This is a genomic window from Pedobacter sp. UYP30, from assembly GCF_040547165.1.
GTDB lineage: Bacteria > Bacteroidota > Bacteroidia > Sphingobacteriales > Sphingobacteriaceae > Pedobacter.
Genome location: NZ_JBEPPD010000003.1, coordinates 1 through 57,671, shown reverse-complemented (window position 1 = coordinate 57,671; position 57,671 = coordinate 1). Strand labels below are relative to the sequence as shown.

The window sequence follows — 57,671 nt, the reverse complement described above, 5'->3', positions numbered from 1 at the left end:
TGGCCGAGCACATAAAGGCAATTAGGAACCACGTGGATACGCTAAGCGGTAAAAAGTACGACGACCATAAACAGGCGTTGGATTATACCATGCTGTTTATGCCGATAGAACCAGCGTATCTGTTGGCGATACAAACCAATCCGCAAATATGGGATGAAGCATTTAAAAAGCGTATTATTTTAATAAGCCCGACAAATTTAATTGCCTGTTTAAAGCTCATTTCAAACTTATGGCAGCGCGACAGTCAGAGTAAAAATGCCCAGGCGATTGCCAAAATGGGCAAAGATTTATATGAAAAAATTGTTGTGTTCAGCAAGACGTTTGCACAAATTGGCAAGCAACTTCAAGGTGCAGAAAATGCTTATCAAACTGCTCTCGGGCAATTGAACAGCGGCAAAGGCAACCTCATTTCTAAGGCGATAAAATTTAACGAGCTAGGCATTAAATCTTCGGCAAAAATTCATGAAAATGTGTTGCCCGCCAATGTAGACTCTGACGATTATTTGGAGATTGCGGCGGGAGAGGAAGATGTATAGACTATGATTCGGGCTGATCAACGGGTCTTTGTGGCGTGGCAGCTTCCTTGGTTCGTAGAGACAAAAACCAAGGAACGGGATACATCTTAATTTAGTTTTTATCAAAAACTTAAAATAGCGCAACTCCTTAATTTAGTATTTTAGATAAATTGAAATAGTGAAGTTTACTGATGTCGTGTTAGCTATAGAATGGGAAAAATAAGTTTTTGTATCCATCTTTTTAAACATGTAAACCCAATATAGGTGTTAATTTATGTTCTTAACTAAAGGTAAATCGCAATTTAAGCAAGCACTAAAAACCATCGAAGATTACAAATAAAGCTTGAAAATTCTAATTATATGCTAAATTAGCAATTATCGGTTCAACTGCGCATGTTAACCTTTGTTATAAGCAATTAAAAAATACTCTAATTTAAAAATTATCAAAATACATGGTCCAAATAAATTTATATTATCCATTATGGAAAAGATACCTTCCAGTCTTTGCTATTCAACTAAAAAAAGCAATAACCGAAGAACAAGAAATAAATTTTACAAAATCTGATTTCCATAACCTAGGCAACAGAAATAAATCAGATTATGGTTTTAGTTTGGATATAGAAAACGGCAAAGTGAAAAATAATATTTCGGGTTCTGCAGTGGCAAGAGACTTGTATGATGTGCTAATGAGCGATACTAAAGTAAAGGAGTTATTGCAGGGCAACCATTTCAAGCTTAGTTTGGGTAAAGCCTATATTCTAAAAATTGCGTCGATAAGCGAATAGAACATCGAACACAATAAAATAAATGCAGGATTTTTGTAGCGCCCTTAGCGGTGATGATTTATATTCTTTACGCTTTATTCTAGTGTTAAACCTGAGTCATCACATGATTCACGAAGTACCGGAAATTGGTAGAAACTTCTATTCTGATGCTCAGAAATTTAATTATCTTTGCGCAATTACGGATTTTCACTTTGGTTTCGTAGTTCAACGCCCGCCCGGCCGAATGCCGTTCGGACGGGGATAGGATAGAAGTTTCCTAAACTTTAAATAGGATTTATTGGTTTCGTAGTTCAACGGATAGAATAGAAGTTTCCTAAACTTTAGATGCGAGTTCGATTCTCGCCGAGACCACAAAATTTTTCCCATCTTGGGAGGATTATAGGAAAGTTATCCGAATATTTTATCTCGTATGAAGCGAGATTATGAAAGGAATTTAGATCTAAATCTAGAGGTTCTAATTATTTAGTGAAGGATTTTAACTAAAGTATTTTGTATCCACTGCTTTAGCTATCGGTTCATTATTAGTTCTTATCGGCCCATATCGGCTCATTTGTTGAGCGATTTTAGTTATATTTGCATATGAGCTCAGTTAATATACATACCGAAACACTGCATTTAAATTGGAGGTTGGTTACTTTAATTAGCGATATTGATCGTTTTGATGCCTCTTGGCAATCGATTGAAAGAAAAGAAGGCCAAAGCCTTAAGGAATTAAAGTCAATTGCCACTGTTCGGAGTGTGGGAGCATCGACACGTATAGAGGGATCGAAATTAAGTGATATGGAGGTCGATGTTCTTTTAAAGAATATGGATATTTCAAAGCTCGAAGAACGGGACCAGCAGGAAGTTGTTGGTTATTTTGAAGTCCTTGATTTAATTGATGAAAGCTATAAGCATTTGCCAGTCTCAGAAAATGGGTTGAAAAATTTGCACAACCAGCTTTTAAAATACAGCCAGAAAGATCAATGGCATAAAGGTAACTATAAACAACACACTAACGCTGTCGAAGCTCATCTACCTGATGGTACCAGTCAGATTATTTTTCAAACCACGCCTCCCGGGTTTCTTACAGAAGACGCCATGCGTGCAATGATATTTTGGTATGATACCGATATAGAAACCCACCCACTAGTCAAATCTGCTTTGTTCTGCTACGAGTTCGTTTCTATACATCCTTTTCAAGATGGAAATGGACGGTTAAGTAGATTGCTTGCTACACTTCTTTTAAGAAAAAGCGGTTACCAGTGGATTAGATATGTAAGTTTTGAACATGAAATTGAAAGTCAAAAAACAGAATATTACAGCGCACTAAGAGCTTGTCAGGCACAGAGACCAGGTGAAGATATTACCGAATGGGTTGTTTTTTTTCTTTCCAGTCTTAGAAATATACAAAATGCTTTAATGGTTAAACTAGATACTCATGGTGTTGAGAAAAGTATCTCAGTTAAGGAAAAGCAGCTACTCTATATTGTAGAGAGCAATGCTGGAATTAAAACTAGCGAGATCGCTAAAAAGTTGGGGATGTCCAATTCGACAGTGAAGAGAATGCTCGACAAACTGATCATATTAAAGCTGATTGAAAGGCAGGGTGTAGGTCCTGGATCATACTATAGTCTGTTATAATTTATCGGCTCATTATCGGTTCTTATTGGGCCATATCGGCTCACGCGATAGATGGAAAGAAAATTAAAAAGCCAGCAAACTAGTGCTGGCTTTTGAAGACTTACGAAATTAAAGCCCTTTTAAACCGGGAGGAGGTGGATTAAACAAATCATCCTCCAATCCCGCAGCCATTATTAGGTTACGCTCGAAAAATTTGGAGTTCTGTATCTCTGGGACCACAAAAAAGCCCTGTATGTTTATGCCTACGTGATAAAAAGTGAAAAAACTGATTATTATTACAAGGGGCATTGTCAGAATCTTGAGGAAAGGTTAAAGCAGCATAACTCGGGAATGACTAAGTCGATTATTCCCTACATTCCTTTTAGAATTGTATTACGAGACATTTCAAACCAGAGAGGAAGCGATGGTAAGGGAAGGATATTTTAAAACTTCAGCCGGCAGGAGATATTTCAAGGATAAATTCCGGCAATAACCCAACCCATTTTTTGAAGTCGTTTTTCGAGCTAAATATTTATATTTTCTATCCTAAACCCCAAAAGCTATATATAATTTACAATCTTTACTAAAAAATAGGTGCCGAATTAAATAACTTTGTGGGTAAAAAAAACACCTCAAATTTTATAAAACATTTGGAATGATTTTAATAATACTTAACGTTATTTTTTGCATTTCGTTCATCGGCTTTGCCTATGTAAACTTAAACGACAAAGACTCTTGGTTATGGGTTCCAATTTATATGGCGGCGGCAATATGCTGTGGATTGGCTGCGGCGCATTTGTTGTTCCCTTACATTTACCTGGCGCTAATTGCTTTTTATTTAATTTATGCAACAAAAATTTTCTTCGCTAAAGATGGTGTTCGAGATTGGATTACCAAGTACAACAAGCCCAGCTTGGTTGAAAGCATGCAGGCTACAAAACCTTACATAGAGCAAACCAGAGAGTTTTTCGGCTTGCTGATTGTAACAGGTGCTTTGCTGATAAATTATTTGGTTTCGGCAGGAATTTTTGCATAAAATTGATATAACAACGTTTTCTTATGGCGATGAGTGATGATTTTGGAAATGCGAGCGAACTATTTTTAAGCGTTATAAAAAATAATATAAACGAAAGTTCCCTAATGTGGCTTGAAAGTGCGGGGAAATCTGCTGAAATAGAAAAGCTGGTTCAGGCATTTGTGATGTTGCCACGTAAAACAGGAAAAAGTCCTTTAAAAATTAGCAGTCAGCAGCAAGATGCGCTACAGCAGCTCGATATGTCGCATCTCAACAATTGGACAATCGATCGTTTAGCGAGGGTTTGGTTACTGGGCGTACAGAGTTTGGCAGGTGCCGAAAAATCTCATCCCGTTATCGAGAGTCTGTTTTTATCGGCAGAGATGAATGAAGCAGTTGCATTATATTCTGCCCTTCCTTTTTTAGCCAAACCCAAAACTTGGGTTAAGCGATGCGCAGAAGGCATACGAAGTAATATTGGTTCTGTGTTGGAAGCCATTATGGAAAACAACCTTTATCCTTCAGAAAACCTTGATGAGGCTGCATGGAACCAGTTGGTTTTAAAAGCCTTTTTTACAGAAAGAAACATAACTAAAATACAAGGGCTAGATGAACGTGCGAACGAGCAATTGGCGCTAACCTTAAGCGATTATGCCCGCGAGCGATATGCGGCTGGACGAGCCGTAAACCCTCAACTTTGGCGCGTTGTAGGTTATTTTATAAACGATAAAATTTTTGAAGCCATTAAAATTGGTTTAGCCAACCAAGATGATAGAGAACATAAAGCCATTGCGGTTGCCATTTCGATGTCTGATTATGGGCTAGCAAAGGTATATATCAGTCAAATTCCCGAACTTAAGGCCGTTGTAAGTGAGCAGGCGTTAAGCTGGGATCTTATTTGATCAAGAAATAAATTAAGTATAACATGTGTTGCAGCAATTCAATTGAAAAAGATAAAGCGTCGATGGGTAAACCAGAAGCGTTTGATATAAGTGCGGTAAAAGGGATGAGATTTTTTGATCCCCATGTGCACATGACCTCCAGAACAACTGACGATTACCAGGCTATGGCGGATGCAGGTGTTGTTGCGCTTATTGAGCCTGCTTTCTGGTTGGGTCAGCCGCGTACAGGATTGGATAGTTTTAGAGACTATTACAGTAGCCTTATTGGTTGGGAGCGGTTTCGTTCGTCGCAATTTGGCATTAAGCATTATTGCACCATCGGCCTAAACTCGCGAGAGGCGAATAATGAAAGCCTGGCAGAACAGGTGATGGAAATTCTGCCTTCGTTTATTTATAAGGAAGGGGTAGTTGGTATCGGCGAAATTGGGTTTGATGACCAAACCGCCGCTGAAGAAAAATATTACCGCTTGCAATTAGAACTTGCTAAAGAAGCAGGTTTGCCCGTTCAGATTCATACGCCACATCGCGATAAGAAAAAGGGTACGCAACGCAGCATGGATATTGCTTTAGAACACGGACTAGATCCATGCAAAATCATTATCGATCATAACAATGAAGAAACCGTAAAAGAAGTTTTAGACAGAGGATTTTTCGCGGCTTTTACCATTTATCCTTTCACCAAAATGGGAAATGAAAGAATGGTAGAAGTTGTTAAACAATATGGTGCAGAACGAATTATGATAAATTCTGCAGCAGATTGGGGCATTAGTGATCCCTTGGCTGTGCCTAAAACTGCGGCTTTAATGAAGCTGAAAGGAATAAGCGATGCTGATATTGAACTGGTTACCTATCGAAACGCTATAACAGCTTTCGCGCAAAGCGGCCAGATTGATGAGGCTGATTTTATTACAGCAAATAACATCGATCAAACAGAAAAATTTGAAGGCAATACCATTTTACGCGGCGGACAACAGCCACGAACAAATAAATCTTCCATCATCATCAGTTAAAAAATTGGGAAAATTAATTGATTATTTGCGCATTATGCGCCCCGCAAATATGGTAACAGCTGTTGCAGATATTCTTGCAGGTATAGCCATATCTGGGATATTAATCAGCAGCATTACCACACCTTGGTTTGCCATTCTTTGCCTTTGCCTTTCAACAGCCTGTTTATATGGTGGTGGCATTGTTTTTAACGATGTTTTTGATGTAGAACTTGATAAAATCGAACGTCCTGAACGTGCCATTCCAAGTGGCATAATCAGTTTAAAAAATGCAGCAATATTAGGGAGTGCTTTACTTATGTCCGGAATTGTGCTGGCGTCACTAAACAGTTTAGCTTCTGGTTTACTTGCTTTTGGCGTAAGCTGTTTTGCTTTGATGTATAATAAAGTTGGCAAACATCATCCTTTTTTTGGCCCGCTGAGTATGGGCATTTGCCGTGGCTTGAATTTATTGCTTGGATTAAGCATTGTACCCGAAATGTTGCAGCAGCATTATTTGCTGGCCATAATTCCGGTAATTTATATTTTTTCAATCACAATGACTAGTCGTGGCGAAGTGCATGGCGGCAATACTAAAAATCTTTACCTCGCCGCAATATTGTATGCCTTGGTAATTGGCGCTATTACAACTTTTGCTTTTCAGAACGATCGTTTATTATGGTCTTTACTGTTTCTCTTGCCTTTTGCCTGGATGATTTTTAAACCATTATCCAAAGCCATCAAACATCCGATAGGTAAAAATATCGGCGCTGCGGTAAAGACAGGGGTCATCTCACTCATTTTAATGGATGCCGCCTGGGCTGTAACTTTCGATGCATTGATTCTTGCTTTTATTATTGCGGCATTATTGCCCTTATCTATGTGGCTCTCTAAATTATTTGCAGTTACCTGATTTTTAAAATTCTATCAAGAGATTATCCAATTTATATGGAACATTTACAACAATCCTTTACGGTACAATATAATTTTAACGTCTTCTTTACCACGGCACTTTTCTCTGTGGAGAATGATTTGCTGAGCAGTTTTCTTAGTCTGTTAAATCCCGCGAAGACGGTAAAAAAGATTTTTTTTGTTGTGGATGACGGTGTTGCAAATGCGCACCCCGAATTGAAAAAGCAGATAAAAAACTACTTTTCTAAACACCATCAAACACAATTGGTTCAAGATATTTTGGTTATCCCGGGAGGAGAAGCGGTTAAGAATGAAGCTAAGTATTTGGATGTTGTTTTAGAAGCGGTGAATACGCACGGAATCGATCGCCATTCGTACATTGCGGCCATTGGCGGCGGCGCGTTGTTAGATATGGTTGGCTATGCTGCCACTATTGCGCACAGAGGGATTAGGCACATTCGGATCCCAACAACGGTATTGTCTCAAAATGATTCTGGGGTTGGCGTTAAAAACGGCATTAACTTTTTTAATAAAAAGAATTTTCTGGGTACTTTTTCGCCCCCTGTGGCAGTCTTTAATGATTGCTCATTTCTTAACACATTATCTGATCGCGATTGGCGCTCTGGCATTGCCGAGGCTTTAAAAATTGCGTTAATAAAAGATGCAGAATTTTTCGATTGGCTAGAGGCCAATGCAAAACCAATGGTAGAACGGAATATGGAGGCGATGAATTATCAAATTTGGAAATGTGCGAAATTGCACATGGAACACATTAAAAGTGGTGATCCCTTTGAAAGTGGTTCTTCTCGTCCCTTGGATTTTGGCCATTGGAGTGCCCATAAATTAGAATATTTAAGCAATTTTGAAGTTAAACATGGTGAAGCGGTAGCCATGGGAATTGCCTTAGATACGGTTTACTCTAACCTGTCGGGAAGATTAAGTTGGGCAGATAGCCAAAGAGTTCTAAAGCTTATACAGGCGCTCGGTTTCGAACTTACACATCGTCTGTTGCAAGTAAACGAAGGCGATAGTCCGATTTTAGATGGGTTGGAAGAGTTTAGGGAGCATTTAGGCGGCGAGTTAACCGTTACTTTGTTAACAGGGTTGGGGAGCGCAGAAGAAGTGCATAAAATGGATTCGGAAATTATAAAAGAGGCTGCAAAATTTTTAAATCAACAGGCAACTCGTAAAGCAACAAGTTAACGTAATGAAAATAAACTCCGGACATTTAACATTCTGTACAAATATTTATGCGGGCGAAAGTTGGGCTGCACATTTTGCTGTTTTAAAAGATAGTTTTCCGATACTCAAAGCACAATTATCGCCAGAAAAACCAATGGGCATTGGCTTAAGGCTTTCTAACGTGGCGAGTATGGAGCTATTGCAAGAAAATCTGCTGCAAACATTTAAAGAATGGCTAGCCGAGGTTGATGGCTATGTTTTTACCATGAATGGTTTTCCTTATGGCGGCTTTCATCATACAAAAGTTAAAGACCAGGTGCATGCGCCCGACTGGACAACTACCAAACGACTAGATTATACCATCCGTTTATTTAATATCCTTGCTGAATTGCTTCCTGATGGAATGGATGGCGGAGTTTCTACTTCTCCATTAAGTTATAAGCCTTGGTTTACAGATTCGGAGGAGCGAGAAAAAGCAACTATTACGGCAACGGAAAATGTTTTAAAAGTTGCAGAAGAACTTCAAAAAATAGCCGAGCGAACCGGTAAAATACTCCACCTGGATATAGAACCAGAGCCCGATGGTTTTATAGAATCGGGACTTGAATTTATAGATTGGTATGAAAATGTTTTGCTTCCGGCAGGGAAATCTCGTTTGGAAGAAAGCGTAATTAAGCAACACATTTGTTTATGTTATGATGTTTGCCACTTTGCGATTGGCTATGAACCGCACATCGATATTATTAACGAGTTAAAAGCAAAGGAAATTCTGGTCGGGAAAATCCAAATCAGCGCGGCTTTAAAAGCGAAATTACCAGAATCTCTTATTGAAAGAACATCTGTGATAAACGAGTTGGCGCGTTTTGATGAACCAACTTATTTGCACCAGGTAATTGCCAAGCAAAACGATGGAAGTTTAATTAGATATCCAGATCTTTCTAATGCTTTGGCAGATAAAGAAAATACAGCTGCTACAGAATGGCGGGCACATTTTCATGTTCCCATTTTTGTGGAAGATATGGGGCTCATCCAATCTACCCAAGCAGATATAAAAGTAGTTTTAGAGGCTTATAAAAATAGCCCTTTTACTGCTCACTTAGAAGTAGAAACCTACACTTGGGAAGTTCTTCCGGCATCGTTAAAAGCTCCGTTAAATGATTCGATTATAAGGGAATTAAATTGGGTAAAAGACCTATTAAAATTTTAAATCATGCAAAAAACAGTTGTAATAGATATTGTTGGATTGTCTGCTTCTATTATTGGAGAACACACCCCGTTTCTTAAAAAATACATCGCAAAGAAAAATTTTACCAATATAGAACCCTTACTGCCTGCGGTAACAACAAGTGTTCAGTCGAGTTATTTAACTGGAAAATATCCTGCAGAAAACGGGATTGTTGGCAATGGTTGGTACGACAATACCGATAGTGAGGTAAAATTCTGGAAACAGTCTAATAAATTGGTAAATGGGGAGAAAATATGGGATAAGGCGAAGGCAGAAGATCCATCGTTTACCTGTTCAAATATGTTTTGGTGGTACAACATGTATTCAAATGCAGATTACTCGGTTACACCGCGCCCAAATTACCTTGCCGATGGTCGTAAGCTGCCCGATTGCTATTCGGATCCAGCAGAATTACGCGATCATTTACAACAAAAACTCGGTCAGTTTCCATTATTCAGTTTTTGGGGTCCGGCTGCAAATATAAAATCGAGTAGATGGATTGCCGATGCCGCTATGGAAACAGAGCAATTGCATAATCCAACATTAACTTTAATTTACCTGCCGCACCTCGATTATTGCCTACAAAAATTTGGCCCTGATTTGGAAAAAATAAGTGCTGAATTAAAGGAAATTGATCAGCTTGTTGAGGAGTTGGTTCTATATTATGAAAAGAAAGGTGCAAAAATCATTTTACTTTCTGAATATGGAATAGAGCCTGTAAATAAACCAATTCACTTAAATCGGGTTTTTAGGGAGGAAAACCTAATAGGCATTAGAGAGGAACGAGGGTTGGAACTTCTTGATCCTGGCGCATCTAAAGCTTTTGCGGTTGCCGATCATCAAATTGCCCATATTTACATCAACGATAAAAGTGTAACCGAACAGGTTAGAAATTTACTTAAAAATACCCCTGGCGTCGATTTGGTTTTAGATAAAACTGAACAAGAAGAATACCACATCAACCATGAGCGTTCGGGCGATTTTGTAGTTACTTCAAAAGAAGGCAGCTGGTTTACCTATTATTTTTGGCTAGATGATGCGAAGGCTCCAGATTATGCAAGGGTTGTAGATATTCATAAAAAGCCAGGTTATGATCCTGTAGAAATGTTTATGACCTCGAAGCTTCGTGCTGGCTATAAATTACTTAGAAAAAAGGCTGGTTTTAGGTATGTAATGGATGTTATTCCCTTAAATGCGACCTTGGTTAAAGGATCTCATGGAAGGGTTGGAATCGCTGATGCTTATAAGCCCGTTTTAATTACAGATTCGAAGATTACCAAAACATTGCAAGCGCCCGATGTTTACGGCGTGATATGGGATGCGCTTACGAAATAGGTTTTTTAAGTTCGATGCCCAAATAAGTTAAATTGATAATGTGTTGACTAGCCCAATAAATTAGCAAGTATAAACACCTGTTTTGGGTTTTAAGTACCTTTTTTACAAACCTTTCCTGCGTATAAAGCCTTGTATATGTAATGGAACTCTAGGGCTATTTTCTAACCGATTCTTTAGCTTTGAGCAGTTTAGGATTAACTTAATTTTATATACATTTTAAATTTTTAAAACTATGAAAACACATGCCCAGCTCTCTAAGGCCAAGGATGGCGTAGGTAAAAAAAAGAGTTTAAAATTAACGCAATTAGGCGGTAGAATCTCTGCCCGCATTACAAGAGTAAAGAGTGCCATAAACGCTCTCAACGGTCTCAACGCTCTCAGTGCTATTGAAATAACGGATGAATACTTTTTTGGATATACCGATATCCATCAGAACAAATCAAACCGAGAAAATACCATATCCGATTCAGTAGACTTAGAGGTTAGATACGGCTTATTGTAGATGCCATACCACCATCCAAAAAATCGTTGAGTGTTAGCCATTATTTAGCCGACACTTTTTTTTTGCTCGGAAAGCTTTGTAAAAAAATAGAATTTTAGAAAAGCTGATCATAAAAAAAAAGCACTTTGATTTTCATCAAGTGCTTTTAAAAAAATAAATCCTGCAGCAGTTAGATGCCGAAAGCTTCTTTTACTTTATCAACATAATCCAGTTTCTCCCAGGTAAACAGTTCTACTTCAACCGTTTTTTCTTCGCCGTTTGGCGATTTAAATGTCTTGATAACTGTTTCAGGCTTTCTTCCCATGTGTCCATAAGCTGCGGTTTCGCTATAAATAGGGTTGCGCAGTTTCAGCCGTTGTTCGATAAAGTAAGGGCGCATGTCGAACAGTTGTTCGATAATTTTGGCAATCTCGCCATCGTTTTTTTTCACTTTTGCAGTGCCATAAGTATTTACATAAATACCCATAGGCTTTGCTACACCAATGGCATAACTTACTTGTACCAAAATTTCATCTGCAACACCTGCAGCAACCAGGTTTTTTGCAATGTGGCGGGTAGCGTAAGCAGCACTTCTATCCACTTTACTTGGGTCTTTGCCCGAGAAAGCACCGCCGCCATGTGCGCCTTTGCCTCCATAAGTATCTACAATAATTTTTCTGCCGGTTAATCCAGTATCGCCATGCGGTCCGCCGATAACAAATTTACCGGTAGGATTGATGTGGTGTGCAATATCATCATTAAACAAATGTGCATACTGTGGATATTTTTTAATAATACGAGGTAAAAGAATGTTAACAAGGTCTTTTTTGATCTTCTTCAACATGGCCTCTTCCTCATCGAAATCATCGTGTTGGGTAGAGATTACAATGGCTTCTATGCTAACTGGTTTGTTGTCATCATCATATTTTAACGTCACTTGGCTTTTCGCGTCGGGACGCAAATAGGTAATTTCTTTATTTTCTCTGCGCAATTCGGCAAGTTCTTGCAACAGTTTATGAGACAAGTCTAGCGCTAAGGGCATATAATCTACGGTCTCGTTGGTTGCATAACCAAACATCATTCCTTGGTCTCCTGCGCCTTGTTCTTCTTTGCTTACTCTATCTACGCCTTGGTTAATGTCTTGCGATTGCTCGTGTATGGCAGAAAGAATGCCGCATGAGTTAGCATCGAACATATAATCGCTTTTGGTGTAGCCAATTTTTCTAATTACTTCTCTAGCAATGTGTTGCACATCTAAATAGGTTTTCGATTTTACTTCTCCAGCTAAAATAACCTGACCAGTAGTTACCAGAGTTTCGCAGGCAACCTTAGAATCTGGATCAAAAGCCAAAAAGTTATCAATTAACGCATCCGATATTTGATCGGCAATTTTATCTGGGTGACCTTCAGAAACAGATTCTGACGTAAATAAATAAGACATCTATTAAAATTAAGATTAATAAAAAATTACTATAGCCAACAACCCTCAGAAAATGGGTAAAATAAGAGGTGTTAGCATTTTTTTTAAGTGGTTGCAATCTGGCTTTCTATATAGAAAACGTAGCAAATCCCTCCACTTTTTTCGTCTGCAAAATTAACATATTTTCTTTATTTAAAAAATAATAGATTATTTTGGCTGTTAAACAGAAACAGTGGCCGCGAGAAAGAATATTTTATTTATCATCAATCCCATCTCTGGGGGCAAGAATAAGGTAGATATTCCTGCTGCAATCAACCGATATCTTGATAAAGAAGTCTTTAATCCTGACATAAAGTTTACAGAGTTTGGCGGGCATGCATCAGCGCTTGCAGAAGCTGCTTTGGCTGGTGATACCGAAATTGTGGTGGCGGCTGGTGGAGATGGGACCATCAACGAGGTGGCCTGTATGGTTTTAAAGTATAAAAAGACGTTAGGTATTTTGCCCCTAGGATCTGGAAATGGCCTTGCGCGATTCTTAGAAATTCCTACAGATCTACAAAAGGCAATTGCCTTGCTAAACAAACAGCAGACTAAAAACATAGATTCTGGGCATTTATGCGGCAAGCCTTTTTTTAACCTTGCGGGAATGGGATTCGATGCGCATGTAAGCGCGATTTTTGCCAAAGACAAAAGTAGAGGGCTGTTTGGTTACATTAGGCTTGGTTTGGCAGAAGTGCTTAGCTACAAGCCACAAGAATACCTTATAGAAATTGATGGCAAACAGTTTACAAGAAAAGCATACGCCATCAGCATCGCCAATTCTTCGCAGTATGGTAATGATGTAATTGTTTCTCCTTATGCATCCGTTACCGATGGATTTTTAGATGTTTGTATCATTAAAAGTTTTCCACTGATCAAGTTGCCTATGTTGGTCTTTGTAATGATTAAAAGAACGGCTAAGAAATCTAACTTGATCGAAATTATACAAGGTAAACAGATTAAAATAACAAGAGAAAAAGAGGCTGCGGTGCATGTAGATGGCGAACCGTTACACATGTCGGCCGACTTAGAGGCCGGTATTGTTGAACAATCGCTGAAAGTTATTGTATCATTGTGGGAAAGAAAATTGATCATCCACAAGAAGCGAAATTGAGATGAAGTCGAAAAAAATAAATTTAAGTGATCTTGGTGGCATTATGTATTCTACCGATACATCTTACGAATTTCGCCAAGAAACAGAAGAAGTTGATACACCGAAAAATCAGCAGCAAGATTTGCGGGTAATGTTGGATAAGAAGAATAGAGGTGGTAAAGCAGTTACCTTGGTTATCGGTTTTCAGGGCAAAAGCGATGATTTACAAACGCTTGGCAAAATGCTTAAAACCAAATGTGGTGTAGGCGGTTCAGCTAAAGATGGCGAAATTCTGATTCAGGGCGATGTGCGCGATAAAGTGATGTTGATTTTGCAAAAAGAAGGATATATGGTGAAGAAGGCTGGGGGATAGGGTTTGGGGATTGGAAGTTGGAGGTCGGAAATCGGAGGTCGGAGGTCGGAGTTCGGAAGTCACCTCCTATCCCTTGACGTACTTTGGTGCTCTTCAAAAAAATTCAGCGTAATGCAGGTGCCGAAACGAGTTTGGCACAAGCAAAACAGGGTAAGTCACCCTGAATTCGTTTTAAGATCTTTATCTTTGATGCATGCACAGCCTAAATAAATAATAGCGGTATGCCAAAAAAATACTTCCTGTTTAAAGGTTGTGTAGACTCATTTTACTCCCAACACATCAACACCCTGTTCAAAAACCACATCTACAGGAATGTTGTTGTTCGTTAGCTTGTCTAAATCTTTTTGCAATTCGGGGTGGATAACCGCCATGGTCTTTTCTACTTTTTCTACGGCAGCCCTGTCTCCATCACCCTGTAGTTTTAGAATGAGGGCGCTTAAATCATTCATCGCGGTAGCAAACTTATCATAATCTATTTTGTAGGTGCCCTGCTCAGTTCTTTCAAATGCGCCATGTTCCTTAAAATAGTTAAAACACTGCATATTTGCTTTTCCATGCGACTCGGACACGCCAAACCTAACCGACCTTAAAATGCCAGCCATAAATGTGGTGTAATAGGTTTTAATGTCGCCCGTAAGTTCTCCTTTTTTCAATAGGGCGGTAACCATATACAGTCCTAGAATATCGGCTTTGCCTTCTTCCAGCCAACTATACTGGTCTTTTAGTGCCTCGCGTACATAACCTTTGCCATTAACGGTCTTTTTAATCCCCAAGCCATGGGCAACCTCATGAAACATAATGTTGGTAAAAAATGCATCAAAATTAATGTATTGTTGTTGGTCAGCGGCAATCAGACTTTTAGAAATGGGAACCAAAATCTTATCAAACTTAGCCTGCATGGCATTTTTTAATTGAGACCTGCGGGTACCTTTTTCTTGTTGTATTTTTTCGTCGTTTGGCAAATTAATGGCAATGGTTTTCGAGCCCGCATTGCAATCGCCGGCATAGTACACTACATCGTAAGCATTCAACTCTGAGTCTGTTCCAGGTTTTTCCTGCTTGTATTTTGCTGGTACCGGGAGGTCTTTTTGTAGTTGGGGCAACATGGTTACGTATTTTGCCAGTCGCTTGCTCCATTCTTTATCTTTAATCAGTACATAAGCCTCGTAGCTGGTACGCGCATTAAAAAGCTTATCCTCATAATTTTCTATCGGGCCAATAATAATGTCTAGGGCATTCGTTTTCATGTCCAGCCAGGCATAATCGCTTGCGGTAAATTTATCGGTTACCAATGCATCTGCACGCAGGTTTAAATACTTTTTAAATGCTGCGTTATCAGTAACTAACGCGGCCTGTTTCAATAAAGACGATGCACGTTGGAGTTGCCCGGCACACAGAATATGGTAAGGCGTTGTGCTTAGTTTACCGCTGCTGTCTCTGGTAACCACAGAATAGGCGCCAAATTTATCGGTTAGTTTAGCTTGTTCTATCTCTTGTTTGGTAATGTTTTTTGGGTAAAAGAAAGCACCATCTGGCCTTGGGCCAACGCCAGCCACAAAAGCAGTATCGTTGTTTAGTCTATCCCAAGGGCCGTAATTGATGTTTAGAAACGCCCTAGTGTTTTCATCCTTAACATTTGCTAATAAACTATCTCGCGCCGGATAGGCTTGCTTCCAATACAAATCGTCCATTATTTCTGCCGCTTGGATAAGCAAAGGCAGTACTTTCCTGTTGTTGGTACTTAGCAAATTTATATTGGTAGTCAGTTTTACACGTTCGTAAATAGGAAGCCGTTTGGCTACGTACGCTTCTAGTGCATTTTCTTGTGCAGTATTTACGCTACTGCTTTTTTGATTTTTTGTTTCTTTTGGAGTATTGTTACAGGCCATAAACAGTAGACAGCTAGCCAAAATTAAACTTGATTTAGGTAAATCTTTCATCTGCGGAGTAAATTGCCCTAAAGTAATAAAATTTGTAGTTTTTGTTGCGAATTTTGAAGCATTAGCTTTAATTTTAGGGTAAATTGCTCTTTTTAGAAACGACCCAACATGTTTAAAAGTACTTTTATAAAATTTCGATTGCCCTTTATTTTGGTATGCTTGTTAGCTTTTTCTGCTTGCAAAGTGAAAAAATATGCTGCTACAGAAAAAATCTACAAAGAAAAGGCAAAGAATTTTGCAAATATTATTAGTGATGTTCCGCCTAAGGGGCAAATTTACGATACCTTAAATAGTCAAAACCAACAATGGATAGCTTCCGTAAACTTTGGCATCCGCAAGCCTAATTTTGTCATATTACACCATACCGCGCAAGACAGTCTGGACCAAACCATAAAGACTTTTCAGTTGGCAAGAACGCAAGTTAGTGCGCATTATGTAGTGGGGAGAGATGGCAAAGTGGTGCACATGGTAAACGATTACCTGCGCGCAAACCATGCAGGTGTGGCCAAATGGGGCAAAGACACTGACATCAATTCATCGTCTATCGGTATCGAGCTAGACAATAACGGCAGTACCGATCCTTGGCCCGATGCGCAGATAAACAGTTTGTTAAAACTCTTGGCAACGTTAAAAAAGGAATACAATATTCCGACGGCAAATTTTATCGGGCATGCAGATATAGCGCCCGGAAGAAAGCCAGATCCAGCACATTTTCCTTGGAAAAAACTGGCCGATAAGGGTTTTGGATATTGGTATGATGAGGTTTTACAGAATCCTCCTGCCGATTTCAATACCGAAATGGCGCTAAGATACATTGGGTATAATACCAAAAATTTAGGTGCAGCTATTAACGCCTTTAAAATTCATTTTATCCAGACCGATATTAGCCAAACATTAACGCCAGTTGATGTTTTGGTGCTTTATAATGTGTATTTAAAATATTGATTGCTGTTAATTTTTGAAATTAGTTAAGATGATTTGGGCGCCATTACATCCCGCACGTGCGGGATTGTATTTTTCGGGCACAAAAAGCCTCAAAAGATGCCGTTTCTGTCGTTAGCGCAATTTAATCCAAGGGCAGATTATTAAATTCGGTATTCATCCTTTCCACCACACCAAAAAACCTCAAAGAAACATAATCAACATGGGTCATAATCCCGAAGGGATTTAATGTTTATAGAAATTATGGTGTGAAAAGAGGTTCGACCCCGACGGGGTCGCATGTTACGTTCAACGTATCTGTGCTATAAACATTTGAACCGTTCCGGTTCTGTTATCGGCGATTGTTTTGACCGCCTTTTCACATCTAGACAACAAAATTTAAGATAAGACGCCGTTTTTGAGACCTTTCGTTCTCGTCAATATAAAAAAAAAGATTTGTTGCGCTAACCACAGCAATGGCATCATTTTTTATTAGACAATAAGTGAGATTGCCGTAAAGCGCAATGCTTATCGTGCAAATATCTCGTCATTTTAAGTACATGGAAATATCTCGGAAGCATGCAAAAAATTATGTACCTCTTTTGCATTGTTTGTAATCCCGAAGGGATTAAATGCCTATAGGAATTAGGTTGCGATGTGGGGTTGGACCCCGATGGGGTCGAATATTGCGCCCAATGTGTCTATGCAGTAAGCAGTTGAACCGTTCTGGTCCGGGCATCGGCAATTGTTTTGGCCATCAAAAAAATCCTGCAACAAACTTGCTCTCAACATGCCACTTATGAGGTATTTTGGTGCTTAAAAAAAACCATATTTTACCTTGTATTATACATTTATAAGTTATGTCATCTATCTTAAGAACAGGCTTGGTTCGTGTCTCCAACTAGCAATTCTAATTTCGCTTCGTGAAGACACAAGAAGAAGACAATTTTTTAATTGTAGAGGTCAGCAATTCTGTTTCTTTAACTCCTAGCAGTAACCAACGTTGTCTATTTCCTGTTGTTAAACTTTGTGCTTTTGCTTAGTTTGTGCATACAAGAGCTGAGGAGGAGATCGTTTTTAAAATAGCGCTGAATGTGACTCGGTTAACTTTAATATCATCACTTCTTCATCACAATAAGATGACCAATAATCAAGCTACTTTACAACTTTCAAAAATTAAAAGCGTCTTCGACGTTTTTATAATTTTAAAAAGCGAGTTTTCGTGTCTGCAATACCCATTCTCCATGGCAGAGAATACTGGATGTTTTCAAGATACAAACATTCAGAACCAGTCATCTTTATAAACCATGGTCTCGCTTTTAGATTAGCGGCTGTTGGAAAGTATTCTAACGCTTCTGCAGCAAGAGGAAACAAAGTTACAAATAACGTAAGGACTCTTTTCATCCGCTTATAGATAAATGGTTAATTTATAGGATTTTCAGGTTTTCCGATAACTTTAAAATTTCCCTCACCCGATAAAATTGCTAGCATTTTAGGTTGATTGTCGAACAACTGCTTTGCCGCAACCAGTTCTTTATCATATTGAAAACCCTGCACGGTTCTGCCGTCTTGGTAGAAATATCTACTAACAATTTGGCTTTCCAAATACCGCTTAATCTCCTCTTTATGCCTTACAAGGTCTGTTTTTTTAGATGAAGTAAGTTTATACTTTAGGTTTTCTAAATCGGCCTGTACTTCGGCAGATTTGTTTTCTTTTTCAGCTTCCAAGCGCAAATCAGAAAGCAGTCGTTCCGTTCTGCTTACATAAGTTAAGTCTTTATCTGGCAAGGCCGATGTAAACTTAATGTAATCGACATCGCCAAGCTTAAAATTATTGGGCGATGGAATGGTTGGATGATCTTTTTTATACTGATTGGCAAAATCGAAGAACAAATTTTTACTGATCATGATAATGGTAATAGGGCTAAGCTTAGGAGCTTCGGTAAGCACATCTGGATAGATGCCGTTGCCGCTGTAAACCTCTCTACCTTTTGTTGTTCGGTACATTATTGCTAAAGAATCTGCAAATTTTTCTACCGAGCCATCTTGGCTTCTGTGGCCATAGTCTAATTTTTGGATACACCTGCCCGAGGGCGTGTAATATTTTGCCACGGTAATTTTAACCAAACTGTTGTAGGGGAGATTAAAGGCCTGCTGTACCAAGCCCTTGCCGTAACTACGTTGGCCAATAATAACAGCTCTATCTAAATCTTGCAGCGCTCCTGCTACAATCTCTGACGCTGATGCCGCGTTTACATTTACCAGAACCACCAAAGGTAATGTTGGCGCAATTGGTTCTGAAAGCGTTTTGTATAAGATAGTTTTTTGCGGATTTTTTCCCTTTTGGGTAACGATAAGCTGGTTCTTGGCAATAAATAGGTTAACAATTTTTACGGCTTCCTGTAAAATACCTCCACCGTTGTTGCGCAGGTCCAGCACAATGCCTTTTGGACTGCTTTTTTGGAGCTTAATTAAAGCAGAAGTCACTTCTGCAGCAGAGTTTTCTAAGAATTTATCGAGTTTTATGTAACCTATGTTATCGTCTAGCATGCCAGAATAGGAAACATTTGGCTGAAGTATTTCGTCTCGAATCAACTTCTTAACCAGTTGCTTTCCATCTCTACCTACCGTTAAAGAAACATCGCTACCTTTTGGCCCACGTAACAGCTGGCTCACTTCTGCACGCGTTTTCCCTTTAGCTAGCAAGCCATTGATGGCCACAATTTCATCGCCCGGAATAATTTGTGCTTTATCTGCTGGATAATCTTTAATAAGTTCGTTTACGAATAGCTTTCCGTTTAAAAACAGTGTACCAGCGCCAATTCCTCCGTATTGTGTGCTCACATATTTTAGTCGATAGTCTTCAATTTCAGATTCTGGCACATATTGCGTGTAGGGATCCAAACTGTCTAACATGGCGTCTATACCAATGCGCATGAGTTTTGGAGCGTTGGTTTCATCAACGTAATTTATGTTTAGGTCTTTATAAACGGCGGCAAAAATATCCAGGTTTTTAGAAACGAGAAACAAATCTTCCCGAAAGGAAAAAGTTATTGCACATACCAGAATGGCCGCAAACCCAAAAACAAGTTTTAACTTTTTCATTCGATAAGATTAAATTTCAGACATATAGGTTGACTAATTGATGCCAAACCAAAATTGAGCAAAAAATAAATATACTAAAAGCAGCTAGCAAAAAGAATTGCCCAAAAAAGAAAGTGGGGAAATGTAAATTAAAGAAATTGGCCCAAAAAAAAGTTACAGCCGGTTTCCTTTGGGGTCTGCAATAGCCTTTTGTAGCGTAAACTCAACATAAGTTCTGTCTCGCTTAACCAAGCGCATAATATCTGCTACCAGTTTTTCTTCATTACCTGGAGAAAAATCTAAGGGCTGGTCTACTAAATCGCGGTATTTTCTTAGAAACTTCGTCTTAACCCTAAAAGCGTTCTCTTCTGTAAGTTGAAAGTTGGCCATAAACATATTTTAAGCAAAAGTAAAAAATTATTTTGTTCGTTTGCTCGATTTGCTGCCTGTATTTGCAAAAATCTTTTTAAATTTATCATCTTTGTACACGATTATGCTTTACAAATACGTTAATCGAATGTAAAACGCGTGACTTTAAACTGAAAAGAACATGAAAAAATTAACTTTATTAATGGCCATGGTAGCTGCATTTGCGGTTAATACACAGGCACAAACTTTTAATTTAGGGATTAAAGCAGGCGTAAATCTTGCAAAGATAGATGCCGATTATGCAAAAACAGAAAACCGATTGGGCTACCAACTTGGGGCTTGGGCACGTGTAGGCGTAGCAAGTTTTTATATTCAGCCAGAGGCATATATAGGCACCAAAGACAATAGATTTTTAAGTTTCCAAAACAATGGAAATGAGGTCACGGCAGTAGGTACTGCTAAGTTTACCACATTGGATGTGCCTGTTCTCTTCGGAACCAGCATTGGCTCCAAAAACCTTAATTTTAGGTTAATGGCTGGCCCGGCAATTACCTTACTTTTAAATGATCGGTCTACTTTTAGTTCAGCATACGATGAATTAAAAGATTTTAAAAGCTATAAAAAACAGGCTTTTTCTATACAAGCAGGTGCGGGTGTAGACATTTTGAAATTCTCCGTAGATCTTCGTTATGTTGCAGGCTTGAGCAACCTAAGCAACAGCGATATGTATAAACAAAAGTCAAATGTTTTTCAGCTAAGTTTGGGCTATAAAATTTTATAGCCAACAACAACCAGTTTTATTTTTCGAAAATTCAAAACGGGCATTTAGGTTTGTACGTTAGGCATATCTTCTGGCAGGTTTTTTCTTGCCTTTTAAAAAAGGTAATTGCATATTAATTCTTAGAAGGTGCTTTTTTAGATTTGATAATTCAGATTTTAGTTTAGTTTAAGGAGCTCTTTTTGTTATCGAGCCTTTATTCCCTTTTCTGGTATTTATAATTTCCCCTAGAAAGCCGAAGGATAAGTTAACCAACCGATATAGCCAAATAGATGCCAAAAACGGATAGTCTTGCCAACGCGAACAATGATACAGCATATAGTAAATTCGCTAATTTTTTTGATTTTGCACCTCTTGGCTATTTTATTTTAGACGGGTTATGGCGCATTACTGAAATTAATCAAATGGCGCTGGCAAAACTAAATGTTGGGAAAAAGGAGGCCTTGGAAAGTGTGCTGACAGATTTTATTAGCGAGGATGATAGGGAGTCTGTTATCGCCATGCTAAAAAGCTTAGAGTTAGCTGAAGAAAAGAAAGTTTGCTGCGTAAAAATTCAACCACGAAATGGGAAGGCAATACACACACTTATAGAAGGGTTGACCAGAAGACGTTTGGCGGCCGGGAAACCGGAGTATTATATTACATTAACCGACATTACCGAAACGAAAGTTGGTGAACAAAGGCTTAAAACAGTTACCCAAAGGCTCAATCAAATTCTCAGGGCTTCTACCGCTGGCACTTGGAGCATTTACCCAGATGTTCGCGAAGTAATCTTAGATGAATATAGCAAGGAGATTTTCGAGGTTGATAGAGACGGCTTTTCAGGTAAGTTTCACGATTTCTTGCCGCTAATCGCGGTTGAGGATAGGCATAAAGTAACGCAGCTTTGTAACGAAGGCGGGAGCGAGCTAGAAGTAGACTTTGAACTAAATATAGTTACAAACAGTGGCCTACAAAAGACCATTTTGGCAAAAGGCATGCACTTTGAAACGCAGGATGAAGGCTGCTATTTTACTGGAATTTTTATCGATGTTACCGAGCTTAGAAAGGTGACGGGGCAAAAAGAAAGCGCTGACCGAAATCAACAAAAACTTTTAACCCAAGCTATTTTAGATGCTCAAGAGAAAGAACGGAATAAAATAAGTACCGCGTTGCACGATAGCATTTGCCAGCTCCTCTACGCCATCAGGTTTAATTTAAACCATGCCACAAAAAATTCGGGTTTTAAACTAAATATGGTGCAAATAACAGGTTTACTGGACCAGGCGATTACAGAAATCAGAAATTTATCTTATGATTTAACGCCATCTATTTTAAGAGATTTTGGCTTTACCGTTGGGATAAGAGAGATGGCTGAACGATTAAGTACAGGTAGCTTTAAAATTAGCTGTAACCTTCATAAGGAAACTGATTTATTGGCCAAAGACTTACAACTTTATATTTTTAGAATTGTGCAAGAGCTGATTAACAATACCATTAAACACGCACAAGCTACCAAAGCAGAGATTCTGATTGGTTTTGATGCGGGGTGTGTTAAAATTGTAGTGTCAGACAATGGTAAGGGTTTTGATAATAAGCAAGTTGATATTCAAAGAGAAGGATCAGGTTTGCGTGGAATAAGGAATCGCATATCCTTGCTAAAAGGCACATTCAATATTGTTGCAGAATACGGTACACGATGTGAATTCTCTTTCGATCCAAATGAATTTCAGGGGTAAACCAGGCCTGTTCTTCACTTAGAGCAATACCTAAAAAATAGGAAATCTTACAGGCCATCGCAGTAAAAAAACGGTCGATTTTGAAATTTTGGCACGTAAAATGAATATTCAGGCGTCTATACCAAAGACAAGGAACCGTGATAAGAGTAATTCTAGCCGAAGACCACAACATCGTAAGAAATGGAATCAAGATGCTTCTTGAAAGCCAACCAGGAATTTCTGTAGTTTCAGAAGCAGCAAATGGGCAACAAGTTTTAGATTTGATAAACGCTGGCTTAGAAGTAGATGTTGTGCTTGCAGACATTAACATGCCACAGATGGATGGCATTGCTTTAATAGAGGAATTGAAGAGCATAAGTCCGCAAACTAAGTTGTTGATTTTAACCATGTTAGATAATGATAAATATGTGGCGCAAGCTTTTGGTGCTGGTGCCCGTGGGTATTTATTGAAAAACTTGGGAGAAGATGAGTTGGTTTTTGGAATAAAGGCCGTGCATAGCGGTAGCAGATATATTTGTACCGAGTTGGCCTTAAGAATGTTGGACGAACTTTTAAAAACGAACGCACAAAAAAAGGAGAGGAGTGAAATTGACTTTACAGTAAGAGAGCTCGAAGTACTGCATCTTATCGCCGAAGGCTACACCAATCGCGAAATGGGCGAAAAGCTTTTCTTGAGCAAGCGAACGGTAGAAGGTCATAGGCAGGCACTCTTAGACAAAACTAGTACAAAGAACACAGCAATGCTTATTCGGTTTGCTTATTCTTGTGGTTATATAGATTGACGGGGCAAAAAAAGCCTAGAAGAATGTCCTTTTTAGTCTACTAATACACTATAGATTTGTTTTTAACTTTTTCCACGCTCAAGAACAAATACTTAAATGTTAAACGTAGAAATACTCAATTATAACATCTGTTGTAAAAAGACCTTTACTAATGCTCTTATGCCGGGTTGTAAAACAGATATTTTATTTTTTTTTAAAAAAATTACTTTGACTATAAAAATGTCGGTATGTATTTTGATGTTTTTTTATTAGATTTATTAGTTGCACTTTAAACCCCCAAGGATATGTTGGAAAAAGAATTTAGTACTATGGTTGAAGACCATATCCCTTCCCTAACCAAAAACGCATTAAAGTTTACTAAAAACTTGGAAGATGCAAATGATTTAGTTCAAGATACTTTGGTTAAAGCAATTCGCTTTTATAAAAATTATGAACCAGGCACAAACCTAACCGGTTGGTTGTTTGTAATCATGAAGAATACCTTTATCAATAAATGTAGGAAGGAGGCTCGAAAAAGAGCTTTAATTACCCAAGATGATGAGATATCGTCTGTAAATCTGCTTTACAGTGCCGATCATAATAAATCTACGGGCACCATGATTATGGATGATGTAAAAAAGGTATTGGATACTATCCCAGATGTATATAGAATACCTTTTGTGCGTTACGTAGAAGGGTATAAATACCATGAAATTGCAGAGCAGCAAAATATTCCTTTAGGCACAGTAAAAACAAGAATTCACGAGGCACGTATGCTGTTAAAAAAGCAGTTAAAGGTGTATGCAATTGCTTAATTAAAAAAGGTTTAAACGCGATTTCTTAGCATTAAGAATTTTGAGAAAGATTTGACATGTACTAAGTTTCAACGCTTTTAAAGAGGCTAGTAGACTAAAAAAGGCGATTATTTTTTAATCGCCTTATGTTTATAAAAGCCGCAAGTTAGTTAAAAGCATTAATTTCTCCACAACCCACACGTGGCCCAGAATTTCCTGAAGGCTGAGACGTGTAATCGTCGGTTCCACCGTGTACAATAATCCCCCTGCCTATAATGTCTTTTATATCTCCGTCTTTTATGCTCCATCTATCGGTCGTAACCGATATGGCACCATGACCCTTTCCGTCTAACATAATGTTGCCAATATCTCCGCTATGATAGGCTGCCGAACCCCATTTTCCATGCGCTTCTTTGGTTGGGTTCCAATGGCCCATTGCTGCTTTGCCCATATCGCCACATTCGCCATGCTCGTGGAAATGAACGGCTACATTGCTGTCTGCCCGGAGTGCGTAATTAATCTCTAGATCCATTTTTATTTTTCCATCTGCCAATTGGTAAAATTTAGCCGTGCCAATTTGTTTACTGCTATCGGCAGTCTCCATCAACTTAGACATAGCAATCTCTTTTTCTTTGTTGGCGAAACTGGCCAAAAAAACAAGCGCAAGCGCGCAACATACAATAACGTTTTTTTTCATAACAATTAAAATTAGTTTTAACAGAATAACTTATATTTCGGCTAATGAGCGGTATAAAAAACCATTTAACCAACCGATTGTTAAAATTAAACATAAAAAATCTAAAAATCATGGAACAGCCAGCAACAATGAGCACTTTAAGCCAGGTAATGGAAAAATTAAGGTTAAACGGAAAAGACAACGAACTTAAAATATCTGATCATGGCAAGATGCAGAGCGCCGCTCTCTCAAAAATCTATACGCCAGAAGATCTTACCATTGTTAAAACATACAGGTTTGAAGGCGAGTCTGATCCAGGTGATAACTCTGTATTGTATATTTTGCAAGATAAAGACGATGCGATGAGCTACATTATAGATGCTTATGGCGCTTACTCAGATCACGATGGTCCTGCCTTCGATGATTTTTTGAAGAAAATTAAGGTGGCAGATAGAGATGAACAAGAGTTGTTTGACTGAAGCTAAAACAGGCAGACTTAAAAATCTGCCTGTTTTATGTTTTCTTAACTATCTATTATAAGCTTCAACTGCCCTTTCTATATTTCTAGAGCCGGTTGCTTAAATTAAATAGCCGCCAAGCCCCAAGGCAATTCCTGTGCCTACTTGCACAAAGCCTCCAGTCTGTTGGTTATCATTGAATGAATTAACGTTAGAAAACATCATAATCACACCAGCAATTGCTGCAGCTCCAACACCAACATAAATCGCGGTAGCGATTTTTCTCTTTTTTCGATATTTATTTAGGAAATCAATGCTTTTTTGATTGTCTGCCATATCTCTACTTAGATTATAGTAGTTCACCTTTTTGAGGTCTCCAAACTCTTTATTATAAAACATCCTTATATTTACAGACTGTTGAACTCTTGGCCTAAATCGATAAAAGTCATGTTCAAAAGAAATAGGATCATAGGTAATTTCTTGAAAGAGGTTTATTTTTGCTGTTATAATTCTCTCAGAAAACGAGACTCGATTAAAAAAGTCGATTTTCCTGGTATCAGCAAAGAATCCATCACCATTACTAAAAACATAACCTGCGCCGCAGGCACGCGGTAAGAATTTACTCTAAACGACCAAGAGCGTAAAAAATCAGCACGCAACCTAATTTTTTTTCATAGACCGTAGAATCAGAATAGAGGTACAGAAAATCTTTTGATTCGTTCATTTGAGAACGAGCGTTTAGGTCATAGCAAGCCATGACCAAAATGAGTAATTTTTTCATATTGATTTACATTTGTGCGTGTAATCAAAAAATACAAAATTTTTATTCCGAAAATCTTTTGTAAAGAACAAAATACAATGTGAAAGCTGATTCTAAAAATCCCCTTTTTACAAACACATAAGGCATTGTGTTAACGAATAAAGGAATTGCTGCTAAACAATTTTTTTAGAATCGGCATTAATATCGAATTTTGAGAATTGATTTAGGTATGCGGAAAACAACTGCATAGCCAACAAACAGTCTGATAATGAACAATTTTGAAAGGGGTATTCAAAACTTCGCGATAGCTTAGCGAGTTACAGCGGCTAAATTGTTACTGGAATTAAAGATTTCCTATTCAAAAATTTGTAACTTCTGTCTCGGGAAAAATTTGTGAAATTGCAGAATAGTGCAACTTAGATTTCCTGATTTTAGTACATTTTATGCCAAAAAAGAGTACACCTGGTGTAAATATATGCTTTACTAAGATATAGTAAAGCTAAAATTATCGCCATATAAATGCTATAATAGCAATAAAACACCCATTACTAATGTAATTTATCTAATTTTTAGATTGTTTTATAACAATATCAATAAATTTTATAAAATGATTTGTTAAAACGATTTAGTGTCTATATATTTGAGCTTACGAGTTGTAATTAACTAACCAACCAAAAAACTATATATGAGAAACTCTACTATCCCAATGTCGCGGTATTTATATTTTTTAACTGCCGATTATTAAAGGCAGCTGAACAATAACGATAGATCCAAAACCATTTTATAAATCAAAATTCCAATTTATTATGCGATACTCACGGGTGTGCCTTGCTATTTTTATGGCCCTTATTGCCATGTCCATATCGGACATTGTTAGCGGACGCGAACTCAGCGTAAGTTCAAAAAGTAATTCTTTTCAGTTGCAGGATACTACAAAGAAGGTTTCTCAGGTAGATTCTGTAGGAAAAGATTCTTTACTTAACGACAGCGCTCAGTTGATTACTGAAACCTCCATGTACAATAGCCTATCTGCTAAGGCGGTAACGAGAGAAACTAAGAAGCTGTCATTGTTTCCTGCTATAGCCCTTCAGCAGACGCTAAAGAGTAACTACGCCGGTTTGTATATTCAAGAGCCATCTGGAGAACCAGGTTCTGTGCAAAATATGTTTATTAGAGGTGCAGCGATGCCGCTACTCTCTAAAAAAGACGTATATCAAATACAGCCCCTTGTTGTTTTGGATGGAATTCCGCTTATTGGAGACCACCCTTTTGCGTTCGACGTTCAACAGTACGATTTTAACAGACTTGGAACAGCTACAAATCTTCTAAGTAATATAGACATGAACAATATAGCGTCTGTCCAGGTTTTAAAAGATCTTGCCGCAGTTGCAATTTACGGTCCTAGAGCCGCTAACGGTGCGATAATAGTTACTTCTAAGCAGCCAGGATATTCAAAAAAGATAAGCTTCGATAGTTATGTAGGTATGGTTCAAAAACCAACTGTAAATACAATCAACGGACAATATGAAAATGATTTTAGACAGCGCTTTTACGATAAATATACTACAAACGGCAGATATTCTGACGATGAGGTCTATCCTGTTTATTTAAGTGATTCGCTAAATAGTGTTTATAGCGGAAAATCAGATTGGACAGATTTATATTATAAAAATGCCGTAATTTATGGTGTTAATGTTGCACTTTCTGGTGGTACCGATAGAGCTAACTTTAGGTTTTCACTAAACAACACAAAAAGCAAGGGTGTCGCAGACGATACTGGTTTGGATCGATATGGTGCAAACTTCAACATCAATATGCGGCCTATTAAGTGGCTTCTTTTTTCTGCTTATGTAAATGCCAATCGAGTTAATAGAACTAGAAATAAATCTTTGAGAGATAGATTCGCACAACTTAATTATTTTCCAGATTTGAGCGCTCCATTACCGCCAAATAAAGAATATTATGGCACTTATCTAACGCAGTATAGTAAAGGTTTTGATGACAATAAAAATAACATTATAGAAGGATACGCAAGGCTGGTGGGTACATTCGGAAAGCTAAAAATAACTTCATCTTTTAATGTAGATTATAACGAAGGCTATAGGGACGTATTTTATCCTCGTACTTTATTACAGGGCAACAGCTATGCGTCTAATTATTATGGGTCCAACCAAAGACTTATGATAGAGAACAGAGCCAATTATGACTTAAAAATAAATGAAGACCAAGATGTTAATTTTGAGGCTGGCCAAAGCATACAATATGACACGCATAAGTATGATAACGCTTATGCTTATAAAGGTACAAACGATTTTATTAAAATAAATCTTTTAGACTCAAGACCGCAAGTAGATGGCGCGGATAATCCCGCATATTTAACTCCTACTGCCTTTCCCAGAGAATTAACTTTCCGTGCTTTAGATAGAACGAAGAGCAATTTGGTTTCTTTTTATGGAAAAGCTAACTATTCTTATAAAGACAAGTATTTTGTTGGCTTAACCATGCGGGCAGATGGGTCTTCTAATGCTCAGCCTACCTCGCGGTGGTTTTACTCTCCTGTATTATCTGCTGCTTGGAGTGTAAAAAAAGAGTTTTTAACCGATATTTCTGTGATTGACGACGCAGTGCTACGTGCTAGTGTTGGTAGATTAGGGCGCTTAAACGTATTTGATAATTTTGCAGAAGGCCCGCAGTATACCGCTTCTGTTGGCTATACTGGAAATGTAACTGTTCCAGGATATAATGGATTCGGAGTTTTAACCAGGCCTTATGCTGCTGGGTTTGTAGGATACGACATTCCGTGGGCATATACGGAACAGTTAAACATAGGTTTAGATGTTGCTTTATTAAAGAATAAATTAAACGCTTCTTTTGATTACTACACCAAGACAGATAAGAAGCAATTGTTGGGTATCCCTTCTTATGCAGAATATGGTTATCGCCAGTCTATTGAAAGTGGGATGGATGTGAACAACACAGGTGTTGACCTAAGCCTGAATTACAGAGCAATAGCTCACGACAATTTTACTTGGGTAACTGGTCTAAATTTTAACTACAACTCAAATAAGTTAAAGGCACTTCCTCGGGGTCTAGACCAAATAGTTATTGGAGACAGGCTTTTAAAAGTGGGTAGTCCAGTAGATCAATATTGGTTGTTGCAAAACAAAGGCATTTACAATGCTGATGCAGACGTGCCAGTAGTAAATGGACAGCCTTTAAAATACAATGGCATTCCATTAAAGGCTGGCGATCCACGGTGGGTTGATCAGAACGGCGACAATAATATAGATGATAATGATAGAGTTTTGCAAGGAAACTCGCTGCCTAAATTCTATGGCGGCTTCGACAACAATTTTACCTATAAGCAATGGAGCCTAAACACAAATTTGTACTTTAATCTAGGCCGTAAAGTATTGAATCAAGAAAGTGCAACCCGTTTTGATTTTGTGAACAGTCAAGGTAGCAACAGTATAAGTTCTGTTAAAGAGATTACCTTTTGGGAGAAGCGTGGCGACTATACCAAATATCCACTTTATAACCCTTGGAGTACCGTGATTCCATATCGTTTACAACAAGATTTATTCTTAGAAAATGCATCGTTTTTAAAGCTTAGATCTGTATCTGTTGGCTACGATTTTACAGATATGTTTAAGAAAAATAAGGTTAAAATCAGTAAAATGATGGTATATGCCTCTGCAAATAACATATTTACAATTACGAAGTACAGCGGCCAAGATCCTGAATTGATTGGTTACAACGGCATAGATGGAGGTTACGGACAACCGATACCAAGAACGTACACACTAGGAGTTAAAATGGAACTTTAATATGGAAATGAGAAAGAAAAATACAACTGTGATGAAAAATATTTTATATGTGCTTCTTCTATCCATTATCGGCTTAACCAGCTGTAATAAGGCGTTGGATATAAATTCCACCCGTGTGGTAGGCGAAATAAATATGTGGAATTCGGTGGAGGACGCCAGGGCTGGAATTTTGGGCGTGTATGCGCTTACCAGGGCCGCACTAATTGATAATGACGGGCACTGGATTTATGGAGATGTTAGGCCAGGCGAGTTTCAAAGTCCGGCGAGATTAGATTTAAAAGCAATTGGCAGCAATAATTTAAATGCCTCTTACCCGGTGGTAGAAGCATTATCAGACTGGACCCGCTTTTACGCAGTGATTAATGCTGCAAATGTTTTTCTAGAAAATGTGCAAAGGGTAAAAGACAGCGATAAGCGATACACAGCTAACAATATGACTGTAGATGTCGCTCAAGCCCGTTTTCTAAGAGCTTTTACCTATTTCTACATCGTGCGGATCTGGGGCGATGTTCCTTTCATTACCTCCTCTCATGAAGGGAACTTTGTAAATAAGCCGAGAGAAAACCAAGATAAAGTGTTGGCTTGGGCAAAGCAAGAAGTTTTGAAAGCTGCTGAAGATCTTCCTTTCATTTATAGCGGTGGAGATATTCAGCAGCCAAGCGATTATTACAATGAAAACGGCAGCCGTTGGGGCGGGGCACTTGCAACAAAAATTTCTGCCTATGCAATTTTAGCTCATATAGCGGCATGGCAAGGAGATTATAGTAACGTGGCAACATACGCTAAATTTGTAGAAGACAACTATCAGAAGAGTGCCGGAGGTTTTACTTCGAGCAACGATTTAACAAACGCAAATGGATTTTTCTATAATAAGAATACACGCCAAATGTTAGGCTTTAATTCAGATTATGGGCATGTAGATGGTTCTGCAACTGGGCATATTGAAGAGCTTACACTTGCTGCACCTTTAATTAGTAAAAACGTACCAGATATTTTTCTTCCTAAAGATTCTATCATCAAATATTTTGATCTTCAGAACGATGACAGATTTAGCATCGATTCTTTAAGTCAGCCGCGTAGCGAACGGTACTTTACCAATTTTAATGGCAAATATCCCATTTTTAGTAAAATTAAATGTATTCAGGGTGGTATAGCAGACCCAACATTTAGATATTTCACCAGCGCTTGTGTCTTTACCCGATTAGAAGATATTGTGTTGTTAAGAGCTGAGGCGCTAGCGGTATTAGGGGATCAAAATGGCGCATTCAGCGAACTATTTAATGTGTTGGGAAGAAGGGTTAGCGGGAACATTTCCATCAATTTAGGCGCAGACAATAGTTTGGTTGGTTTAATTTTTAAAGAACGTCATAGGGAATTGCTTGGAGAGGGCTCTAGATGGTATGACCTAGTTCGTCTGAATAAAATTAAAAGGAACGACCCTAAGTTTATGAACTTAATCAATTCTGGCGGTATATATTGGCCTATTTCAAGAAAGTTGATATCTGAAAACAGTCAGTTAACCCAAAACGCATATTGGAAATAATTATAAATTGAATATGAAAAATCTTAAAACATATTTGGGCATGTTCTCGGCAGTTTTGCTGGTCCTTGCGCTATATTCTGGATGTAAGAAAGACGGGGGTTACTATGAAGCGGTGGCTAAAGACGCTACATTTAACGGTACAACCTACGAATACCTTAAAAGCAAGCCTGGAATTTTTGATAGTTTGATCAAGGTAATTGACAGAATGGACTTAAAAGCGACATTAAATGACAGCGACGTAACGCTATTCGCGGTTACAAACCCAAGTTTTCAGTTGGCATTAAACAACCTAAATAGGTTAAGAAAGCAATCTGACAAAGACGCGCTGTTTTTGGCAAACATAGATGGTGTTCAATTAGACACTATGACCTCTTACTATATTGTAAAGGGAAAGATAACAACAGACAGCTTGGCGCTACAAGACGGTCGCTTCCTTACTGGAGTAAGGCAAAATTATCCTATGCATGCAAGCGTAACCAGACGGTCTGCTTCTGGACAGGTAACAGCTGGCCCAGAAGTTATTAATTTTGACAATACAAAAAGAAGCAAGTTTACCAGAAATTGGGCTACAGCTACTACAGCGTCTAACAATATTAAAACCCAAAATGGTATTGTGCACGTGTTAAATTCTGATCATATTTTCGGTTTTGATGAGTTTGTTAAACGCTTAACATTTGTTCCGCCGCCACCAAATTTGATGAGAACGATCGGTGGAAAGCTTACGGTGTTACATGAAAGTAACGGGGGGGCTACCAATGGAGAGGGTTCGCTTAAAGTTATTGATGGTGATGACCACACTAAGTTTTTGGCAGATCTTCAAGGTCGACTCTGGATGCAATTTGAGTTGAATACACCTGCTGTCTCTAATATTTATACGCTTACTTCTGCCAATGATGCGCCAGAAAGGGATCCTAGGGCGTGGACTTACGAAGGATCTAATGATGGCAGTACCTGGACCGAATTAGATAGGGTATCTAACTTCTTTTTTGAAGAAAGGTATCAACAAAAGGTGTTCCTCTGTAAGAATACCAAACCGTTTAAGTTTTACAGGATAGACATTACCGAATTGAGAAACAGCGGGACGTTTCAACTTGCAGAATGGTCAATCAATAGCCCTAAGTAAGCCATGAGAAAATTAAAAGACAAAATATTCGATACAATGCAATCAAACACAAAAATAAAAGTAGTTTTTCTTGTTTTGGCTACGGCGGTGTTGGGAAACAGCTGTAAAAAAATATATAACCTGCCGCAAGAAAAAGATTTTATAAGCAATAATGTCAATTTTTCTAACAAGGTGTTGGATCCAATTATCGGGAGAAATAATTTACTGGGCAACTTTAACGCAGATTATTCTACTTTTCCAATAAATTTTGAGATTGTTAATGCAAGATATGGGGATGGAACACCTTATACAGATATCTTTAAAAAAGTACCTACATTGGTTTTTATTGCACCATATACTGGTTTAGAAACAAGCTTGGCAGAAATTGAGGCTAAGCGCAAGGTAGAGGAGCGTCCTATGTTCGAGATTAGATCGTCCGGACAATTTTTGCTCTGGGGATCTTCCACAAACGATTTGATTAAACCAAGGCCAATTGATAGCACTAACCTATCACAAGATACTAGGTTTTTTGATGTAAAGATTACTAACACCGGGGGAGAACGACTAATTAGAGATTTTCAGATCAGACCTTTTAGAGAAAGACCTTATGAACCCTCTAACGATTTTAACGCATATACTGGGCTAACTGCTCCTGACCCACAGTTTCCTCTGGATACAACAAAGAGAGATTACATTCGCCCGTATTTAGACAACGTTATCGGTGCAGTGTCTGACCTTCCTATAAGTAAGTATGATAAAAATGATGTGGTAGTATATATCAGACCATTTACCGGGGGCAACGGACATTCATTGCGAATTAAGGTATTGAACAAAGACTCGACAGAAATAAATCCAAATCAGTTTAATGAGACTGTATATGAAAAGATGATTCATGGTTTCAATATGCAAAAGACTGATAAGTATGTGCAATATGATGTAGCCTACCCAATTCCATTGGCTGAAGTATCTACTTTTTATGCTCCTGGCGGGTCCAGAGCTAAAGTTCAATTAAAATATTCGCGTTTAGGCCAAGGGGGCGGGAGACAAGTTGCAACTATAGGGCTCGATTTTGCGATTTATAGACAAGGAGATTGGGAAATTGTATTTCATTTCCGCAACCAAAACCCAAAATTCACAAACGAATAAGAAACTTAACCGCTTTATATTATGAAAAAAAACATACTCTTTTATGCAGCGCTTGTAATCTGTATAATATGGAATTTGCAAGCCTTCGCGCAAACTAATGTTACGGTTAAGGGAACTGTAGTAGATAAGGAGTCCCGTCAAGGTATTCCGGGTGTAACCGTTACCGTGGGCTCTACAAAAAAAACGCTTACTGCCACCAACAATAACGGGCAATTTACGGTTACGGTTCCTGTAGGTACCGTACTGTCCTTCGCTTATATTGGGTTTAATGCTCAAACCGCTAAGGTAACTGCCAATACAACTTCGCTAAATATTGTTTTGGGCGAAGACAAGAAAGATTTGAAAGAGGTAGTAATCATTGCCTATCAAAAAAGAACCAAAGAAACTCAAGCGGGATCTGTTTCAATTATTACTGCAGACGATATTAAAGATATCCCTGTCTCTAGCCCCGAGCAACTGTTGCAAGGTAAGGTACCTGGATTAAACGTGCAGGTTAATACTGGCGCGCCGGGCTTTAGAGGCTCTGTGCAAGTGCGCGGTTTGTCTTCTCTAAGTATTTCTGGAAACGGTAATGAGTCTTTTTTGCAACCCACGTCTCCTTTATACATTATAGATGGAGTGCCATTAGATGCGGATAAAGCTGCGGAGTTTGGTTTCCAAACACAAGGGCCAGGGGTTAGTCCACTATCATTAATTCCACCAGAAGACATTGCAACTATCCAGATTTTGAAAGATGCGCAAGCAACTTCCTTGTATGGTTCTAGGGGAGCTTATGGGGTAATTATCATTACCACAAAACGCGGTAACTCTAAGGTGCCTCGTGTAAGGTATACCGGAAATTCTTTCGTAAAAACACCTCCAAAATTAAGAGAAACGTTGGGCGGAGACTCTGAGCGTACTCTAAAAATAAACCAAATCATTGGTAACGCCTTAAGTCCGGATGATATTAGGAGGATTGGATTTACGCCGTTTTTGGCAGATAGCTTAAATGCCTATTATAACAACTCTACAGATTGGCAGTCCATATTCTTCCAAACCACTTATAATCAAACGCATAACTTGGCTTTAGACGGTGGAAATGAGAAATTTAACTATAAGGCTAATTTAGGCTACTATGGAGAGAAAGGTGTAATTAAGAACACAGGATTTAATAGATATAATTTAAGCATGAATACCGAATTTAAGCCAAATGATAAATTTCGCTTTTTCGGGTCAATCTATGCATCCGTAGGGAAGCAGAATAAGGGAAGTGGCGTTGGTTTACTTCAATCTGGTGTTGCAGATAATGGGCAGGTTTCTACGCTTTTACCACCTCCGTCTTTTTATCAAGCTACTGGCGCGGTGCTGTCTGCGTTACAAACGGCCAACGACAATAGCTCTAGAAACATCCGGGCCAATGTAGATGCCAGGTATGAGTTTATTCCTGGCTTGGCTTTTCAATCTGCGGCAAGTTATGATTATACTTCAGATGCGGAGACGACCTTTACACCAGCTGCAGCGAACGGTCAGTTTGCGCAGATTTACGACTTTACCGGAAGAACATTTCAGCTGTACAACAGAAATGGAATTACCTATTCTAAAACTTTTGGAGAAAAGCATAATTTATTTATAAACACATTTAACGAAATTTACAAGCAGGGAGCTCAAAACGGAATATCGCTCCAAAAAAGAACTCCTAATGACCAGATACAAGGACCATTTGGCTTTGATGGTTACAACTCTCGTGGTGGTGGTGTTTTAAGTAATTTTAGAAATGCTACTATAGCCTCTTTTGCGGCTGGCATATCTTATAATTATGATACTAAATACGTGTTAGAGGGGTCTTATAGACTGGATGGTACTTCTTCTAGTGGATTAGATAATCCTTACTCTAAAAACCCATCTATCGGGTTAAGGTGGAATTTCAACAAAGAAAAATGGTTGGAGAATGAAACATGGTTGTCTTTTGGTAGTCTGAGAGCTACTTGGGGCCAAAACATTGTGCCAACAGGAAATTTAGAGAGTATATATGGTAGATATAATTTAAATGGTAACTTTAACAATACGCCAACCATAGGTATCGATTATCATCAAGTTCCCAATCCTAACCTAAAGCCGACTACCACTACTCAGTACAATTTTGGGTTGGACTTAGGGCTTTTTAAAAGCAAGTTGACCCTAGCGTTTGATACCTATTTTAAAAGAGTGAATAATTTATTGTTTGATAGAAATTTATCCAACGTAAGCGGGTTTGATATACTGTCGAGTAATGACCTTGGAATTGCAAATTACGGGTACGAATTAATTGTAACAGGAAAGGTTTTTGACAGCAAAAATTTCGGTGTGGATCTTTCTGCCAACGGGGCAATCAATAGAGATGTTTTATTAAAGTTACCAGCAGAGTATAATGGGCAATACATTAAGTTCGACAATTCAAAATATCGCCAGCACAATGTGTACAGAGTAGGAAGAAATACGCTATCAAATTTCTTGTTTGTAAATCAAGGTGTATATCCTACAGATGCAGCTGTGCCAACAGACCCAATTACGGGTAAAAGGTATCAATCTAATAATGCATTCTTCTTAGGAGGAGATCCAAATATAAAAGATGTTAATGGTGATTATGTATTGGATAACAACGATTACGAAATTAGTGGTAACTCCCAGCCTTTAGTTACAGGTGGCGTGTCTACAAACATCCGTTATAAAAACTGGGGATTAAACATGTACGCAAGCTTTACGGCAGCTCGTACCATTTTAAACGATGCATTGGCAGATCGTATAGCAATTGTGCAAGATCCATATTCATTAAAAGCGTATGTACCGTTAGGTGACCTAAACATTTGGAAAGCTCCGGGCGATGTAGCTAAATATCCAAATCCTTATGATTACCGTCGTTTTGGGCAAATTCAACCGGTGCGCCCAGACCAAACCCTATGGGCAGAACCTGGCGGTTATTTTAAACTGAGCAACGTTACACTGTCTTATCGTTTTTCTAAAGAAGCGGTTGGAAGATATGGTTTAAACAGTTTGCGTATTTATGGGTCTACAGATAATCTTATCTCGTTCTCTAAATATAGCGGGCCAAATCCAGAAAATGTTACAGCGTTAGGTCGCGATGTTTCGACGGGGTATCCAGTACCACGCACTTACAACATTGGTATAAACATAGAACTTAACACAGGGAATTAAAAATACAATTATGAAAAAATATATAATTTGTACATTGGTTATTGCAGCATCCTTTTGCCTGCCATCGTGTAAAAAATTCCTTAACATACAGCCTGTAGATAAATTAACTGGAAACAACTTTTTTCAATCTAAAGAAGATGTTACGTCAAACATTTACGATTTATCTAGAATTGTATTTAGCAAGCTTAATGAAACAGCCTGGGTTGGTGCCACTGGCGAATATCGCTCTGGAGAGGCGCTGTATGAAAGTCAGTCTGACGCTGCCACTTCTAGGGAGTTTGTAGATTATCTTGGACGGAATGATTTAATAAGTGTGCTTCAAGGCGGTAGACCTTGGGATTTTTACAACTTCCAGAAAATTATCGATTGGACTGGATATTATCGGGCGATTCAAGGAGCAAACATTTTAATTTCCAAGCTAGATGAAGGGATTCCAGGAATTTCAGAAACAGAAAAAAACCAATATAAGGCGGAAGCTGTATTTATTAGAAACTTAAGTTATTTTTTTATGGTAAGGTTATTTGGCGATGTACCTTATTACACAGATGCATTCCATTCGAAGGCACTTGCTAGAGAAAATATGGTTTCTGTATTTAACAAATGTATTGCAGATTTGCGGGCAAACAAAGATTTTCTGCCATTTGCCTACGGTGATCCGGCCCTTCGGGGCGTGCGCGCCAACCGAGGAAGTATGCTTGCTTTAATTGCCGAAATGAACATGTGGAATGCAGGCTTCGATTCCAATAACGCCAATAAATATTATCAAGATGCCGCAGATGCCGGAATGGAAATTATCAACAGCAATGCCTACCGTTTATTACCCCTAAGCGAATGGGCGACTGTAGTAAAGGGCAGGTCTGAAGAAAGTCTGTTTGAATTTTACCAAAGTATTAATTATAATGATCAGGTTCTTAATGTTGCCCCAATAAGCGATATGTTTTTGCACTATCCATACAAGCGCCCAGAATATACGCACCGGGTTAGCTTTGCATATTATAGGGCTGAGTACATGCAAAAGTTATATCAAGACGCATCTGACAAAAGAAGGACTACGTGGTTTAACGAAGACATTTTTGCCGACAATGGGAAATTTATGATGATCAAATTTGCAGGGAACTCTTTTATTAGAGGCGAGGAAGATGCCAACCCAGACAACACATTTATGATATTTAGATACGGCGGAGAGATTTTAACCACCGCCGAAGCTTTAGCCCATTTGGGTCAAACTACGGAAGCAGTAGCACTTGTTAATAAAGTAAGAGAGCGTGCGCAAGCTACACCTTATGCCGGGGGCGGTTCTGACACTGATCTGCTAGATTATATTTTTTATGAAAGATCCAGAGAGCTACAGGGTGAAGGTTTTCAATATTATGATTTGGTACGAACCAAAAGAATTTTAGACAATCAATTTTCTTACAATGTATTAACGCCAGATAAGTTTGCTCGTGGCGCTTGGACATGGCCAATAAGCTCAAATGCACTATATAATAACCCCTTAATGCAGCTTAATACCTATTGGACCAATGGTGGAAATTAAATTTAAAAGGAATAACAACTCAACTATGAAAAATCTAATAATTACCTGTTGCGCGTTGCTTTTGGGTTTAAGTGCCTGCAAAAGAGACAACTATTATAAAGACGGTGGCCTTGCAAAAGCAGATTTTAATGGCAATATGCTACAATACCTAGAAGCTAAGCCCATTCCTTTTGATACCATTGCACAGTTGGTAAAATTAGCTAAGTTAGACACGGTTTTTAGCAAAGACGATTTTACATTTTTTGCTCCAACCGATGACATTTTTAAATTTACACTGGGCGATATTCATACATTTGACAAAAATCAACCTGCGGGTAGGACACAACGTATCAGCCTAAACCAATTGTTATTTGATGCTGGCAGAGACACCATTAAAACGTTGGATCAGGTAGATGGCGCTATATGGAGAAAGTATTTAATGCGGTATATGTTTCACGGTTCCAATAGACTCAAAGATTATCAACAGATAGATTTTAGCTTGGTAAGTCTTTATGGAGGTGCAATTTACAATTCTTATGGCGGCACACCAACCAATATTGGAGTAGTTTACAACGACGCTAACAATGTAAAATATATTGGTTATAGGCAATTGGCTATATCTTACATTTACGATATTTCTAGGCCCGATGGATTTCAGTTTACGAACTTTGTAGCATCTTCTGATATTAAGCCTACCAATGGTGTTGTGCAGGCTTTAAGATTTGATAAAACAGATTTTGGCTTTAATATAATTGATGTATTTACAGACATTTATACCACAGGCCTAAAAACCAAATAGACCAAATAATCTTTACTTTAAGATATTTTATGATGAAAAAAATTAACTACATACTCGCCTTTTTTATATTAGCTTGCCTGGTATTTCAAGGCTGTAAAAAAACTTCTACAGATTTTAAAGATCCTTATGCAGATGGAAGGCCATCTCTTGGTGTTTTATTAACTCCAACTACGCCTCCTTCTCCTGCTATCGGCGCGCCCGGTACCGAAGTTACCTTTCAGGCTAAGGGATTTATGAAATATAAGGATAAAATGGTGTTTTATTTCAATGGAGAAGAGGCCGAGGTAAAAAATGTTACCGAGACTACCATCGTCGCCATTGTGCCTGCAAATGGTAGCGGAGGTGTAGTTTCGATAGGTATTGATGATCAGTTAGTCATTGGCCCAGTGTTCGCTGTAACGGGAAACATTAAATTTGATCCCTCGTTTAGAGCCACCGCGGGTACTGATAATTCCGTAAACTCTGTGTATTCCTTGCCCGACGGTCGGAATTTGGTATTGGGGAATTTTACGAATTACGATAATAAAGGATTCATCCTACCGGTTAATCGCATAGCGCGCGTATCTGAAAATGGAGAGTACGACGCTACATTTAGATCTGGTAAAGGAGCTAGTGGTGTATTATCTAGGGCTGTTCAAATTGGAAACAGAATCTATATTGCTGGTGGATTTGGTGGGTATGATCAAAGAGGAAGCGACATTAGCAACATCACTGCTTTATTTACTAATGGCTCAATTGATACCATCCAAATAAAAACCAAGAAAAAGCCAACGTTAACAGATACCGTAACAAGAAAATGGTTTCCAAAATTTAATGGCGGTACAAATGAATATATCAACAGGGTTTATAACCACCAAGGTAAAATCCTTGCAACTGGAGACTTTAGATTTTACGTAAAGAGAACTTATGACAAAGATAATTACAACTTTACAAGAGACACGGTTATTTTAGATAGCACAGAAATAAGACAGATCTTAAAGTTTAATTTAGATGGATCGCTTGATAAGACTTACCGTTTTAATGTGGCAACAGGTAAAGGGAATGCTGGCGCAAATGGACACATAGATAGCTATATGCATACTGAAGGCCCTCTGCTCGAAAAGTTATTAATATTTGGTAATTTTACCACATTCGATGGTCAGCCAGCTGGAAAAATTCTTAGATTAAAGGTTGATGGTACGCTAGATCCGACTTTTACGCCTGGATCTGGAGCAAATGAGTATATAGCCAGTTTAACCTATAACATAGCTACAAAGAAATATTTTATTACAGGCGGTTTTAACAGCTATAATGGCACGCCGGTTCCCGGAATGGCCTTGCTAAATGAGGATGGAACTATTGATAAAAGTTTTATAGCGCAACGTTTTGATACGGGTTTTGCAACCTATGCGCAGCAGTTATCGAACGGCCTTATCGTGGTAACTGGCTCATTCAGAAAATATGGTGGAGTTTCTAGAAACGGCTTTATGGTGCTTACAGCTAAGGGCGATCTTGCAAAAGGTTATAATGCTACAGGCCCATTTAACGGATACGTAAGTGATATAAAGGAAACTAAATCTGCCGACGGTAAAATGGCTTTGTTATTAATGGGTAGATTTAATCGATTTGATCTTAAAGACGTTAACAACATCATTAGAGTAACGGTAGAGTAATTTATCCAAGTAAAAATTTTAAACAAAAATGAACAAGATGAAAAAACATAAATTATTGTTTGGCATTTTACTTACTATAGTAACCTGCGCAACCATCTGGTCTTGTAACAAAGGCTTCGACAGGGTAATTACTGTTAAGGATGGGGGAGATACGGCCACAGTTCGTTATGGTAATAGAAAGGTATTATACCTTATTGTAGATGGAGCTAGAGGGCAATCGGTCTTAGAAGCGAATACACCAAATATTAACGCTTTGTTGCCAAATTCTATTTATAGTTGGGTATCTCTTAGCGATCCAGATTCTTTAGCTGATGTGAGCAATTATGCAAATATGCTTACTGGCGCTAAAAAGGAAAAGCATAATGTGTTGAAAAATGACCTGAGTAATAATAACTTGCTAAACTTTCCTATCATCTTTAAACGAATAAAGCAAGAATTGCCTCAAGCTCGAATTGTTTCTCACACTTCTTCGCCGCTTTTTAAAAGCTTGACAGATGGTGCGGATGTTTCTGATGTGTTGGCAGATGACGGCGCAGTAAGGGCCTCGGTTATTAATACGCTTAATTCTGATACTGCTTCTGTAATTGTTGGACATTTTACCAATGTAAAGAAAGTTGGAAAGCAAGTTGGTTTTGATAATTCTTTTCCTCAATACAAAGCTGCTATTGAGAATTTCGATACATCGGTTGGCGATATTTTGGCCGCGTTGAGAAAGAGACCGACATTTGCTACAGAAGACTGGTTGGTTGTTATTGCTTCTAGTGGGGGCGGCGCATACACATCAACTGTGCAGAGCGATCAAACTGTATTTAGTAATACTTCGGCAAATACTTTTGTGGTTTATTACAATCCCAGTTACAAACAGCGCATCATCACAAAACCTTTTACAGGGAACCGTTACCTTGGAAAAACCGTACGTATGGATAAGCAAGTAGTTCGCGCGGAGATAGATACGGCCAATGCATTTAATTTAGACGATACTACTACATTTACCATAGAGTTAAAGGTTAAGAAAAATGGTCAAAGACAGTCTTATCCAGCGGTTTTGGGTAAGCGTAACGAATGGTCTTCTGGTCATCCAAGTGTGGGCTGGGTTTTCTATTTGCAAGATGATTATTGGTTTTTTGAATGGAGAGGTGCTAAAGATGGTGACTATCACCAAGCACAGGGAGCTGTAATTAATGAAGGTAGATGGGAAACACTTACAGCGAAAAAAGAGCGTAGAGGAACGCAATATTTTTTAAGGGTTTATACAAATGGAAGCTTCAATAGCGAAGTAGAAATCACAAATTCGGGTTCATTATCGAACGATAACAAATTAAAAATGGGTTATATTAATGGACAGGGACATGGTGAGCCAGATGTGTACGTAAGTGACATTCGGTTCTTCAAAACCGCTGTACCAGATGCTGTTATAGCTAGATATTCTTGCGAGACTAGTATCAATCAAAGCCACCCATATTATAATTTTATAGTTGGGTACTGGCCTTGTACTGACGGAGTTGGAGATAAGTTTGAAGATTTAGGTCCAAGTGCAAGAAATTTTAAATTGGTTGGCCCGTATGTGTGGGAAAATTTCAACGATTTGATTTGCCCACCAGACGCTTCTATTCTTGCAAGATTTGTAATCCAAACGTCAGATATTCCAATTCAGATTACAAACTGGTTAAAGATTGCCAATAAACAAAGCTGGAATCTCGATGGACGGGTTTGGTTGGATCAATAGTCAAATAAGAAACAATTTAAAATATCATAAAATGAAGAGGTATATCTACATCGCAATCATAGGACTGGCTATTGCCTTTGTCTATTCTTGCAAGAGGTCTGAAATTCAAGACTTAAAGCTGCCAGATGCCGCTAATAGAAGTATTACTGGAGAGGGAATTGTGATCGGCGATGTGAGTAAGGATAACGCTTACGTTCAGATTCCGTTTAAAATTTCGCTATCCGGCCCAGCAGAAAAAGCATTTCAGGTTGGTATTACGTTAAACAACGATACGGTTACCGGGCTTATTAATAGTGGGGCATTAACAAATGCCGTTTTGTTACCGGCCGCCCAGGTAGAATACCCAAATGTTATAAATGTTGCTTATGGCGCTACCGAAGCTACTGGAGTGGCTACCGTGCGCTTGTTTGCGCTAGAAAGAAACTATGGTAAAAAAGTAGTTTTTGCTTTTAAACTTATCCAGCCCGGTAAGGGGAATGTTGTTGCTGGCGGAAAATCTAATATTATGGTTGTTCTAAATACTAGCGAGTATTTAAAACCCTCAGACTTGCATTACTTAAGTATTGGCAATGGCGGCATTTACAATGTAATGTACAAAGGTCCCTATATCACTTCTCTCGCAGGTGCAACAATTTACGTTCCAATTAATTTGGCCAACCAGCCCTCTGGTGCTTTTAATGTAAAGGTAGTGGATAACGTCGATACCATCGCATCCCTGAAAGCAAGTGGAGTTTTGGATGCAAATACCATTCATTTAGATTCTGGAAAATATACCATAGACACCGCCGCGCGTTTAGGTACTGGGATTTCTTATAGTGCTGTTCGAATATTTATTCCTTGGCCAACTTTCGATGCAAACATCATAGCGAACAAAAAATTTGCTTTTGTATTGCAACTTAAAAATCCAACAAACCATGTATTAGATCCTGCTAAGAAAACGGTTGTTGTGGTGGTAGACCCTAATGTAAATTTAGATAACAACTCCCAAATAATTGGAAATGGAACAGGCTTAAAAGCACAGTATTGGACAAATACCCAAGATGGCATTAATAGTGGAGTTCCTCCGTTTGCAACTCGGATAGATGCAACAATAGAGTTTAACGGAGATGGCTGGCCAGATGGCGTAAAAAATGCTGCGGGTCAAAGTTTATCTAGAGACAATTTCTCTTCGAGATGGACAGGTGAATTTTTAGCTCCTGTAAGGGGCGAATATATATTCTATCAAACCAGATGGGATGACGGAAGTAAGTTATTTATCAATGGAAAGGCCATCATAGACGACTATACCACTACGTGGGATCAACCGTCTAGAAATGCTAAAATTACCCTAGAACGCGGAGTTAAATATAAAATAGAAGCTTGGCATAGAGAGAATGTTGGTGGCCAACAGGCCTATTTAGAATATGAAGTGCCATCTGTAATAGACGGTAAACGCATTGTTCCAAAAAGTCAGTTATTCCCAGCACCATAAACTAAACAAATATGAAAACGAATTTTGAAAAAATAGTTATTGGTTTGCCACTGTTGTTGCTATTGGTAATAGCTATGGTGAAATGTAAAAAAGACGCTCCACCGCCGCCTCCGGTAGTCGATGAAGCTAAGCCAACGGCTAAGTTTGAGATAGTACTGCCAGATTCTGCAAAGTTTTTGCAGTTTGAGTTTACCCAATCGTCTACCAATTACAAAGAGTTTTTATGGCAATTTGGAGACGACAGTACGTCGGTTGCAGAAAACCCGAAACATGCATACAGATTTCCTGGCACTTACCATGTGGTGTTAACTACAACCAATGGACAGGGGTATAAAGCTAGTCAAGAAATATTCCTTAAAGTGGTAGACCCCAACTTTGATCCAACAAAAATTGGAGAGAACTATATTTCTACGGTTGGTGGTACCTTATCTGTTACTAGAGATAGTGGTGGCGGGGCAAATGGAAATGAAGGGTCGCAAAAGTTGATTGATGGTGACCTGGGGAGTAAATTCTTGCAGGATGGTTTTGACGGAACGCTAAAATGTACGTTCGAGCTAGACACGCCAAAAGTTGTGGGCGCATATACCTTAACTTCTGCAAATGATGGAAATGACAGAGATCCCAGATTTTGGATTTTTCAGGGTTCTTTAGACGGTATTCAATATCGAGATCTGCATACAATTACCCGATGTCCCTGGGCAAATAATGACGACAGAAGAGTGACCAGAAGATTTTATTTCGACAATTTTGTTGCTTATAAATTTTATAGAATTTATTTCAAAGCAAACAGAGGTTCTAGGTTATTTCAAATGGCAGAATGGACAATCAACAAGAAACAACCATAACGTTTATCTAAGTTAAAAAACTAATAGTTTAATACCTGAGCCAATGCTCGGGTATTTTTTTATTTAACAATCGAAAAGAATTTTATCATTTCTAATAAATTGAAACACAAAATGAAACACACACGAAACCTTAAATTACCAGGCCTTATTCTCTTAACATTATGCTGCTTTGCAGCATTTGCACAAGAACGAAAAGCGCCATCTTATCCTTTAATAACGCACAATACCTATTTTAGCATTTGGTCTAATACCGATAAGCTAAATGAATCTAACACGACACATTGGACCGGCAAAGATCAGTCTTTAACTGGTCTTATCAGTGTAGATGGCAATGTGTATCGTTTTATGGGAGCAGAAACCGTTAATTATAAAACTATTTTGCCAGCAACGGATGAAGCGGCTTTTAAAGTGCATTACACCGAACAAGAACCAACAAAAGGTTGGGACGATGTTGATTTCGATACTAAAGGATGGAAAGTGGGCCAGTCTCCGATTGGAGATAACCCTAAAGGGGTAAAAACATTATGGAACAGCGATAATATTTGGGTTAGAAGAAGTTTCGACCTTTCTAATGCCAAGGATTTAAAGAATCTATTTTTAAAACTGAACCACGACGACAATGTGGAAGTATTTTTAAACGGAAACAAAATTTACAAAAAGCAAGGCTGGACCCAAGGTTTTGAAATGATTCCTCTTGGGAGAGCAGAAGCTGGATATTTAAAGGACGGAAAAAATGTACTTGCCATTCATTTGATGAACAGTGCCGGAGGCCGATATCTAGATTTTGGTTTGGTAGAAAAAATAGAAGTTGAAGGAAAACCAATGCAATTGGCCAAGCAAGAAAGCGTAGACCTTAATGCCACACAAACAATATATAAGTTTACTTGTGGAGCTGTAGATCTAAAATTGGCATTCACTTCTCCACTTTTAATGAATGATCTGGGAATTTTAGCTAGACCAGTTTCATACACTTCTTATTCAGTAAACGCAAACGATGGCAAAAACCATCAAGTTAAGGTTTTTCTGGGCGCTTCAACCGACATCGCTGTAGACCAGCCAAATCAAAAAGTTACCACTAAACAATACAATACCGCAAAACTCTCTATTTTAAAAGCCGGAACTATAGAACAACCCATTCTACAAAAAACAGGTGATGATAGAAGAATTGATTGGGGCTATTTTTGCGTAGCAGTTCCGAAAGGTAACGATGCTGTTCAGTTTATTACCAATCAGAAAGAAGCAGTTAGCACATTTGTTAACAATAAAACAACTTCTACAGCTAAAAAGGGCAAGTCTCTCTCGTTAAACACAATATTGTCTTTCGGGTCAGTGGGTGAAAAGCCGGTAGAAAAAATGATTGAGTTAGGTTATGACGAGATTTATTCAGTAGAGTATTTTAATACCAAACTTAGACCATGGTGGAATACATCTGGCAAGGAAACCATCGAAAGCCAATTAACCGATGCCTACAATGATTATGCTAGCGTATTAAAAAAATGTGATGACTTTAATAAGAGTATGTATGCAGAAGCTTTAAATGCCGGAGGAAAAAAGTATGCAGATCTTTGCGTACTGGCGTATCGCCAAAGCATTGCTGCACATACCTTGGTTAAAAGCCCAGATCATGAGATCTTGTGGTTATCAAAAGAGAATAATAGTGGCGGTTTCATCAATACAGTAGATGTTACTTATCCGTCTGCACCTTTGTATTTAATTTACAATCCAGAATTATTGCAAGGTATGCTAAGTGGTATTTTTCATTTTAGCGAAAGCGGGAAATATCCTCATCCTTGGGCAGCACACGATTTAGGTACTTACCCACTTGCAAATGGACAAACTTATGGCGAACCTATGCCGATAGAAGAGTCGGGCAATATGATTATTCTTACAGCTGCCATTGCTAAAGCAGAAGGAAATGCAAAATATGCAGAAAAGCATTGGAAGACACTATCTATTTGGGCCAAATACTTAAGTGATGAAGGATTAGATCCCAAGACACAACTTTGTACCGACGATTTTGCTGGTCATTTGGCAAGTAACGCCAACCTATCTGTAAAAGCTATTGTGGGGATTGCCTGTTATGCACAAATGGCACAAACGCTAGGCAAACAAGAAACAGCCAAAGAATACAGGGCAATTGCAGAAGGAATGGTTAAAAAATGGATGAAAATGGCAGATGCAGGCGATCACTATGCTTTAACTTTTAATGATAAAAATACTTGGAGCCAAAAGTACAACTTGGTTTGGGATAAAGTATTAGATTTAAAATTGTTTCCACAAAGTGTTTACAACACAGAAATTAACTATTATTTAACCAAACAAAACAAATTTGGGCTACCGCTTGATAGTAGAAAAGCTTATACCAAAAACGATTGGATTTTATGGTCAGCAACGTTTGCGCCAACTCAGCAAGATTTTGAAAAATTGATTGATCCAGTTTACAAATTTGCGTTAGAAACAGAATCTAGGGTTCCGTTAAATGATTTTTACGATTCTAATACCGGCATTAGAGAGAATTTTAAAGCCCGTAGTGTTGTCGGCGGATTTTTTATGAAAATGCTCGAAAAGAAAATGAATAAGTAAGGCTTTTTTTTTGCAAATTTTTTAAAGGCCTTGCAACTGCGAGGCCTTTTTTATTTCTGAAGCTTTAGTTTTAAAACTTAAATTCGCCATCCATTTCGTCCGTGCCGCCCTTTCGTCCCGCGCGCCGTGATTTCGACGGTAGTAGAAATCTCACGTGCTATTCCAATACGCCTATGCAGAGTTAGTTGTGAGACCTCTCGCTGCGCTCGACGTGACGAGTACCGGCAATCTATCGCACCCAGCTTAAAAGTCGAATTCTAGCTGAATGATCTGTTCTTCGGTTAAGTTTTTTGCTTTAAAGCCAGAAATTGATATGCCCAACAAGCGCACGTCTTGCACTTTTAAGTCTATGAAACTCAAGAGCTCGGCGGTATGCTGATAAATAATCGGCTGTTCGTTAAAGGCCATTTGTATCGTTTTGCTACGCGTGATGATGGTAAAATCTCCGAATTTTACTTTTAGCGTAATCGTTCTCCCTTGTAAAAATTGTTTCTTCAACCGATTTGATAGCGTCTCGCTAAGCTGAGCCAAAATACTACGCAATACCACATAATCGCTTGTATTTTCGGTTAGGGTATCTTCTACACTTACTGATTTTGTTGCTCTGTGTGGTCTAACCGGTCTATTGTCTACTCCTCTAACCACATGGTAGTAGTAGTTGCCAGCTTTGCCAAAAATAGCTTTAAGCTGCGCTTCCGAAAGTCTCTTTAGGTCTGCTCCGGTAACTATTTGCATCGCTTTCATTTTTGCCGCGGTCACTTTACCGATGCCATAAAATTTCTCAATCGGCAGCCGTTCCATAAAACTGTTAATTTTAGATGGGCCTATAAAAGTGAGACCGTCTGGCTTTTCCAAGTCTGATGCAACTTTGGCTACAAATTTATTTACAGATATTCCGGCAGATGCGTTTAAATTCAGTTCTGATTTGATGGCTTTTTTAATTGAACTTGCAATTTCTAAGGCCGAACCTATGCCGAGTTTATCTTCGGTTACATCCAGATACGCTTCGTCAAGTGACAGCGGCTCGACCAAATCTGTATACCGAAAAAAGATAGAGCGGATGCCTTTTGAAACCTCTTTATACACATCGAATCGTGGATAGACAAATATCGCTGTAGGGCATAGCCGATATGCTTGACTACATGGCATTGCCGATTTTATTCCAAATTGGCGAGCTTCGTAACTGGCTGCTGCCACTACACCTCTACTATCTGGCATACCACCAACAACAAGTGGTTTACCTCTATACTCGGGAAAATCTCGCTGTTCTACAGAAGCGTAAAAAGCGTCCATATCCACGTGTATAATTTTTCTGAAAGGTTGAGTAACAGTATTGGCCATGTTCATCAAAATTACAGATTTTTGTCCGCGCAATACATAGAAAATTTCTGCAATTGCAAGATAACCCCAACAACTGACCAGTCATTTAAACTGGGTTTTTTCCTAAGGGAACTTATAGGAATACATCTTCCAAAGTTCGGAAACGAACAGAACTTATCACTTCCTTTTCCGTTAACAAACCCGGGGTGGATCCTGTAAAAAACTTAAAATCTCTAATAAGGTGCATCTGGTCAAAATACCCACATTGATAGGTAATACTGGACCAAGATTTATTAGGAAATAACTCCTTTAGTTTATACGCATAAGAGAATCTGATCATCTTAGCATAGGTTTTGGGCGAGAGACCAATCCGCTTTAACGACTCTCTTTCAAATTGTTTTAACGATAGGCAGGCACGCATCGCTACAGACTCGATGCGTGAATTCCCCGTATTTCTTACAAGCTCCAACATAGCCATATCGAATGGCAAAGCTGGCTTTAAAAATTGCAATTTGTCCAACAAATATTTTTGGATAATCTGATTTTTTAGGTCGTCGGTTTTTGCATTCCTTAATCGGTCTGTAACCACATCAACCTCAGCTCCTAATACCAACCTGGCATCGTAGTCTTTATCTACAATAGTATGTAAAGGTATTCCCAAAAGCCTATACATGCCGCTCGGTTTAAGACAGACGACTACATCTTTATGTTTACTCCCTAGATTGAGTGTTACCGGCGTTGTTTGCGGCCCAATAATCATTGAGCGAGACTTTAGTTCAAAGTCCTCCCCGTATTTTTTTACCAAAACTTTATCTTCCAAATAGAAACATAGAAACCGGGTGTGGGTTGGAACGAACGTATAGATTGGGGAAATGTCTTTTTCTACAGAAAAATCTACTGTGGTTACTGTAATGTTATCCACAAACTCTCTTAATGCTGGGTGAGGAAGGTAAACTGAGTGAACCATATATTCAATCCTATTGGTGAGGTTAGTGGATAGGCTGCATAAAGATAGCTAAAATTGGTTGGCTATTTTAAAATTTACATCGAAATTGAATTGAACCAAAGGTATTGAATTGCATGGGGTTAGCTAAAGATTAGCTGGGTTATTGCCAAAAAGGCTGACATAAGGTGTTTTGCAAACTTTTAGGTAAATCGGTCGTCAGTCAGAGCTTATCGAAGGCCTTACAAAAGTCTAAAATTAATAGCTTCGCTAAATGATTACGCATCTCGCCGGATAGTTTGGTGCCTTTTGCAAGCGAGATCGATATCCATGAATTTAAATAAAATGTCGTTTTTGTACTATGTTTTCGAGAAGTCTGCTCATAATTTTGTGGACAAATAACATTTAGAAAAGGGACTAAATAGACCGAAAACCATAATGCTAACAGTTAACAACAACCTTATTTATGAAAAAGTTTAATTTTTACATCATCGCACTAATATCCGTTTTCTTTCTCGTCTCTTGCGGAAAAGAAGGCGCTGTTGGGCCAACGGGCGCTGGTGGCGTGCAGGGGGCGATAGGTGCTGCGGGACCTAAAGGTGCAAATGGGCAAGAGGGAAGTATCATTTATAGCGGCACCACAGTACCTGCCACCGCAATTGGTAAAGTAGGCGACTATTATTTAAATAAAACCACGTCCCTACTATATGGGCCAAAAGCTGCTGCTGGTTGGGGTACGGGTTTATCGTTAAAAGGTGCGACCGGTGCCAAAGGATCCGCCGGAAGTAACATATACAAAGGAGCCGTTGTGCCAGCCGCTGGCTTAGGCGCTAATGGTGATTTCTACCTCAATAGTACTTCCTACTTGCTTTATGGGCCCAAAACCGCAGCTGGCTGGGGCGTACCCATAAGTTTACGAGGCCCTGCCGGGCCGCAAGGGCCAGAGGGAAACGCGAACGTAAAAACAGATGTATTTTCTTTAACAAACAGTGACTGGCTTTGGAATTCAAGTTATTCGTTTAGATCCTCTCCAGGTGTTGGTTCTTCTTATTTCACGCGTTACTACCTAAGAAACAATAATTCCATTACACAAGCTGTGCTTGATAGAGGCATGGTGTTGGTTTATTTTACCCCAAATTACGCCAATACCAACCAATGGTCGCCGTTACCTTACCAGTTTACCGACTTCAGCTTAGGTTTTGACTACAACATTGCGTTTGAAACATCGCGAGGCAGTGTTAAGCTTCACTATTTCTTTGTCAGACGAGATGCCACAGCAGTTCTCCCCGAATTGTCTACTTATAATATTGCGAATTATAAATTTAAAATTGTGGCAGTTAGCGGCGAGCTCGGAACCTTTATGGTGGCACATCACATTGACCTGAGCAATTATAAGGATGTAAGTAAAGTTACGGGCCTATGGCAACAAGATAAAAATTAGTTAGCAGTTCCAATAGTTTAAAAGCCGTTTCGGATAATCTCTTAGGCGGCTTTTTTGTGCCAGTTATATGAATTAATGTTTTGCTGCGCCTTTAAGAATTGGGGAGTAAGTGAATTTTTTTTACTATGGTTACTATCTTTTCAGACTATTAGCTCCAAAAGTCTAAAATTCAAATACTTATGGCTTGTTTAAGTTTTGATAATAAAATTGCTATAGCAACTAGGTAAGGCCGGCCTTGCAATTGTCGGAGGAAAAACGCCCAAGGCTGCTCGGAGAGAATTGCTGGGTTACTCAAAACAAGAGGATTCACAGCAGTTCGCAAGAAAAAGGCATCGAATAATCTATAATAGGCAACTCTTTGAATTCAACCCAAAGAGTGCCAGCGTTGATTTTATTTGTCAGCCTTTATTGTCTTAATTCCATTCATGAGCTCGTAGAAATGCTCGGATTTGCTGCTTTTTTGTCAAAGAAAAAAAGCACTTCCGTCTAGACGGCATAGCGCTGGGTAAAGCAGAGGCCTATTGTGGCAAGGTCAAAGACGGCAGAGAAAAACGAGATGCAATTATCTTCAAAAGTAACAAATCACAAAAAAAGTAAATGATAGCTATTCTAAGTACTCTTTTAATCAGGAGTTTCATAAATAAAACCGTAAAGTTTAAACAGGCCCTAAATAATATCCGCAACAATGTTATTTTTTGATAGAATAGGTCAATTTGTTAGAAAACTTTAAATAAAAAGAGAAATCATTTGCAATTGCCAGAAATAATCTGCTATTTTACGCTTCGATAAAAACATTAAAGATGATTAGTAATTTTTCAATTATAACAACCATAATTATTACCGGCGGGATTTACGAGCGGGACTAATTTGTTGTACTTTGGAAAAACATAAACATACAGAAGACGTCCCGATAAACAATCGGGGCGTTTTTTTTTAACATTAAATTATGAAAATTTTAAAGTTCGGCGGAACATCTGTAGGCACAGCCGAAAACATAAGGACTTTATTGGGCATTGTTGCTGAAGAAGCAGCAGATGAAAAGCCAGTTGTGGTTTTGTCTGCCATGAGCGGTGTTACTAATTTGCTTGCCGAAATGGCCGAAAAAGCAGAACGTGGGGAAGAGTATGATGTTTTTTTAAAAGAAATAGAAGCTAAGCACTTTGCGGTAATTAGAGCGCTTTTGCCAGCTGCCGCTCAAAATCCAGTTTTTACAAAGCTGAAAATATTTTTTAATGAGCTAGAAGATTTATTGTTGGCCGTAAATAACTTAAGGGAACTTAGCCTACAAACCAAGGACCATATTTTAAGTTATGGCGAACGCTGCTCTACGTTTATGGTGGCACACATTGCCTCTCAAAAATTAAAAGCCGCTATTTTTGTAGAAGGATCTGACTTAATTAAAACCGACAATAATTTTGGTCAGGCAAAGGTTGATACAGCGCTCTCCGAACTGTTGATTAGCGATTTTTATCATGCCCACGCAGACAACGTTCTTTTCGTTACCGGATTTATCGCCAGCAATATTGAGGGCAGAATGACCACACTTGGCCGCGGAGGCTCTGATTATACCGCAGCTATTTGGGGCTCTGCGATAAAAGCTAGCGAAATACAAATCTGGACAGATGTTAATGGAATGATGACTGCAGACCCAAGAATGGTTAGAAAAGCTTTTTCGTTGCCCGAGCTAAGTTATACCGAAGCCATGGAGCTGAGCTACTTTGGTGCGAAGGTTATCTATCCGCCAACGATGATTCCGGCCTTTCTGAAAAAAATTCCGATTGTCATTAAAAATACATTTCAGCCAGCTTTTGGTGGCACCTACATAAGAAGCGATGTAAAAACTTCTAAACTACCAATTAAAGGAATTTCGTCCATCAATCAGATCAGCATCATCAACCTTACCGGCAGTGGCATGGTTGGCAAAGCGGGTTTTAGCGGGAGATTGTTTTCTCTATTATCGCGGGAGCAAATTAACATTGTACTCATTACGCAATCTAGCTCTGAACATAGCATTACCTTTGCTGTAAAGCCTAGCGATGCCCAAACCGCTGTAAACTTTATAAAAAAAGAATTCGAATTGGAACTGGAAGCTAAGAAACTGGAATATCCGGTGGTAGAAAACAGCTTATCGGTTCTAGCCATAGTGGGCGAAAACATGAAACGTACGCCAGGTATAAGTGGCCGCTTGTTCCATTCTTTGGGCAGAAACGGAATAAACGTTCGCGCCATTGCGCAGGGAAGTTCAGAATATAATATCTCGGTGATCATTTCTGCAGCCGATCTTTCGAAGGCGGTAAATGCAGTGCATGATGCCTTTTTTACCAATTTAAAAAGAACACTAAACATTTTTTGTTTGGGAACGGGAAATATTGGAAAGACTTTGTTTAATCAACTAAAAGAACAAATGCCGTTCTTGGCCGAAAACAATGATTTGCACGTTAAGGTAGTCGGCATTAGCAATACGCGCAAAATGGTTTTTGATGCCGATGGATTATCTCTAGACAATTGGGAAGCCCATTTAACTGAACATGGACAAGCAGCGGAACTACATAGTTTTATCCAGCAGATGAGGGATTTAAACTTGCCAAATTGCGTTTTTGTAGACAATACGGCTAGCGAGGTGCCAATTAGTTTTTATCAAAAGATTTTTGAAAGTAGTATTTCTATTGTCACCTGCAATAAAAAAGGAAACTCGGCAAGTTTTGCACAATACAAATCTTTTAGAGATACTGCCAGAACATTTGGTGTAGATTTTTACTACGAAACAAATGTAGGTGCAGGTCTTCCAATCATAAGAACATTAAAAGAATTGATGGTAAGTGGCGATAAAGTTGCAAGGATTGAAGCCATCTTGTCGGGTACCATTTCCTATATCTTTAACAATTTTAAAGGTGAAGCGGGTTTTTACGAAACGGTAAAAGAAGCGCAAGAGCTCGGCTATACCGAACCGGACCCAAGGGATGATTTAAACGGAAAAGATTTTATGCGTAAAATGCTCATCTTGGCTCGAGATGCAGGTTATCCGTTAGAAGCAGAAAACGTGAAAATTGATAATATTTTGCCCGATGATTGTTTAAACGCCACAAGTGTAGAAGATTTCTACGTGCAACTTAAAGCGAACGCCAGCTATTTCGAAGATTTAAAAAATAGGGCAAAAAAAGAGAATAAAGTGTTGCGCTATATTGGCCAATTAGAAAATGGCGAAGTATCTATTGGTTTGCAAATGGTCGATGACAGCCACCCTTTTTACATGCTTTCGGGCAGCGATAATATCATATCTTTTACAACAGATAGATACAAAAGTAGGCCATTGGTAGTTAAAGGACCCGGCGCAGGCGCAGAGGTTACAGCCGCAGGCGTGTTTGCAGATATTATAAATGTGGGGTCGAACCACTAATCCCCCGCCCCCTTAAGAGAAAACCCAGCCCCTAAAGGGGAGTAGTAAATTGGATAAAAAACAAATTATAAAATTATAAATGAGCGATAGAAAGTCAAAGTTCCCTTTAGGGGATTTAGGGGTGGTAAAAGTTTTTGCACCTGCAACAGTTGCGAATGTAGTTTGCGGTTTCGATGTACTGGGTTTTGCGGTAAACGAACCTGGCGATGTGGTAGAAATGAAGTTAACAAATACGCCAGGAGTTATTATTACGAAAATAACCGGAGACGATGGAAGGTTGCCAATGGCCTCAGAAAAAAATACCGTGAGTGCCAGCGTGCAACATTATTTAAAACACATCAATAGGTTAGATGTGGGCGTAGAAATAGAGCTGCATAAAAAAATGCCTATTGGTAGCGGCCTTGGTTCTAGTTCTGCAAGCACGGTGGCGGGATTATTTGCCATAAACAATTTAATGGGCAAGCTGCTAACCGCAAAAGAGTTGGTTCCATTTGCCATGAAAGGCGAAGAGTTGGCCTGCGGTTATGGGCATGCAGACAATGTTGCACCCGCTTTATTGGGTGGTTTTGTGTTGATTAGAAGTTACGACCCATTGGATGTAATCTCGCTCCCAACCCCGCCAAATATGTTTGCCGCAATTGTGTACCCCGAGGTTGATGTACCAACAAAAGATGCACGCCAAATGATTAAAAGCAAAGTGCTCTTAAAAGATGCCGTTACCCAATGGGGCAACGTTGCCGGATTGGTAAGCGGGCTGTTTATGCAAGATTTCGAATTGATTGGCCGCAGCATGAAAGATGTTTTGATAGAGCCTACGCGTTCTATATTAATTCCTGGATTTGACGATTTAAGAAAACTTGCGATGGACCACGGCGCAATAGGTTTTGGTATTTCTGGCTCAGGGCCTTCTGTATTTGCATTGACCAAAGACAAAGAAACTGCCGATAAAATTGTTCAGCAACAACAACAACATTTAAAAAATTTGGAAATCAACAGCAAAGCTTTTGTTTCAGCAGTAAACGCCGAAGGGCCAAGAATACTTTAGAGAAGTTAAAATTTTAAAAATTAAAATCGAAGCCTGTTGAAGCATATTTTAAAAAAGGTCTTCGATAAACTCAGACTGACAGTCGAATTAAATTTAAACAGCTCCTTACTTATTTTCTATTTAACAAGCGTATGAAACTGTATAGCACCAACAATAAAAACCACTTTGTTTCTTTTAAAGATGCCGTTTTCAACAGTCTTCCTTTAGATAAAGGCCTTTACATGCCAGAAATCATTCCGCAGTTAACACCTTCGTTTATCGATACCATTCAAGATAAATCGTTGCAAGAGATTGCGTTTGAAGTAGCCTCTACCCTTTTGAAGGATGAAATTCCGGCGGCAGATTTAAAAACCATCATAAATGAGGCCATCAACTTTGATGCTCCTGCCGTAAAGCTTGATGAAAATACTTTTGTGTTGGAGCTTTTCCATGGCCCTTCGCTTGCTTTTAAAGATTTCGGCGCCCGGTTTATGAGTCGTGTGATGGGTTATTTTCTACGTGCCGATGAAAAGTTATTAGATGTATTGGTAGCCACTTCTGGAGACACAGGCGGTGCTGTTGCACTGGGTTTTTTAAACGTTGATAACACTAGGGTTACGATACTCTATCCAAAAGGAAAAGTTAGCGAAATACAAGAGTTGCAACTTACTACTAACGGCCATAACATACGTGCGATAGAAATAGACGGCACTTTTGATGATTGCCAAGCTTTGGTTAAGCAAGCCTTTGGCGATGCAGAATTAAACGCCAAACTTAGGCTCACCTCTGCAAATTCTATTAATATTGCACGACTGATTCCGCAAACATTCTACTATTTTTATGCCTACGCACAGTTAAAAAAGCAAGGGTTTACCGATGTTATTTTTTCCGTACCAAGCGGAAATTTTGGTAACATTGGCGCGGGCATTATGGCCTATAAAATGGGCTTGCCCGTTAAACAATTTATAGCAGCCACCAATGTAAACGATACCGTACCACGGTTTTTAAAAACAGGTATTTATGAGGCTAAACCCTCGGTACAAACCTACTCAAATGCCATGGATGTAGGTGCGCCAAGTAATTGGGTAAGGATTATGGACCTGTTTGGAGAAGAGGCAGCACAATTAAAAAGTATTATTTCTTCTGAAAGTTTTACCGACGAGCAAACTTTTGCAAGTATTATAGAAATTTTCGACAAATATAATTATGTCGCTTGCCCGCACACTGCTATTGCCTATCTCGCCATCCAGAATTACCGGGCAGAGCACCCAAAAAATCAAAGTGCTACCGTCTTCCTTTCTACTGCCCATGCCTGTAAGTTCCCCGATATTTTTCCTAAAAATATCGCCGAAAAGATAGAAATTCCTGTGCAAGTTTCAGAATTAGCGCATAAAGCAAAACTTGTAGATAACTTAGGTATTGATTTTGAAGGATTCAAGAACTACTTATTGAACAGATAAAAATTTCTATTTATAGGATATTTATGTAGGCAAACAATGTGCTCGGTCTTATTGTTCATTATTGGCAAGGCTTGAATTTCTCAACATGCGCTAACCAAACACATGACACAATTTACTCCTACAACAATATTCTCCAACCAATTTTTAACTTCTATTGAAGAAAGTTATAAGAATTTCGTAGCCCAATTGCCAAGTATTTTACTTGGCATTTTGGTTATCGCTTTGGGTATTTTTCTTTCGGGCAAAATTGCTCAACTGTTCAGCAAAACCATCCGTAACAAAACGGAAGATCCAATTATGACCAATTTCTTGAGCAAAAGCATCAAGATTATACTCATTATTTTGGTAATCTTACTTGGTTTAAAAGTAGCAAAGTTAGACGGCATATCTACCGCCTTGGCAACCGCTGCAGGTGCTTCTGCAGTGATTATCGGCTTTGCTTTTAAAGATATTGGGGAAAATTTCCTTGCGGGAATTATTTTATCCCTTGAATTCAAGTAATAAATGCAACAGGGTTTAAAAGTAGCCGGTACGGCTTTTTTGCCCTAGGGCAAAAAAGCCGTACCGGCTGGGGCGAAAAA

46 protein-coding genes and 1 tRNA gene (1 of these 47 running past the window's edge) are annotated in these 57,671 nt (G+C 38.7%); 38 read left to right on the top strand and 9 right to left on the bottom strand.

From position 1 onward, the window contains the following. The 13 genes from ABIB40_RS04550 to ABIB40_RS04490 form a co-directional block, all read left to right on the top strand. Positions 1–536, top strand: the end of a protein-coding gene (locus ABIB40_RS04550) for a DNA recombination protein RmuC (RefSeq protein ID WP_354356439.1). The gene continues 841 nt to the left of window position 1, outside the view; the window shows 536 of its 1,377 coding nt (coding positions 842–1,377); its start codon lies off the left edge, out of view; it ends in the stop codon at positions 534–536. 431 nt (positions 537–967) lie between these two features. After that, a complete protein-coding gene (locus ABIB40_RS04545; RefSeq protein WP_354356437.1) occupies positions 968–1,300 on the top strand; it encodes a hypothetical protein in 333 nt (110 codons plus the stop codon). A 279-nt stretch (positions 1,301–1,579) separates the two neighbouring features. Continuing rightward, positions 1,580–1,651 (top strand) — tRNA-Arg (locus tag ABIB40_RS04540). Positions 1,652–1,927: 276 nt separating this feature from the next. Further along, the gene (locus ABIB40_RS04535; protein WP_354356435.1) at positions 1,928–2,923 is read left to right on the top strand and encodes a Fic family protein; all 996 of its coding nucleotides are present in this window, start codon (positions 1,928–1,930) and stop codon (positions 2,921–2,923) included. Positions 2,924–3,169: 246 nt separating this feature from the next. Next, positions 3,170–3,349, top strand: coding sequence for a GIY-YIG nuclease family protein (locus ABIB40_RS04530; RefSeq protein ID WP_354356433.1), 180 nt, complete (start codon positions 3,170–3,172; stop codon positions 3,347–3,349). Positions 3,350–3,557: 208 nt separating this feature from the next. Then, positions 3,558–3,938: a transmembrane 220 family protein gene (locus ABIB40_RS04525; RefSeq protein ID WP_354356431.1), complete on the top strand. Its 381-nt coding sequence runs from the start codon at positions 3,558–3,560 to the stop codon at positions 3,936–3,938. A gap of 23 nt (positions 3,939–3,961) precedes the next feature. Continuing rightward, a complete protein-coding gene (locus ABIB40_RS04520; RefSeq protein WP_354356429.1) occupies positions 3,962–4,819 on the top strand; it encodes an EboA domain-containing protein in 858 nt (285 codons plus the stop codon). 62 nt (positions 4,820–4,881) lie between these two features. Then, on the top strand, positions 4,882–5,829 hold the full coding sequence (locus tag ABIB40_RS04515) for a TatD family hydrolase (RefSeq protein WP_354356427.1): 948 nt from the start codon (positions 4,882–4,884) through the stop codon (positions 5,827–5,829). Between the two features lie 4 nt (positions 5,830–5,833). Further along, the gene (gene eboC / locus ABIB40_RS04510) at positions 5,834–6,718 is read left to right on the top strand and encodes a UbiA-like protein EboC (protein WP_354356425.1); all 885 of its coding nucleotides are present in this window, start codon (positions 5,834–5,836) and stop codon (positions 6,716–6,718) included. A 35-nt stretch (positions 6,719–6,753) separates the two neighbouring features. Beyond that, positions 6,754–7,920, top strand: a complete 1,167-nt coding sequence (locus ABIB40_RS04505; protein ID WP_354356423.1) for a 3-dehydroquinate synthase — start codon at positions 6,754–6,756, stop codon at positions 7,918–7,920. Between the two features lie 4 nt (positions 7,921–7,924). Then, entirely contained in the window at positions 7,925–9,106 is a 1,182-nt protein-coding gene (gene eboE / locus ABIB40_RS04500) for a metabolite traffic protein EboE (RefSeq protein WP_354356421.1), read from the top strand. Positions 9,107–9,109: 3 nt separating this feature from the next. Next, on the top strand, positions 9,110–10,459 hold the full coding sequence (locus tag ABIB40_RS04495; protein ID WP_354356419.1) for an alkaline phosphatase family protein: 1,350 nt from the start codon (positions 9,110–9,112) through the stop codon (positions 10,457–10,459). A gap of 232 nt (positions 10,460–10,691) precedes the next feature. After that, positions 10,692–10,961, top strand: a complete 270-nt coding sequence (locus ABIB40_RS04490; RefSeq protein ID WP_354356417.1) for a hypothetical protein — start codon at positions 10,692–10,694, stop codon at positions 10,959–10,961. A 169-nt stretch (positions 10,962–11,130) separates the two neighbouring features. On the opposite strand, the gene metK is transcribed toward ABIB40_RS04490, so the two are convergent. Then, positions 11,131–12,381, bottom strand: coding sequence for a methionine adenosyltransferase (gene metK, locus ABIB40_RS04485; protein WP_354356415.1), 1,251 nt, complete (start codon positions 12,379–12,381; stop codon positions 11,131–11,133). Positions 12,382–12,592: 211 nt separating this feature from the next. Here metK and ABIB40_RS04480 point away from each other — a divergent pair, with 211 nt between their 5' ends. Both ABIB40_RS04480 and ABIB40_RS04475 read left to right on the top strand, forming a co-directional pair. Next, positions 12,593–13,513 (top strand): diacylglycerol/lipid kinase family protein, encoded by a 921-nt coding sequence (locus ABIB40_RS04480; protein WP_354356413.1) that lies wholly within the window; start codon positions 12,593–12,595, stop codon positions 13,511–13,513. A 1-nt stretch (position 13,514) separates the two neighbouring features. Beyond that, positions 13,515–13,865, top strand: a complete 351-nt coding sequence (locus ABIB40_RS04475) for a translation initiation factor (protein ID WP_354356411.1) — start codon at positions 13,515–13,517, stop codon at positions 13,863–13,865. Between the two features lie 260 nt (positions 13,866–14,125). Here the strand turns inward: ABIB40_RS04475 and ABIB40_RS04470 are convergent, their stop codons facing one another. Beyond that, the gene (locus ABIB40_RS04470) at positions 14,126–15,805 is read right to left on the bottom strand and encodes a DUF8614 domain-containing protein (protein ID WP_354356409.1); all 1,680 of its coding nucleotides are present in this window, start codon (positions 15,803–15,805) and stop codon (positions 14,126–14,128) included. A 108-nt stretch (positions 15,806–15,913) separates the two neighbouring features. On the opposite strand from ABIB40_RS04470, the gene ABIB40_RS04465 reads away from it, so the two are divergent. Continuing rightward, positions 15,914–16,750, top strand: a complete 837-nt coding sequence (locus tag ABIB40_RS04465; RefSeq protein WP_354356407.1) for an N-acetylmuramoyl-L-alanine amidase — start codon at positions 15,914–15,916, stop codon at positions 16,748–16,750. Between the two features lie 1,173 nt (positions 16,751–17,923). On the opposite strand, the gene ABIB40_RS04460 is transcribed toward ABIB40_RS04465, so the two are convergent. The 3 genes from ABIB40_RS04460 to ABIB40_RS04450 all read right to left on the bottom strand — a co-directional run bounded on the left by ABIB40_RS04460 (position 17,924) and on the right by ABIB40_RS04450 (position 20,200). Next, positions 17,924–18,130, bottom strand: a complete 207-nt coding sequence (locus tag ABIB40_RS04460) for a hypothetical protein (RefSeq protein WP_354356405.1) — start codon at positions 18,128–18,130, stop codon at positions 17,924–17,926. Positions 18,131–18,148: 18 nt separating this feature from the next. Next, on the bottom strand, positions 18,149–19,831 hold the full coding sequence (locus tag ABIB40_RS04455) for a S41 family peptidase (RefSeq protein WP_354356403.1): 1,683 nt from the start codon (positions 19,829–19,831) through the stop codon (positions 18,149–18,151). A 153-nt stretch (positions 19,832–19,984) separates the two neighbouring features. Then, on the bottom strand, positions 19,985–20,200 hold the full coding sequence (locus ABIB40_RS04450) for a hypothetical protein (RefSeq protein WP_354356401.1): 216 nt from the start codon (positions 20,198–20,200) through the stop codon (positions 19,985–19,987). 160 nt (positions 20,201–20,360) lie between these two features. Here ABIB40_RS04450 and ABIB40_RS04445 point away from each other — a divergent pair, with 160 nt between their 5' ends. From ABIB40_RS04445 to ABIB40_RS04430, 4 genes are all read left to right on the top strand, one after another. Next, positions 20,361–20,960, top strand: coding sequence for a porin family protein (locus ABIB40_RS04445; protein WP_354356399.1), 600 nt, complete (start codon positions 20,361–20,363; stop codon positions 20,958–20,960). Positions 20,961–21,229: 269 nt separating this feature from the next. Beyond that, complete coding sequence (locus tag ABIB40_RS04440; RefSeq protein ID WP_354356397.1) at positions 21,230–22,675, top strand: PAS domain-containing sensor histidine kinase; 1,446 nt, start codon at positions 21,230–21,232, stop codon at positions 22,673–22,675. A 137-nt stretch (positions 22,676–22,812) separates the two neighbouring features. Further along, the gene (locus ABIB40_RS04435; RefSeq protein ID WP_354356395.1) at positions 22,813–23,457 is read left to right on the top strand and encodes a response regulator; all 645 of its coding nucleotides are present in this window, start codon (positions 22,813–22,815) and stop codon (positions 23,455–23,457) included. Positions 23,458–23,741: 284 nt separating this feature from the next. Beyond that, entirely contained in the window at positions 23,742–24,251 is a 510-nt protein-coding gene (locus ABIB40_RS04430; RefSeq protein ID WP_354356393.1) for an RNA polymerase sigma factor, read from the top strand. A 145-nt stretch (positions 24,252–24,396) separates the two neighbouring features. Here ABIB40_RS04430 and ABIB40_RS04425 read toward each other — a convergent pair whose 3' ends face one another. Next, entirely contained in the window at positions 24,397–24,927 is a 531-nt protein-coding gene (locus ABIB40_RS04425; protein WP_354356391.1) for a superoxide dismutase family protein, read from the bottom strand. Positions 24,928–25,037: 110 nt separating this feature from the next. On the opposite strand from ABIB40_RS04425, the gene ABIB40_RS04420 reads away from it, so the two are divergent. Further along, the gene (locus tag ABIB40_RS04420) at positions 25,038–25,385 is read left to right on the top strand and encodes a hypothetical protein (RefSeq protein ID WP_354356389.1); all 348 of its coding nucleotides are present in this window, start codon (positions 25,038–25,040) and stop codon (positions 25,383–25,385) included. Between the two features lie 99 nt (positions 25,386–25,484). On the opposite strand, the gene ABIB40_RS04415 is transcribed toward ABIB40_RS04420, so the two are convergent. Beyond that, positions 25,485–25,763 (bottom strand): hypothetical protein, encoded by a 279-nt coding sequence (locus ABIB40_RS04415; protein ID WP_354356387.1) that lies wholly within the window; start codon positions 25,761–25,763, stop codon positions 25,485–25,487. A 1,167-nt stretch (positions 25,764–26,930) separates the two neighbouring features. On the opposite strand from ABIB40_RS04415, the gene ABIB40_RS04410 reads away from it, so the two are divergent. The 12 genes from ABIB40_RS04410 (at position 26,931) to ABIB40_RS04355 (ending at position 47,505) form a co-directional block, all read left to right on the top strand. Next, on the top strand, positions 26,931–29,951 hold the full coding sequence (locus tag ABIB40_RS04410) for a SusC/RagA family TonB-linked outer membrane protein (RefSeq protein WP_354356385.1): 3,021 nt from the start codon (positions 26,931–26,933) through the stop codon (positions 29,949–29,951). Between the two features lie 31 nt (positions 29,952–29,982). After that, complete coding sequence (locus ABIB40_RS04405) at positions 29,983–31,494, top strand: RagB/SusD family nutrient uptake outer membrane protein (RefSeq protein WP_354356383.1); 1,512 nt, start codon at positions 29,983–29,985, stop codon at positions 31,492–31,494. Positions 31,495–31,507: 13 nt separating this feature from the next. Beyond that, positions 31,508–32,617: a fasciclin domain-containing protein gene (locus tag ABIB40_RS04400; protein ID WP_354356381.1), complete on the top strand. Its 1,110-nt coding sequence runs from the start codon at positions 31,508–31,510 to the stop codon at positions 32,615–32,617. Between the two features lie 3 nt (positions 32,618–32,620). Further along, positions 32,621–33,742 (top strand): DUF5007 domain-containing protein, encoded by a 1,122-nt coding sequence (locus tag ABIB40_RS04395; protein WP_354356379.1) that lies wholly within the window; start codon positions 32,621–32,623, stop codon positions 33,740–33,742. A gap of 21 nt (positions 33,743–33,763) precedes the next feature. Continuing rightward, positions 33,764–36,913 carry a SusC/RagA family TonB-linked outer membrane protein gene (locus ABIB40_RS04390; protein WP_354356377.1) on the top strand — a complete coding sequence of 1,050 codons (3,150 nt, stop codon included), beginning with the start codon at positions 33,764–33,766 and terminating at the stop codon, positions 36,911–36,913. A gap of 10 nt (positions 36,914–36,923) precedes the next feature. After that, positions 36,924–38,450 (top strand): RagB/SusD family nutrient uptake outer membrane protein, encoded by a 1,527-nt coding sequence (locus ABIB40_RS04385; RefSeq protein WP_354356375.1) that lies wholly within the window; start codon positions 36,924–36,926, stop codon positions 38,448–38,450. Between the two features lie 25 nt (positions 38,451–38,475). Then, positions 38,476–39,228: a hypothetical protein gene (locus ABIB40_RS04380; protein ID WP_354356373.1), complete on the top strand. Its 753-nt coding sequence runs from the start codon at positions 38,476–38,478 to the stop codon at positions 39,226–39,228. Positions 39,229–39,257: 29 nt separating this feature from the next. After that, the gene (locus ABIB40_RS04375; RefSeq protein ID WP_354356371.1) at positions 39,258–40,880 is read left to right on the top strand and encodes a DUF5008 domain-containing protein; all 1,623 of its coding nucleotides are present in this window, start codon (positions 39,258–39,260) and stop codon (positions 40,878–40,880) included. A gap of 37 nt (positions 40,881–40,917) precedes the next feature. Then, positions 40,918–42,606 (top strand): DUF4983 domain-containing protein, encoded by a 1,689-nt coding sequence (locus ABIB40_RS04370; RefSeq protein ID WP_354356369.1) that lies wholly within the window; start codon positions 40,918–40,920, stop codon positions 42,604–42,606. Positions 42,607–42,637: 31 nt separating this feature from the next. Then, on the top strand, positions 42,638–44,077 hold the full coding sequence (locus ABIB40_RS04365) for a PA14 domain-containing protein (RefSeq protein WP_354356367.1): 1,440 nt from the start codon (positions 42,638–42,640) through the stop codon (positions 44,075–44,077). Between the two features lie 11 nt (positions 44,078–44,088). Next, on the top strand, positions 44,089–44,922 hold the full coding sequence (locus tag ABIB40_RS04360) for a PKD domain-containing protein (RefSeq protein ID WP_354356365.1): 834 nt from the start codon (positions 44,089–44,091) through the stop codon (positions 44,920–44,922). Between the two features lie 111 nt (positions 44,923–45,033). After that, the gene (locus tag ABIB40_RS04355) at positions 45,034–47,505 is read left to right on the top strand and encodes a glutaminase family protein (RefSeq protein WP_354356363.1); all 2,472 of its coding nucleotides are present in this window, start codon (positions 45,034–45,036) and stop codon (positions 47,503–47,505) included. A gap of 243 nt (positions 47,506–47,748) precedes the next feature. Here ABIB40_RS04355 and dinB read toward each other — a convergent pair whose 3' ends face one another. Then, positions 47,749–48,846 (bottom strand): DNA polymerase IV, encoded by a 1,098-nt coding sequence (gene dinB, locus ABIB40_RS04350; protein ID WP_354356361.1) that lies wholly within the window; start codon positions 48,844–48,846, stop codon positions 47,749–47,751. Between the two features lie 112 nt (positions 48,847–48,958). Further along, positions 48,959–49,792 (bottom strand): helix-turn-helix domain-containing protein, encoded by an 834-nt coding sequence (locus ABIB40_RS04345; RefSeq protein ID WP_354356360.1) that lies wholly within the window; start codon positions 49,790–49,792, stop codon positions 48,959–48,961. A gap of 442 nt (positions 49,793–50,234) precedes the next feature. Here ABIB40_RS04345 and ABIB40_RS04340 point away from each other — a divergent pair, with 442 nt between their 5' ends. The 5 genes from ABIB40_RS04340 to ABIB40_RS04320 all read left to right on the top strand — a co-directional run bounded on the left by ABIB40_RS04340 (position 50,235) and on the right by ABIB40_RS04320 (position 57,591). Further along, the gene (locus ABIB40_RS04340; RefSeq protein ID WP_354356359.1) at positions 50,235–51,209 is read left to right on the top strand and encodes a hypothetical protein; all 975 of its coding nucleotides are present in this window, start codon (positions 50,235–50,237) and stop codon (positions 51,207–51,209) included. A 946-nt stretch (positions 51,210–52,155) separates the two neighbouring features. Beyond that, positions 52,156–54,606: a bifunctional aspartate kinase/homoserine dehydrogenase I gene (thrA, locus tag ABIB40_RS04335; RefSeq protein ID WP_354356358.1), complete on the top strand. Its 2,451-nt coding sequence runs from the start codon at positions 52,156–52,158 to the stop codon at positions 54,604–54,606. A gap of 79 nt (positions 54,607–54,685) precedes the next feature. Then, positions 54,686–55,651 carry a homoserine kinase gene (locus ABIB40_RS04330; RefSeq protein ID WP_354356357.1) on the top strand — a complete coding sequence of 322 codons (966 nt, stop codon included), beginning with the start codon at positions 54,686–54,688 and terminating at the stop codon, positions 55,649–55,651. A gap of 131 nt (positions 55,652–55,782) precedes the next feature. Then, positions 55,783–57,090: a threonine synthase gene (gene thrC, locus ABIB40_RS04325; RefSeq protein ID WP_354356355.1), complete on the top strand. Its 1,308-nt coding sequence runs from the start codon at positions 55,783–55,785 to the stop codon at positions 57,088–57,090. 102 nt (positions 57,091–57,192) lie between these two features. Continuing rightward, positions 57,193–57,591, top strand: a complete 399-nt coding sequence (locus ABIB40_RS04320; protein ID WP_354356353.1) for a hypothetical protein — start codon at positions 57,193–57,195, stop codon at positions 57,589–57,591. Positions 57,592–57,671: the final 80 nt, after the last annotated feature.

Excerpts from the sequence above, each read along its gene's own strand:
- ABIB40_RS04355 (WP_354356363.1), top strand. The coding sequence starts at position 45,034 with ATGAAACACACACGAAACCTTAAATTACCAGGCCTTATTCTCTTAACA.
- ABIB40_RS04405 (WP_354356383.1), top strand. The coding sequence starts at position 29,983 with ATGAAAAATATTTTATATGTGCTTCTTCTATCCATTATCGGCTTAACC.
- ABIB40_RS04330 (WP_354356357.1), top strand. The coding sequence starts at position 54,686 with ATGAGCGATAGAAAGTCAAAGTTCCCTTTAGGGGATTTAGGGGTGGTA.
- ABIB40_RS04470 (WP_354356409.1), bottom strand. The coding sequence starts at position 15,805 with ATGAAAGATTTACCTAAATCAAGTTTAATTTTGGCTAGCTGTCTACTG.
- ABIB40_RS04415 (WP_354356387.1), bottom strand. The coding sequence starts at position 25,763 with ATGTTTTATAATAAAGAGTTTGGAGACCTCAAAAAGGTGAACTACTAT.
- ABIB40_RS04450 (WP_354356401.1), bottom strand. The coding sequence starts at position 20,200 with ATGGCCAACTTTCAACTTACAGAAGAGAACGCTTTTAGGGTTAAGACG.
- ABIB40_RS04395 (WP_354356379.1), top strand. The coding sequence starts at position 32,621 with ATGAGAAAATTAAAAGACAAAATATTCGATACAATGCAATCAAACACA.
- ABIB40_RS04430 (WP_354356393.1), top strand. The coding sequence starts at position 23,742 with ATGTTGGAAAAAGAATTTAGTACTATGGTTGAAGACCATATCCCTTCC.
- ABIB40_RS04520 (WP_354356429.1), top strand. The coding sequence starts at position 3,962 with ATGGCGATGAGTGATGATTTTGGAAATGCGAGCGAACTATTTTTAAGC.
- ABIB40_RS04420 (WP_354356389.1), top strand. The coding sequence starts at position 25,038 with ATGGAACAGCCAGCAACAATGAGCACTTTAAGCCAGGTAATGGAAAAA.
- thrC (WP_354356355.1), top strand. The coding sequence starts at position 55,783 with ATGAAACTGTATAGCACCAACAATAAAAACCACTTTGTTTCTTTTAAA.
- dinB (WP_354356361.1), bottom strand. The coding sequence starts at position 48,846 with ATGGCCAATACTGTTACTCAACCTTTCAGAAAAATTATACACGTGGAT.
- ABIB40_RS04340 (WP_354356359.1), top strand. The coding sequence starts at position 50,235 with ATGAAAAAGTTTAATTTTTACATCATCGCACTAATATCCGTTTTCTTT.
- ABIB40_RS04445 (WP_354356399.1), top strand. The coding sequence starts at position 20,361 with ATGAAAAAATTAACTTTATTAATGGCCATGGTAGCTGCATTTGCGGTT.
- ABIB40_RS04410 (WP_354356385.1), top strand. The coding sequence starts at position 26,931 with ATGCGATACTCACGGGTGTGCCTTGCTATTTTTATGGCCCTTATTGCC.
- ABIB40_RS04375 (WP_354356371.1), top strand. The coding sequence starts at position 39,258 with ATGATGAAAAAAATTAACTACATACTCGCCTTTTTTATATTAGCTTGC.
- metK (WP_354356415.1), bottom strand. The coding sequence starts at position 12,381 with ATGTCTTATTTATTTACGTCAGAATCTGTTTCTGAAGGTCACCCAGAT.
- ABIB40_RS04385 (WP_354356375.1), top strand. The coding sequence starts at position 36,924 with ATGAAAAAATATATAATTTGTACATTGGTTATTGCAGCATCCTTTTGC.
- ABIB40_RS04490 (WP_354356417.1), top strand. The coding sequence starts at position 10,692 with ATGAAAACACATGCCCAGCTCTCTAAGGCCAAGGATGGCGTAGGTAAA.
- ABIB40_RS04545 (WP_354356437.1), top strand. The coding sequence starts at position 968 with ATGGTCCAAATAAATTTATATTATCCATTATGGAAAAGATACCTTCCA.
- ABIB40_RS04460 (WP_354356405.1), bottom strand. The coding sequence starts at position 18,130 with ATGAAAAGAGTCCTTACGTTATTTGTAACTTTGTTTCCTCTTGCTGCA.
- thrA (WP_354356358.1), top strand. The coding sequence starts at position 52,156 with ATGAAAATTTTAAAGTTCGGCGGAACATCTGTAGGCACAGCCGAAAAC.
- ABIB40_RS04380 (WP_354356373.1), top strand. The coding sequence starts at position 38,476 with ATGAAAAATCTAATAATTACCTGTTGCGCGTTGCTTTTGGGTTTAAGT.
- ABIB40_RS04365 (WP_354356367.1), top strand. The coding sequence starts at position 42,638 with ATGAAGAGGTATATCTACATCGCAATCATAGGACTGGCTATTGCCTTT.
- ABIB40_RS04495 (WP_354356419.1), top strand. The coding sequence starts at position 9,110 with ATGCAAAAAACAGTTGTAATAGATATTGTTGGATTGTCTGCTTCTATT.
- ABIB40_RS04455 (WP_354356403.1), bottom strand. The coding sequence starts at position 19,831 with ATGAAAAAGTTAAAACTTGTTTTTGGGTTTGCGGCCATTCTGGTATGT.
- ABIB40_RS04345 (WP_354356360.1), bottom strand. The coding sequence starts at position 49,792 with ATGGTTCACTCAGTTTACCTTCCTCACCCAGCATTAAGAGAGTTTGTG.
- ABIB40_RS04475 (WP_354356411.1), top strand. The coding sequence starts at position 13,515 with ATGAAGTCGAAAAAAATAAATTTAAGTGATCTTGGTGGCATTATGTAT.
- ABIB40_RS04390 (WP_354356377.1), top strand. The coding sequence starts at position 33,764 with ATGAAAAAAAACATACTCTTTTATGCAGCGCTTGTAATCTGTATAATA.
- ABIB40_RS04525 (WP_354356431.1), top strand. The coding sequence starts at position 3,558 with ATGATTTTAATAATACTTAACGTTATTTTTTGCATTTCGTTCATCGGC.
- eboE (WP_354356421.1), top strand. The coding sequence starts at position 7,925 with ATGAAAATAAACTCCGGACATTTAACATTCTGTACAAATATTTATGCG.
- ABIB40_RS04505 (WP_354356423.1), top strand. The coding sequence starts at position 6,754 with ATGGAACATTTACAACAATCCTTTACGGTACAATATAATTTTAACGTC.
- ABIB40_RS04400 (WP_354356381.1), top strand. The coding sequence starts at position 31,508 with ATGAAAAATCTTAAAACATATTTGGGCATGTTCTCGGCAGTTTTGCTG.
- ABIB40_RS04320 (WP_354356353.1), top strand. The coding sequence starts at position 57,193 with ATGACACAATTTACTCCTACAACAATATTCTCCAACCAATTTTTAACT.
- ABIB40_RS04515 (WP_354356427.1), top strand. The coding sequence starts at position 4,882 with ATGGGTAAACCAGAAGCGTTTGATATAAGTGCGGTAAAAGGGATGAGA.
- ABIB40_RS04425 (WP_354356391.1), bottom strand. The coding sequence starts at position 24,927 with ATGAAAAAAAACGTTATTGTATGTTGCGCGCTTGCGCTTGTTTTTTTG.
- ABIB40_RS04440 (WP_354356397.1), top strand. The coding sequence starts at position 21,230 with ATGCCAAAAACGGATAGTCTTGCCAACGCGAACAATGATACAGCATAT.
- ABIB40_RS04465 (WP_354356407.1), top strand. The coding sequence starts at position 15,914 with ATGTTTAAAAGTACTTTTATAAAATTTCGATTGCCCTTTATTTTGGTA.
- ABIB40_RS04360 (WP_354356365.1), top strand. The coding sequence starts at position 44,089 with ATGAAAACGAATTTTGAAAAAATAGTTATTGGTTTGCCACTGTTGTTG.
- ABIB40_RS04370 (WP_354356369.1), top strand. The coding sequence starts at position 40,918 with ATGAAAAAACATAAATTATTGTTTGGCATTTTACTTACTATAGTAACC.